A 57,671-nucleotide genomic window follows, 5' to 3' on the forward strand; every position below is an offset into this window, starting at 1 on the left:
CAGCATGTTATTTTTTTATTCAGCCGAATCAGGCATGGAAATCCATTTATTCTTTTTTGCGCACGAAAGTAGGCTTGTCTCCATGGAAGGCATTCACAGGAGTGTACAAGAACTTTTACATATTCGGACAAACATTGGTTGATCGGGTGATCGTGATGGCTGGCTACGGAAAATTTACATTCACCTTTGATGGAGAAGAGAATCTGATCCGTATGGTGGAAGAAGGTGCCGGCGGTTTATTGATAAGTGCACACCTGGGCAACTGGGAAATTGCCGGACATTTATTGTATCGTGTAAAAGCGAAAATAAATGTAGTAATGTTTGAAGGAGAACATGAAAAGGTGAAAGAATATATGGATCGTGTGAAAGGTGAAAAAAACTTAAACATCATCGCAATTAAAGAAGACCTATCTCATTTGTACGCAATCAACGATGCCTTTGAACGTAAGGAACTTGTGTGTATGCATGGGGATCGCTTCTTGCCGGGGGCCCGTACAATTGAAGTTCCCTTCTTAGGTGAACCGGCTTGTTTCCCAAGTGGTCCGTTGTTAATGGCTGCTAAATACAAGGTGCCTGTATCGTTCGTTTTTGCAATGAAAGAACATGCTTCTCATTATTATTTCAGTGCTACAAAAGGTGTTGTATACACATACGATCGCGATAAAAACAAACAAGCCGAACAATTGAAACAAACGGTCGGTATGTTTGTTCAGTTGATTGAAAAGAACATTAAGAAGTATCCATATCAATGGTTCAATTATTATAACTTCTGGCAAACAGGAAAGTAAAATATGCAAACAAAAGAAACAAGATCCTCGATGAGGTTTTATGAGGAAGATAAACTTGCTGCTGTAGATGCAAAATTTGAAGCACAGAAAATTGCCTTCGCACCTTTTGTATTTCAAGCCTCCATGGCTTTACGTGATTTAGGTATTCTGAAAATTATTGAAGATGCTGGTGTTACCGGTATTAGTCAGGATGATGTTGTTGCAAAGCTTACACTTTCAACGTATGGTGTACGTGTACTTGTGGAAGCCGGCTTGGGTATGGGGCTATTGATCTGTAAAGATGGGAAGTATGCACTTACCCGTGTGGGTCATTATATACTGAATGATTCGATGACCATTGCCAATATGGATTTTGTTCAGGATATCAATTATCAAGGCTTCTTTCATTTAAAAGAATCTATTGAAACCGGCAAGCCCAAAGGTTTAAAAGTATTCGGTGAGCACTACGAAACGTTTTATCAGGCGCTTTCTGAACTTCCAGAAAAAGAAAAACAAAGCTGGTTGGCATTTGATCATTTCTATTCGGATGATTCATTCAATAAAGTATTGCCAATGGTATTTAAATTCAATCCGAAAAAAATACTGGATGTCGGCGGCAATACAGGTAAGTGGTCGTTGAGCTGTGTGCATCATAATCAAGATGTACAGATGACGATTGCGGATCTGCCTCAGCAGATTGCGATGGCAAAAGAAAATATTAATCAGTATAAAGAAGGAAATAGAATATCCTACCATCCATTGGATATTTTGAAGGCTGAATCTACCTTGCCTGCAGGCTTTGATGTAGTTTGGATGAGCCAGTTCCTGGATTGTTTTTCTGAAAATGAAATCGTAAGCATTCTTAAAAAATCGCTATCTTCATTGAATGACAATGGAAAATTGATCATCATGGAAACATTCTGGGACAGACAAAAGTTTGAAGCTGCCGCATTTTGTTTGCAGCAGACATCTTTATATTTCACATGTATTGCAAATGGCAACAGTCAGATGTATCATTCTGAAGTATTCATTCGCTGCGTAGAGAAGGCAGGTTTCGTAATTGAAGAAGATATTAATAATGTTGGTATCAGTCATACCGTGTTGATCTGCAAAAAGAAATAAGTATGAACATATTGCTTCCGGATTCAGATATTGTTCGTTACATACCGCAGCGCCAACCCATTGTTCTGGTGGATGTACTTGTTGCTGTAGAGGATAACATAACGGAAACATCTTTTCTGATAAAGGATGGAGCATTGTTTATAGAAGATGGTGTATTGAAGGAACCTGGATTGATAGAGAACATTGCGCAAACTGCAGCTGCCGGCGTTGGTTATATCTGTGCTGTGAAGAATGAAGCAGTGCCTGTAGGTTTTATCGGAGCGATAACAAATCTGCGTATTGAATATCTGCCAAAAGTAGGAGAGACAATTCGTACACGTGTGGAAGTATTGGAAGAGATTTTTGATATGTCTCTTATCAAAGGAGAAAGTTTTGTGGGTGAGAAGCCGGTGTTATCGTGTGAAATGAAAATTGTTTTGAAGAAATAACAGATGAAAACATTGCGTCATGAAACAGAAGTAGTCGTTCGCTTCAGCGAAGTGGATTCGTTGCATATTGTGTGGCACGGACATTATGTTCGTTATTTCGAAGATGCACGTGAAGCTTTCGGATTGAAATACGGCATTCATTATTTAGATGTTCAGAAAGCTGGCTATTCCACACCCATCGTAAAAGTGCAGTGCGATTATAAAAGATCCTTGAAGTACGGCGATACAGCGCTTGTTGACGCAACCTTTGTAAATTCCGAAGCTGCAAAACTGATCTTTGCATTTACGATTCGTAATAAAGAAACAAAAGAAGTTATTGCTACAGGTGAAACGGTACAGGTATTTTTGGATGCAAACAAAGAACTGTGTTTAACGAATCCTCCATTTTTCAGTGCTTGGAAGAAAAGCAACAGCATTGAATAGTATGAAAAATCCTGTATACATGTTATCCGATTCGGTTGTGACTCCTTTGGGAAATACCATTGAAGAGAACATGGATAAACTGTATGCTAAAACTTCTGCTATTCGTCCATATAGTCACGCTCAGATGGGAACCTTGTTTCATTCTCAGTTTTCAGAGACAGATACATTTCCAACAAAAAAAGATTCCGGTGCATATACAAAAATTGAACGCTTATTTATTTATTCTATTGAACAGGCAGTAGCAAAGTTATCTTCAACGATAGATCAAAAAAATGTATTGTTCGTCTTTGCTTCTACAAAAGGAAATATCGAATATTTAGCAGATCCTGATTTTGATCCCGAACGTTTGCGTATAGGCATTATGGCTGATTACGTTGCACGGTATTTTAACAATCCCAACAAACCGGTTGTTGTATCGAATGCGTGTATCTCCGGCTTACAGGCAATACAGTATGCCTGTCAGATCCTGCAGCATAAAAAATATTCGCATGTAATTGTAAGCGGTGCCGATTGTGTATCTGAATTTGTATTGTCTGGTTTTTATTCGTTCCAGGCATTAAGTCCTTTCCCGTGTACACCTTTTGATAAGAGGCGTGCAGGTGTTTCTCTTGGTGAAGGCTGCGGTACAGTCATCTTATCTTCACAACCTGAATCCGATACAAACATAGAAATACGTGCAGCTGTATCTTCAAACGATGCCAATCATTTATCGGGCCCTTCGAGAACGGGAGAAGGCTTAGTATCTGCGATCAAAGCAGTGATAAAGGAAGCAGACATTCAGCCTTCAGAGATTGATGTTATATCTGCACATGGTACTGCAACAATCTACAACGATGAAATGGAAGCGTTGGCTTTTCAAACGATCGGTGTGAGTGCAGCGCCTGTATACAGTGTTAAAGGAAATATTGGACATACCCTCGGTGCGGCAGGCATTGTTGAGACGATCTATTTAGCAAACAGCATGCATCTGAATAAAATCATTCCTTCTGCAGGTTTTTCAGAAACGGGAACCAGTGTTGTACTGAATGTTGTTAGAGAAGCAGTTCCTCAGAAATTAACGATTGGCTTAAAAACGGCTTCAGGTTTTGGAGGCGGAAATGCAGCAATTATTTTAAAGAAGCAAAAATGACGTATAGCATAACTCGTTTTTGCCGCATCCGTAGAGATTCGGTTCAGGCCGATTCAGTTCGGATTAAAACAAACACAACCGAAGACCTTCAAAAGGTTGAATTTTCGGAGTTATATAAACATGTATCTATGGAGTACCCCAAGTATTTCAAAATGGATGCTGTTTCCAAATACGGAATTATAGCTGCAGAACACTTACTGAGAGGTATAGATCTCAAAGCGAAGTACACTGAAACAGAGATCGGTATTGTTTTGTCGAATGCATCTGGTTCTTTGGATACAGATGCTGAATTTCAGAAAACTATCCAGAATAAGGTGAATTTTTTCCCTAGTCCTGCTATATTTGTATATACACTCTCAAACATTGTAATGGGCGAGATCTGTATCAAACATAAAATCAAGGGAGAAAATATGTTTTTTCTCTCAGAAACCATTCAATCTGAACTATTAGAGGGCTTTGTGTCGGACTTATTCAATAAGAATTCGATACGTTGTGCTGTGGTTGGCTGGGTGGAATATTCGTTTGGAAAACCCGATGTGCTGCTTCTCTTAGTAGAAAATACAGAGCAAAAGAATATAAACCAAATCGAATTTACTTCGAATCAAATAGAATCATTATACGAGTTATGAACCAGTTAATAACTGAATTAAAAAAAGAAATTATTTATCAACTTAATCTTCAAGATATTACTCCGGAGTCAATTAAAGACGATGCGCCCTTGTTTGGCGAAGGTTTGGGATTGGATTCCATCGATGTATTGGAATTGATTGTATTACTTCAAAAGAAATACGGTATTAAAGTGAATGGTGCTGAAGAAGGTAAGACTGTATTTTTCTCTGTTAAATCTATGGCAGAGTACATAACTGCTAAGCAACAGCAGCAGCAACAACAATAACGTTTGTTATACATGTCTTCACGGGTCCTGATTACCGGCATTGGTTCTGTTTCATCCATTGGTTTAAGTATTCAGGAATTAACAGATTCCATTGTAACATCTTCGAGCGGAGTATCCCGTAAAACAAGACTGGACTCTATTTTGGCTCGCACCTTGCCAACTGCACAAATTCAGTTGAGCGATGAAGAATTAAAAAAAAGAATTCCCGGATTATCTTCCAAACAGGTTTATTCAAGAACGGCGCTGCTAGGTATGCTTGCTGCATCGGAAGCGATTGCGAATGCCGGATTGGCACCAAGTGATTGCAACGCTGCAGGTTTGGTGAATTCAACCAGCGCAGGTGGAATGGATAAAGGAGAAATTTTTTATGCGGATTATTTAACATCAGCAAACAAAGGAAATTTAAAATTTGCACAAACACACGATTGCGGTGATGCTGCCGAACAAATAGCTGCTTTGCTTCATATCGAACAATACATTACTACCATTAGTACCGCTTGTTCTTCTGCCGCAAATGCAATGATTCATGCAGCGCGCCTGATCAAGGCGGGTATCTGTGATATCGTGATAGCAGGAGGTTCAGATGCCATCTGTAAATTTACGATCAATGGTTTTAATTCGCTGATGATCTTATCTGATGAAGACTGTAAACCGTTTGATAAAAATAGAAAAGGGTTAAACTTAGGAGAAGCTGCAGGATATTTTGTGTTGGAATCAGAAGCATCGGTAAAGCGCAGAGGCGTGAAGCCATTGGCCGTATTATCCGGCTATGGAAATGCCTGTGATGCATATCATCAAACAGCGTCTTCACCGAATGGCGAAGGTGCCTATCTTGCAATGATGCAGGCCATTCGTACAAGTGGTTTTGAACCTGCTGAAATTGATTACATCAACGCACATGGAACCGGCACACAGAACAACGATCTGTCGGAGAGTGTAGCTTTGTTGCGTATCTTTACAGAAAGTAATTTGCCTCCTGTGAGTTCAACCAAAGCAATGACCGGACATACACTGGCCGCTGCGGGTGGGATAGAAGCGGTGTTATCTGTATTGGCCATACAGAACGGATGGATCTTTCCGAATAAAAATTTTAGTGAAGCAATTGAAGAAACAGGTATTATTCCTGTAACAGAACTTCAGACAAATAAAAGCATCAAACATATTTTATCGAATTCATTCGGGTTTGGCGGTAATAATTCATCTTTACTGATTTCAGCATGTTGATCCGGAACGTATATATCAATGGATTATCAGCCGTGTCGGTTCAACCAACATTTGATGAATCATTTCTGGATGGAAATAGTAAAGATCCGTCCTTTGTTTATATCAAAGGACTTGAACCCGATTACAAGCAATATCTGAATCCCACTGCCAGTAGACGTTTCAGTCGGTTGATAAAAATGTCCTTGGTCGCTGCACAGAAAAGTATTGCTATGGCCGATGGCGTAATGCCGGAAGCAATCATTACAGGAACAGGTTTAGGCTGTTTAGAAGATACAGAAAAGTTTTTGACTGCATTGATCGAAAGCAATGAATCCATGCTCTCGCCAACGGCCTTCATACAATCTACCCACAATACCATCAGCGGACAGATTGCTATGATGATCAACTGTTATAATTCGAATTATACCTATTCAAACAGATATTTTTCATTTGAATCTTCTTTGCTGGATGGCATACTGATGCTGGAAGATCGAAGTTGTAAGCATGTTCTGGTGAATGCGGCAGACGAAGTTATTCCTTCTGTACATAGCATTCTAAAGCGTATGCAGTTGTGGGATCGTAGGGAATGCATTCAGCAGCAGGCAAGCATGCCTGTTACAATCGGCGAAGGTGCAATGAGTATGATGATCTCGTCTGAAAAGAAGGATACATCGCTGGCACAGATCAAGGCATATAAATTACTCTATACACTTCCTGCAGAAAGTAGCATTGAAGGGCAGATAAAATCTTTTTTAGAAGAAGCAGCACTTTCTGTTTCGGATATTGACGTGATCCTGTTGGGTATGAATGGAGATGCATCAAATGATTGTTATTACACACCTGTCCAATCCTTGTTCACAGAATCAACACAGTTGGTATACAAACATCTATTCGGCGAATCCTTTACGGCTTCGTCCTTTGCTTACTGGCTTAGTGCGCAGATCATCCGTACAAAAAAAATCATACCGTCATGTGTTTTGTCTGATAAGAATCGTACACCCAAACACATGTTCGTTTACAATCAGTTTAGAGGAAAGTATCATTCATTCTGTTTATTGTCAGATGTTGAAGTATAACACAATCAAGTATTTCTTTTGGAGCATCTTGGTTAGTACAGTGCTTTATTCGTTATTTGTACAAAGCATATCGCTTTATTTTTTTATTCCGTTGGTGTGTGTGTGGTTGATCTACATTCTTTACGGATCTTTTAGGATGCGTGCCGAAATTTTTCTATCTTCTACATGTAGTGTTCCAAAAGCTGGTGCAACGAATATAATCCTTACGTTTGATGATGGTCCGGATCCGAAGTATACACCGCAGATACTGGATATCTTAAAACAAGCTCAGGTAACAGCCGTTTTTTTTTGTATAGGTAAAAACATAGTTGCTTATCCGGATTTAGTAAAACGCATTGCTGCAGAAGGGCATATTGTGGCCAATCACAGTTACAATCACTCAACTAATATTGGATCATATTCTACCTCAAAAGTAATGACGGAAATAGAGCAGACAGAAGAGGTTATTACCGGTTGTATCGGAAGTTCGTTAAAATTATACAGGCCACCGTTTGGTGTTACAAATCCAAACATTGGAAGAGCAGTCCGCGCATTAAATATGAAGGTAATAGGCTGGAATGTACGTTCATTTGATACGGTTAGTAAAAGTAAGGAAGCTGTGTTAAACCGTGTCACATCAGGGCTCAAAAATGGCGACATCGTGTTGTTTCATGATACCAAGGCACTGGCTGCCGATATTCTGGCCGATTTTTTGTTATTTGCAAGAGAGAAAGGATTTACGATTGATTGTAGTCCGATACGAGAATTATAAAAAAATGAAGAAATATATATTTATTGCAGCAGCGGTGTTTACAGTCGTATTGAGTTCCTGGTTAACTCAGACAGATCCGTATGTTGCAATGAAAGATGTTGCTGGATTTAAGACGAAGCTGAATCAAAAAAATCAAACCATCACTACACTTTCCTGTGATTTTGTGCAGGAGAAAAGTTTGAGTTTTATGGCGCAGAAAGTGATTTCTAAAGGCATTATGAAATACAAAAAGCCCGATATGATGAAGCTGGAATATACGACACCGTTTCAATACATCATGGCGCTGTATAAAGGCAAAGTAATTATAAAAGACAACGGAAAAGTAAGTAAATACGATTCCAAATCGAATAAAGTATTTAAATACGTAAATGATCTGATGATCCATGCGGTACAAGGGAATGTGGCCGACAGTAAGGAGTTTACGATTGTGTACAAAGAGAATTCCAAAACCTATTTAATGGAAATGACACCTGCGGAAGCAACCATGAAAGAGTATCTAAGCAAGGTGCTGGTTACGGTTTCTAAAACAGATTTGGGTGTGTTAAAAGTTGAAATGACGGAAAAGTCCGGCGATTATACATTGATCACATTTGTCAACCGCGTGTACAATACAGCACTGAAAGATGAAGAGTTTTTGGTTCATTAAAAGCATAAGCAGCTGTATACTTATAGCCCTTGTTGTTTCTTGTGCTCCTCATACATATAAGAAAGCATCGGTTACAACGGTCTATGAACAACCGATCCAATCGTATTTTTTTTCAAAAGATTCCGTTCATTATTTTAAGACCAGCATTGATACCTACGGTAAATCCTTAAGCGGAATACTGGCTGTTCGAAGATTGAATGTAGACACATTAAAGGTTTCCTTTTTTACGGAAGTAGGTGTTACCTTCTTCGATGCGATCGTTACCCACGATTCCTATCAATTGATCCGCTGTATTCCTCAATTAGATTCAAAGGGAGTGATGAATACCATTATAGAAGATATCCGCTGGGTTGTCTTATTCAATCTCAATCAATTGACGGATCCGGTACTTATAAAAACGAGTGATCCGGCTCCTATAGTTCGATCTAACTATCAGGATGTCTTTATCTTTACAGAATTGTCGAAAGATAATCTGCCTTTGCTCGTAACCTATGTGTATGGTTCAAAATTTAAGAGTAAATTTGATATACGATATGATTCCTTTGAAAATTCTATACCCAATAAAATTTTTGTAAGGCATTATAACATTGATCTAAAAATTGACCTGACCGCAATTTCATTTTCGCAATAAATGCTTGTACCAGATTTATACCGTATTCTAAGTCATAAAGCAGAAGCAGAGAGCATTCGAGCAGAAATAGAAATTGATGCAACCCACGAACTGTTTAAAGGCCATTTTCCTTCCGTACCTGTATTGCCGGGTGTGTGTATGGTGCAATGCGTCAAAGAACTGATTGAATATTCGATACAAAAAAAGACGCGTTTGGATAAAGCGGACACGATCAAGTTTTTATCGATGTTAAATCCTGCTGAATCCAATATGGTATCGGCGGAGATTGCATTAAAAGAACATACAGAGGCACGTGTGGTTTTTCAGGCAAGTCTGAAAAGCAACAATCAGGTGCTGTTAAAATATTCAGGGAGCTTATTTATTTTGAATTAGGAAATGGAGCATACAACCCTACATCATAAATTTATTCATTATAAATGTTGCGTTCTTATACCTACGTATAACAATGCAGCAGCTCTTAAAGAAGTTATAAATGGTGTATTGGAATTTACATCCAATATTGTAGTTGTGAACGATGGTTCTACAGACCATACCGCCAAGCTTTTAGAAGAGTATCCTGATCTTCAGGTTGAACATCATCCGAAGAATATGGGTAAAGGTATGGCATTGCGTAGTGGATTTAAAGCAGCTTTTAAAAGCGGCTATCAATATGCTATTTCCATTGATTCAGATGGACAACATTATCCGGATGATCTACATCTGTTCATAGAACAGATCGATGCGCATCCCAATGCCATCATCATCGGTGCGCGAAACATGGATCAGCCGGGCATTCCCAATAAAAGTAGCATGGGAAACCGCGCTTCAAGTTTTTGGTTTTGGGTGATCACTGGTATAAAGCTTTCGGATACACAATCCGGATACCGCTTGTATCCACTGGCTCCATTAAATACCATTCATTTTATAACACGTAAATACGAATTTGAAATTGAAGTGATGGTTCGTTCGTTCTGGAAAGGAGTGAACGTCTTATCCATTCCGATTAAAGTATATTATCCGCCGGATAACGAACGCATTACACATTTCAGACCATTTACAGATGTAACACGCATTACATTATTGAATATTGTGTTTGTTTTTCTTGCTGCATTCTGGTTTACACCGATTCGATTGATAAAAAACTTTTCGTTCAAAGAGTCAAAAAAAAAACTCTATGATCATACCGTAGGCAGTCCGGATTCTATAAGAAAGAAATCCTTGTCTATGGGCTTTGGTGTGTTTATGGGTATTACTCCATTCTGGGGATACCAGATCTGGCTGGCTCTGGGATTGGCGCACGTGTTAAAGCTGAATAAAGTAATTGTTGCGATTTTTTCGAACATCAGCATTCCGCCATTGATTCCATTTATCATCTACGGAAGTTATTATGCAGGAGCTAAGTTGTTGGGTAAATCAACGGATCTTGTATTCTCAACCGATCTTGGTATTCAGGATGTATGGGAGTATTTGCAGCCTTACCTATACGGAAGTTTCCTACTTGCTTTTGTTGCAGGGCTCAGCGTGGGTCTTATTGCATACGCATCGTTCCATCTTGCAGCGAAAGTTTCAGTTAAAAAATAATCAGATACAAGTATGAATAGGATCGTTGTTGCTTGTTATGAATTTTTTAAAATCAGAAGAGTACTTTTCTATTCGATTCTTATAATACTTTTTGCTGTACTCGGATTTTTTTCTTCACGGGTTGCACTGCAAAAAGACATAACGAAAATGATTCCGGATGATGAGGAAACAGCAGGGTACAAATCTGCCATTCAGAACGTCCGTATCTTAGATAAGATCATCGTAAGCTTTGAGGCCGACAGTGCTGGCATGGAAGATTCGTTGATCGCATGTGCAGAAAATTTTGTAGAAGCACTTAGAGCAGACACAACGGCGAGCAGTCTGGTTTCGGATATACGCTACCGCATCGACGAAGAGCGGATGTCCGGTATCTACGATCTGATCTATTCCAATCTGCCGATCTATTTAACAGCTCAGGATTACAAACGCATCGATAGCATCACAACCGATACTGCGGTTAAAAAAATCATCGAGCAGGACTATCACAAATTGATCTCTCCTGCAAGTGTTGTGTTAAAGCAATATGTTTTAAAAGACCCTTTATCTATTTCATCGTCTGCATTTTCGAAACTGCAAGGCATGCAGGCAGAAGATAATTATACATTGCACAACGGTTATATTTTCAGAAAAGATAAAAAAACGCTGGTTGTATTTTTAACGCCGCTATATCCGGGAAGCAACACGGAAGTGAACGGTGTTTTAATTGATGGGATTGATAAGGCACGTGATCAGACTAAGCTACGCTACAGTCAATTTGATGTAACTTATTTTGGATCATCGGCTGTGGCAGTTTCCAATGCACGTCAGATAGAATCGGATATTAAGGTCATCGCAACTGTTTCTTTGATTATCATATTAAGTTTTTTATTCTTCTTTTACAGAAGCTGGTCATTGCCTATTTTAATGATTACTCCGGTTGCATTCGGTGGTGTATTTTCATTAGGACTGATATACTTTATTCAGGGTTCTGTTTCAGCAATAGCCCTTGGTGCAGGATCTGTGATCATTGGTATTGCCTTGGATTACTCGTTCCATGTATTTGCACACTATCAGCATACACGCAATATCCGATCGGTGGTGAATGATGTTGCCGTACCCATGATGATCGGAAGCATATCTACGGTAGGTGCTTTCTTTAGTTTGTTGTATGTGCATTCGGATATCTTAAGCGACTTTGGATTGTTTGCAGGTTTGAGTTTGATCGGTGCTTCGCTTTTCTCTTTATTTTTCTTACCGCATTTAATTGAATCGTTTGCAAAACCATCCGAAAACGAAGAAGGAGTGAAGCATCGCAAGATGGAATTCCTTCTGATAAAATTTATTGCTTTAAAGCCTGAGGCAAACAAGTGGTTTATTGCATTGGTATTGGTGCTGACAGGTATATTCGTTTATTATTCCAACTGGGTAACATTCGACAGCGATCTGTCTCAGATCAATTACATGCCTCAAGAACTTAAAGCCGCTGAAAATAAACTGTATCAAACGGATACAGGCAGTGGTAAAACTGTTTTTTTTATTTTCAGAGGAAAAGATATTTCAGAAGCATTGTATAGAAATGAACATGCACTTAAAGTCATTGATTCATTAAAAGAAGACGTACACATCCATCGCTATGCGGGTATTTCAGGACTGTTACCATCTGATTCGATACAACTGCAGCGCATTGCATACTGGAATGCATACTGGACGCCTGAAAAAATTGCACAGGTAAAAGCATACATAACAAAATATTCCGTGGAGCTGGGCTTCAATGCAAATGCCTTTGAAGTGTTTTTTGAGATGCTGCATGTGAAGCACACAGTAATGAATGCAGAGCACCGCACATTTATGCAGGAAGTATTTTTGAAGGATTATGTACAGTCAGATTCCAGTGGTGTTGCTTTATTAGCAAGTATGCGTCTTCCAATGACTGTGTCCAATGATGTTTATAAGCCTTTTGACCGAATTGAAGGACTAACCATATTAGACAGACAGTTGTTCTACAATAAATTTATGTTGATTGTAAAAGAAGATTTCAATCAGATCCTCATGTCTTCGTCTTTACTGGTGTTTATGATTCTGTTAATTTCCTATGGAAGACTGGAATTAACTTTGATCTCGTTTCTGCCGATGCTGATCAGCTGGTTCTGGATCCTTGGATTGATGGGCATTTTCGATATTCATTTTAATATTGTGAATATTATTATATCCACTTTTGTGTTTGGATTGGGAGATGATTATTCCATTTTTATAACAGACGGACTGCAGAAAAAATATACCGAAGGAAAAGACAATCTGCCATCGTATAAAGTATCTATTTTCTTATCCGCATTCACAACCATTATTGCAATGGGGGCATTGATCTTTGCAAAACACCCGGCATTAAAATCTATTGCGCTGATCTCTATTATCGGTATTGCCTGTGTATTGCTGATCTCAAACACCATCATACCACTGCTCTTCAGATGGTTTATCACAGATAGAACAGATAAAGGAAAGGCTCCATTTACATTAGCTATCTTATTAAGATCTGCAGTCTATATTTTGTTGGCTTGTGTATTGTGCTTTATTGTTGCAGTACATAGACTTATGTTCCGTATGCTGGGGCTTGTCTTAGGCAATAAGTTGGATAGAAAACTTTATAAATGGTTTTTTAATAAAGCAGTAAATCTATTTGTCTTCTGTTGTTTCTTTATGAAAAAGAAGAAACAACATATAAACCTTTCAGCTACTAAGTCGGCAATCATTATCTCCAACGATCAGTCTGTATTGGGCATACTGCTTTTATTGTCTCTAAGTAACAGAATAGTTATTTTGAAAAATGATTATACAACAAAGACATATTTTTCCAGGGTCTTATTATTTCTCCAGGATTTAAAAGGTGCTAATGGATTGCCAGATATAAAATATGTACAAGCATTGATTGCGGAGGGATACATTCCCATACTTATCGGCAATAAGGATAGTCTTGAAGAAGAGCTGAGCGTAGCATTCAATGAAGGGATTGCAACCGCATCCGATATTGTTCCGATTGTTATTGTAGGAACTGAACATTGTTTGGCTAAAAATGATTTCGTTTTAAATCGTGGTGCAGTTGTATTGAAACAACTTCCTTCTGTAAATTCTACTACAGGCCTGAATGCTATATTCAGCGAAGGGTATAAAGAAGTATTGAATAGTTTTTCAATGTCTGTGCACTTCAATAAAATACTTTCATCGTACATCTATAAAAGCCCTGTATTGGAATGGTATTATCGCATTAAGGTAAAGCTTGAAAAATCGTATCAGCCATTTGATACCTTGCTTCCCCAAAAAGGTCTGATCTATGATCTGGGCTGTGGCTATGGCTTCCTGGATTATTTTTTGAATATAAAATCTCCTGAACGTACGATCATTGGCGTAGATTATGATGGAGATAAAATTACCGTTGCAGATAATTCATATTTGAAAAATAGTCAATTAACATTTATTGAAAGTGATGTAATGGCATTATCTATTCAGCATGCAGATGCAGTTGTTATATTGGATGTGCTTCATTATTTGTCTGCTGAAAATCAAAAGAAACTGATCCGTTCTGCCTTTGAAGGCTTGAATACAGGAGGAATCCTGATTATCCGTGATGGAGATAGTTCTCAGATTAAGAAACACAAAGGGACAAAACTCACGGAGTTTTTTTCTACAAAATTAGTAATGTTCAATAAGACAGAAGAAGAACTTTGTTTCTTTTCGTCGCAAGCAATTATTGAAACATTAAAAGATTTTAATGTTGAAGTGAAAATTCTAGACGAAACAAAGTATACCTCGAATGTTGTGTATTATGTAGTGAAGCAGTAATTACTTCTTCACTGCATCTTCACTTGCATCATCATCCGGCTTACCGAGTAAACGGCCCACCAGTAATACAATAAATAAGTTCGACCACACCGCTTCAATAATGCCCAGGTTCTGTATCAGTGGGGATGTTTCTAATATCGCATCGTGCCCACCAATGATGGTCATGCTGTAATAAATACAAATAGAATAACTATCTAATCCCTGCGATAAATTCAACCCCATGCTTCCGGGATTGACTATGTTTACTAAGTCGTATAAACTTCCGAAAGATAATCCGATCATTAAATAAATACAGGCTGCTCCCCATATTTTTTCAGCGGATAATTTTTTACCGGTAAAAATATCATTCACGCAATGATAGATCACCGTTGTTTCAACCGTAAATAAAGAAAGGTGGACAAAGAATAAGTAAGGTCTTTTGCTGTCGTTTGAATCGAATAACTCGAAGAATGGGTTAACCGTAAAAAAGGCAACTGTCATGCCGACAGTAATTAAGGCAAAGAGGCCCATGATCAGCGTATTGTTTAGAGAGAGATTTCGCAAGAGATCCCACAGAACAAAAACATATAAGCCTCCCAATGTTAAAATGAGCAGGTCTCTAAGCATATTCGAAAAACCAATAGAGGCTCCTGAAATAGCCAATGTTTCCCGTAACAGCATAGCTGATAAAATAATCAGTACCTGCAGGTAAACGATGTTCCTGTAATCTTTCTTTTTTTCGTCGTTTAGTTCTTGCGTATTCAGGTTTTGTCGTTGAATATAAGAGAGGTAACGCATCATGGATTCAGTAGTTTGAATTTTCAGTTTATAAAATATTTATCCGTTTTGTCATAGGGGTATAGGACCTATCAATTGTCTAATGTATAGACCCTAAATAGAATTCTTATGTACAAGGCAAGTATCAAGCAAATCTTAATGACAATTTTAGCGAAAGAATTGTTGGTTAAACACATTGAAATTCATGCTTTTGATCGTTTTGATGCTGATTTATTTCTGTCAGACGATGAATTTAACCGCTTGCTTTATTTTGTAGAAATGAATTTCAATATAGACCTTTCTACACAAGATATTACGTTACACGATAGAATGTCGGATTTGGTTGCCTGTATTTATCAGATAACGGTTCTTGACAGACAATATGCTTTACAATCAGCTTAAATGTAACCTGTTATTTAGTAAATAATTACATTTAATTGTATTGTAATATTTTGCTAATAAATAGCCTTATTTTAACTATTAATTTATAGTAACTTACCTATATGAAACATATAAGTAAGTTACTATTTCTTTTTTTAGCCGTTCAGGTAAATGCGCAAAATTTACTTTCCAATCCGGATTTCGAAACCGGCAATACCAATCCATATTTAGTGTGGGTTTCACCGGTTACCGGTTATGCTGCAACAATGAGCATTAGTTCTGTAAATCCACATGCGGGTACAAAAGCATTAATGATGGATGTTACCCAATCCGATCCAACAAATACCAATTACTACGATAAGATCTGGCGAGTACAAGCTACTCAAAGCGGCTTCACAACAACTACAGGAGAGATGCTGCTGTTTTCTTTCTGGGCGCGTGCAGATGCACCGCATACCGTCGAATTTGGTATTACGAAGAACAGTGGTTCTTATGCAGACTATTCAATTGAACAGGTTGATCTGACTACAGAATGGAAAAAATATGAAATGGTTTTTGTAAGTCCGGTTACAGGAACAGATATCCGGATCATCTTTAAATGCGGCAATGCATTGGGCCAATATTTCTTCGACGATGTATCCCTTGTAAGTCAGGGAATCTCTGATCAGACCTGGTATGCACAGGCTCAGACGCGAATTGATCAGGTGCGTAAAGGAGATTTTGTGCTAACAGTAAGAGACCAGAATGGAGATCTTCTTACAAACTGTGATGTGACTGTTCAGCTTAAGCAACACGATTTTAAATGGGGAACAGCCGTAGCCTTTCAAACCAATCCCATCACAGCGGATGAAGTATGGTATCGCAATACGGTAAAAACATATTTCAATAATGCCGTTTTTGAAAACGATTTTAAATGGCCATCTATGGAGTATGCCAATGGCGATGTGAGCTATTCGGGGATTGAACCGTATCTGGATTGGGGCAACCTTGAGAACATCGGTTTCAGAGGACACAATCTTGTGTGGGGTGGTAAACAGGCTTCACCACCGAATTCGTATTGGTTAACACCTTCGTGGTTATGGAATGTATCATCCGATTCAGCGTACAAATTAATTGAAAGAAGAGTTAAAAGAGATGTAACGTATTTCAAAGGAAGAATTCATGAATACGATGTAGTGAATGAAGCTGTGCATGAAAAAGCTTTAGCAAACTGGCTCGGCGACAGTGTGCATGTAATGGCATTTAAATGGGCAAAGCAAGCAGATCCTACTGCAGCTTTATACATCAACGATTATGGGAATATTGATGGTGGTGCCACCTCCATATACAAATCCTATATTCAATATTTGCAGAGCAAAGGTGCACCGGTTGAAGGCATCGGTATTCAGGGGCATTTCAATACACTGATTGATTGGCAGAGTGTGAAACTGCGCCTGGATTATTTAGCTGAATTAGGTTTGCCTTTAAAGATTACCGAATTTGATATCAATGTGAATTCGGTTACGATGACAGATGAAGAGCAGGCTGCGCAATATGCGAAGATGATGCGCATTGCATTTTCACATCCAAAGGTTGAAGGATTTTTATTCTGGGGTTTCTGGGATAGTCGTCATTGGCTCCCGGGTGCCGGTTTATTCAGAACAGATAAGACCGCTAAACCAGCAGCAGATTCTGTCTATAAACTTATTCATACAACCTGGAGTACAACGGCAAATTTAACAACCGATGCAAACGGACAAGTAACGTTCAGAGGATATTATGGAACCTATACCGTTACGGCAGACTGTGCGGCGTCGAAATATGGAGAGACAGAATTAACCAAAATAACGCCAACAAATTCGGTTCAGTTGGATAAGGTTTTGACTACCGGAACACTGGATCAGCAGGCTTCAGGCAGCTTAAAAGCATTTCCAAATCCGGCCTCAAACAGCATCAGTTTTGTTGTTCCTGACAACACACAGGAATCTGTTCAATGCATTTTCATCAATACCCTCGGACAGGAAGTGTCGCGAAATGTGTATCGCGTGAATGGCAATAAAATTGAATGCGATATACACACCTTTAAAGCAGGTATGTATCGGGTATTAATTCAGACACAGGATAAATCCTATGTAACGCAATTTGTAAAGACAGAATAATACGCTTGTTACTGAATACGTGTATAAAAGAACCAAATATTCATTTGGTTCTTTTTGTTTTAACTGCCCGTTAACCTTATCTTTAATGGATTAAATTACCTGAATGAAGAATTATAAAAAATACTATATCATACCTGCTCCTCCGGAAGACGTGTATCTTGCATTGACTGTTCCTACTACCATCTTACTTTGGACGGGCGAAGATGCGGTGATGTCTACCGTTCCCGGATCTGAATTTTCCTTATGGGGCGGAAGCATTGAAGGGAAGAACATCGAATTTGTAGAAGGAAAAAAGATCGTTCAGGAATGGTATTTTGGTGAACAGGAAGAACCATCGATTGTTACGATCATTCTGCATGCCGATAAGGAATCTACTTCGGCCGAACTTCGTCATACAAACATTCCCGATGAAGCCTACGAAGATATGGTTGAAGGCTGGAACGGCCCGTATTTTGGTGCGTTGCAAGAGTTTTATGAAGGCGAATAAATAATACAATACGTACTACAATATATTTAATATGTTAAAAAAAATCTCCCCCGCATTTCTGTTTATTGTGTGCATGTTCTTTTCTGTGCACACCTTTGCCCAAAAAACCATTGTAGAAAAATACGGTCACTTATCTGTTAAAGGAAGTTACATGGTAAGTGAATACGGAGACACCGTTCAGCTGAGAGGCATGTCTTTGTTCTGGAGTCAATGGATGGGGTCGTACTATAACGGAGATGTGGTGAAGTGGCTGCGAGACGATTGGAAATGTACAGTAGTACGTGCTGCCATGGGTGTAGAAATGGGCGGCTATCTTGAAAATCCGGATACAGAAAAATTTAAAGTAATGGAAGTCGTAAATGCTGCTATTGCAAAAGGCATTTATGTGATCATTGATTACCACAGTCATGAAGCACAAAAGAATCCGGCTGCGGCACAACGATTCTTCTCGGAGATGGCAAAGAAATACGGTAATGTTCCGAACATTATTTATGAAGTATACAATGAACCTTTGGCTGCTACTTCATGGAACAAAGAGATCAAGCCCTATGCAGAAGGCGTGATCGCTAAAATACGTATGTATGATTCTACGAATATCATTGTAGTTGGAACCAGACAATGGTCGCAATTGGTATCCGAAGCTGCTATGAATCCGATCAAAGATCCGAAGGTAATGTACACACTTCACTTTTATCCGGGAACACATAAAGAGGAATTGCGTGTGGAAGCAAAAAAAGCATTGGATATGGGCATTGCCTTATTTGTTACAGAATATGGAACATGCGATGCTTCAGGCAACAGTAATTTCAGTCCTGAAGAAACTGCATTGTGGTATGCATTCCTGGATGAACACAAGATTAGCTATTGCAACTGGTCCATTGCTGATAAGGCAGAGACAGCTTCGGCGATTGTTCCCGGAGCGAGTCCTTTCGGAGGCTGGGCAGATTATGACCTTACACCTTCCGGACAATTGGTTCGTGCAGATATGATCTTAAAGAATACTCCGATCTTTGATAGCTTAGTTAAGACGGCACCGGCTTCCGGAAAAAAGAAAAAGAAGTAACACAATAGATTAATACGGAAGAAAGGATATGAAATTTGTGCAATCAATAAAATATTTTTGCCTGCATAGAATTCATATCCTTTTACTTTTTTTTATCTGTGTACAACAGGTACAGGCACAATACGACGATACATCAGTTTATTACCTGAAAGCCAATCTAACGGGTGTCTATAATAAAACGAACACCACGGAATCATACCTTACCAACAACACCGTACGTTTTGCATTTTCCAAAAAGAAAACACTTATAAATGTTTATGGCGGCTGGGTATATGGAAAGCAAAAAACGGGATTGACCAACAACGATTATAATGTGGCAACGGATTATAATGTGTATAATGACAAACAAATCCTTTTTTTCTGGGGATATGGAGCCTACGATAACAGTTATTCATTGAAGATCGACTCTCGTTTGCAGGTTGGTAGTGGTATTGGATACGACGTCCTTAAAAGTGCGGTTTTTAGTCTTTCGCTGAGCGACGGTTTGGTTTATGAGTACAACAACTATGCACCGAGTCCGGATCCGCTTTACAATGATTTTGAAACCTTTCGTAATTCTTTTCGTGTCAAATACCTGCTTTATGTACATAAAGTGATTAAACTTCGGGGCAGCAATTATTGGCAGCAATCATTGGAAAGTGAATCGGATTATATTTTCAAGTTTACCAATTCCATGGAATTTAAAATTAGAAAATGGTTGAGTTTTACCATTGCAACTACTTACAATAAGGTCAACAGAACAAGCAGAGAAAACTTTTTATTAACTTATGGTTTGACCTTTGATAAAACGTTTTGATGCAACAGGAAAACATGGCAACTACATCAATGTATTCCGTATACAGATAAAATTATGCTTGATTGGAAAAAATTATACAGCCCGAAACGTTTGGGTACAGAGAATAGAGTAGAAGCAGATCCGGATTCCATACGCAATCCCTATCAACGTGATTATGATCGTTTGATCTTTTCATCTGCATTCAGAAGGCTACAAAACAAAACGCAGGTGTTTCCATTGCCTGGAAGTATTTTTGTGCACAACCGATTAACGCATAGTCTGGAAGTAGCGTGCGTAGGTAGAAGCATCGGCAGCATCATCGGTCAGCGTATTGCAAAAGAGTATCACAAAGATGATGAAGATTTTCAACGGTTCTACAATTACGAATTAGGATCTGTCATTGCTGCGGCTTGTCTGGCGCACGATATCGGGAATCCGCCTTTCGGTCACTCCGGAGAAAAAGCAATTTCAGCTTACTTCAGAAATCTTTCAACGGAAGAAACGGATCTGTTAAAATCTAAGGTTTCAGAAAACCAATATGCAGATCTGATAAACTTTGAAGGCAATGCAAACGGACTGCGTTTGCTGACACATTCTTTTAATGAAAACTCTGAAGGCGGCATGCGTCTTACGTATACAACCATTGCGTCCATGATCAAGTATCCATGCGAAGCAAAGGCAGGACATCAGAAAAAAAATCTGCATCGGAAAAAATATGGTTTCTTTGATTCCGAAAGAACAACCTTTCAGAAGATCGTTTCAGAATTTGGTCTGTTATCTATTGCCACAGACCAAATCGCATATGCACGACATCCCTTTGTTTACCTGGTTGAAGCAGCTGATGATATCTGTTATCAGATCATCGATTGGGAAGATGCCTATCGTTTAAAAATTATTTCACTTGAAAAAGCCATTGATACCTTATTGCAATTTTTCCCTGAAGAAGGAACACATACACGCTTAAAAGCAGCAAGCATAGTAGATAAGATCGTAGACCCGAATCAAAAGATTGCGTATCTACGTGCGACAGTAATCAATAATTTGCTGGAGCAATGCACGGCAGTATTCTGGCAGCATCGCGAAGAGATTTTAGCAGGTACCTATGAAAAAAGTTTAACCGATGATCTGGCTCCGGAGATCGCAGTTCCATTTAACAAACTGAAAGATATTTCTGTAAAAGAAATATACAACTACCGTTCGGTTGTTGAAATTGAATTGGCAGGCTATAAAATATTAGGCGGTTTGTTGGAAGAATTCATACCGGCGGTGTTGTATCCCGGCAAGCCCAATTCAGAAAAACTATTACAACTATTGCCCTCTCAATTCATTTATGAGGGCGATGATCTGTATCGAAAGTTACAATCGGTGATTGATTTTATTTCAGGCATGACAGATATTTATGCAGTTGATCTGTACCGCAAGATTAAAGGCATTGCACTACCGGAATTGAAGTAAATAAATTACATTTAATTAAATATTGCAATGGTAGCAAAACATTTTTCAATTGCATTTATATGTGGTTTAATCTGTATAGTTTGTACAAGTACTACCAGCATAATTAAACAATCCCAAAGTGCCAATGGAATTTTGACTTGGGAATATAAAAGAGAAGGGCTTGGGAAAGTTCCTATAGAAAGCGCATTTGTATTGTGTTTATATGAAAAAACGGATAGCGGTTATAAGAAAAAGGAACTATTAAAAACGGGCTATTATATTCCGCATTATTCTGATTTTCATTCCCAAATAATTCAGAATAGATACCTGGTTAATTCTAAAGGTGATATTATTGATTTAGTATTAAAAACAGTAATTTTTGATCATATTAATGGTGATATTTTTGAAGATATTTCCGGTGATTCTGTATTCTTTAATCATATCCCATATAATAATAGATTAGCTTTTAGAGTAAATGATTCTATCAGGCATGCAGCGATAAAATCAAGTTCCTATTTTTTTGATCTTCAAAAATGCAAAATTGAAGAACTTCCATCAAATAGAAATATAGATACCCTATGTTTTGCAGTTCACGGATTTATAAGAATTTCCAAAAAGAAATCACCTTGCAGGATGTATGAAGCAACATTTGTATCATCTAACGAGTATGACGGTTGGTATCTTGATGATGATAAATATAGTGGATGTGGATTGGCGAGAATGTTCCCGACAAAAGGATTTATTGTTGTAACTGAAGTGAAATCAGGTGTGCAAATAATAAAACATCCTGCAATTTTTAATTTTGGTTTAAGAACAGTAAATAATTTACCTATTCATTGGATTAACGATTCATTGTTACTTAGTCACGAAGAAAATGGAAATATAATTTTGATTAATGTTGAGGATGGGTCAGTCCAATCATTTGAAAAATTAAAACTTCCCATTCAACATCACTACCCGCCATATTTTAAAACTGACCTAATGGGGAATATTTTTTATTACTGTTCTGTTGAAGGCGAAAAGGTAGATCAATTTAAAATCAACATAGAAAAATTAACATTATCTCCTTCAAATACATTTTATTTGAGCAAAGAATTTCAAATGCTTAGAAGTAATAATGATCCACGGAGTTTGTATGATACAAAGTATTTATTTCATGGAAACGAAATTATTAAAGATAATGGTTTGACTCCAACTTATAGTTTATCTCATAATAAATTGTCTTTTCAACTTAGGGAGATTGTTCCAAGTCGCAACCAATATGATCATTGGAATTCGATCATGATCTTTGATGCACAGAATAAAAAAATTGAAAGAATAAACATTGAATACTTAAAGCAATTTGTTGGGTGGTATTAAAATATTTACTGTTCTTGTTACTTAATAGTTGTTATTTTCGCGTTCCAACAAACTTTTTTTCGGGATTCCGTTCTTTGAATGGAGTATCTTCCAGAAGTATAATCATTTTTGTATCTTCACAAGACGTCAAAGTCCTATTGAGTATATGAAGCGGATATATTTGCTTATTGTTTTTGTGTTTTTTTATCATGCAGTTACTGGGCAGATTATCTTAACAGGTAGTCCTGCGTTAAGTGTGCGTTCGCTTGATTCAACGGATGTGAAAATTAGTGCAATAGAAAGTATCTCAAAGTCAGACTCATTGCTGGTTGTATTATCTGCTTCAGATACAGGGTTGGGATCTTTAACGGATTCGAATTTTGTTAAAAAGAATGTCTGTATCATTTCATTTATTGGCTGCGACGAAGACCACTCTGTTATTTCAGATTTTATGAAATGTTTTTATTTAGAGTATGCGAGTAAGGATAACTATGAGTCCGCATTTTTAAAAGCAAAGACCTATATGTTCAATAAATATCCGAATAGCCCGGTAACACCTATACTAAGGTGTGGTTGATAAAGTCTTATTGCTTTCTATTTCCTTCCGTATTGATTCAATCAGCAACTTTCTTGATTTTTTNAACAAGCCGATAAAAATAGAATTAATAATCGGATAACCTTTTAATGTCATTGCTTCCACAACTTTGACAGTAGTTGTATAGCTGTCTTCAATGAAGGTATAATCAATATCAAGGAATACACCTTTACTCACTTCAGATGTATAACGAATGAGTTTTTCCAGTTCAACGATTTTAACTTCTACGTTATACTCCGGTTTCATTGGAATAAAGCCCCAAAGCTTGAGCGATTCGCGGACGTGATATCTGGTAGTTGAAGAAGCATTTTTTCTTTCGATCACTTCAATCATATAGGGGTGATGTTTGCCAAACAGATGAAAGTCGCTGAAATAAAGGCTTATTTCAGATGTTTTTCCTGGTAAAAGATATTCAAATGCAACACGGGTTATCATCCTGCAAAGTAACAGAAACTACTGTAAATTATCATATTGCTTTATTGGGAACGAATTAATTAAAATGTGTGTTTAAACACGTATATTGAATACTATAACTTGAAACTTAAAAAAGGACATCTATTTTATGGATAGAAGTGATTTTATAAAAAAAGGATTGATGGGTACAGGTATGTTTGTAGCCGCATCTGCAATGGGAAATGTTATAAAAAATGATATTGATGAACTCAAGGAATTGGAGATCTTAGGATTTAATCATATTCCGAATACACAATCTACACTTATGGAAAACGCAGTATTACATAAAGCCGACTCACGTGGCGATGCCAATCATGGTTGGTTACACAGCAGACATACATTCAGTTTTGCAAATTATTACAATCCCGAACGCATGCACTTTGGTGTGTTGCGTGTGTTGAATGACGATATCGTTTCCGGCGGAAGAGGTTTCGGTACACACCCGCACGACAATATGGAGATCATTAGTATTCCGCTTGAAGGAGACTTAGAACATAAAGACAGTATGGGAAATACAACTGTTATCCGTAATGGAGATGTGCAGGTAATGTCGGCCGGTACAGGGATTCAGCATAGCGAGTACAATAAAAATGCGGATAAGCAAGTGAAGTTTTTGCAGATCTGGGTGTTTCCAAATAAAAAGAATGTAACACCACGTTACGATCAGATCACGTTAAAGAGCAGCGATCGTCACAATACATTTCAGCAGATAATTTCACCCAATCCGGATGATGCAGGCGTATGGATTCATCAGAATGCCTGGTTTCATTTAGCACAGTTTGATGCAAATCACAGTCAGGTATATAAAATGAAAGATAAAACGAATGGCTTGTATGTTTTTAATCTGAGTGGGGATATACATATTAACGGACAGGAGTTGACTACCCGCGATGGGTACGGCATCTGGAACGTTGATGAAGTAACGATCAAAGCAGATTCAGCAGCAGAGTTTTTGTTGATGGAAGTACCAATGACGGTTTAAACACAAATTCCAAAACACAAAAAGCAAATTTAAAAAAGAATCTAATATTATTTAGACTTTGGAGTTAATGCTAGTTAAATAGAGTGTATTCTAAAGTAGTTTGGAATTTGTTTTTTGTGTTTTGGAATTTTGTAATACGTAGGTTAAAGGATTAGAATATATACTAAAGATTATACAATTTAAAATGATAAAGCACGCCATTACAAAACATCCCGTACTCGATCTTATTAAAGAACGGTGGAGTGCCCGTTCATTTTCTCCAAAAGAAATTACAACCGAACAGGTACATACCATACTTGAAGCAGCGAGCTGGGCGCCAAGTGCAAACAACGAACAGCCCTGGGAGTTTCAATATGCATTAAAAGGCAGTGCTGGTTTTGATAGCATCTGGAATTGTTTGGCTGCAGGTAATCAACCCTGGAATAAACATGCAGCGGGTTTTATTGTTAGCATTGCACGCAAAACACTTTCTGCAAATGGTAACCCCAATGCAAATGCGGAGCATGATGCTGGTATAGCTACGGGGTATCTTCTTTTACAGGCATCATCTATGGGTATTTACACGCATCCAATGGGAGGAGTTGATAAAGTCAAATTAAGTAATGAGTTGAAATTGACAGAAGATGAAAAAATACTTTGTGTTATTTCATTCGGCTATTTAGACGACGCCGAAAAATTGGAAGAACCATTTAAAGGCAGAGAACTTACCGCAAGAGTTCGTAAACCGTTAGCGGAATTTGTGAAGTTAGTTTCAAGTTACTAGGTTCTAGTTTCCAGGCTAGAGAATTTAAATAACAATGCTCCGTTCATAATGGGATTTTGTTGTTTAATTATAATATGGCAATTGTTTTCTGTCTAGTACCTGGCAACTAGAACCTAGTAACTATAAGTCGATCAGATGCTCTACATCTTTGATCTGTATCAGCAAGGCTTTATTTGAAAGGTAAACTTCAACCGAACACAGAGCAAGAGATAAGAGCATCGAGATCAGACTCAAGCCAAACACCGCATGTACCCATTCATCCAGTTTATAATAAATAAGAAACATAGAAAAGGCTGCAATAAACATGGTAGCAATACCAAGTAGCTGCATATTTCGGATTAAGAAAATTCGTTTTTTTAAGATGCCTATCTGAGCAATGATAACGGTTGATTTTTCTGTCTGATATTGAGAATGTAAAGAGCGTATTCTGTTACTGATCGCAATGTACCTGTTGGTATAAGCCAACAACAACAAAGAAATTGTAGGGAATAGCAGGGCAGGTGTATTTAATGCTAAATCATCCATAATGTTTTATTTCTCTATAAATCTAAAATAATTTTAATAAGAAAGTATGCGGTCTTTGTCTTTCAGACATCCTTTTATTTTTACTGACAACTGACCACTGTTTACTGTCTACTGACCACTGACTCTCCATTTAGATCTGTTGTTAAGATCTCGCTCATATAATCCAGGTAAGGCCGCATTTTTTTGAACGTATTTGAAACCAGTATATGAAAGTTCTTAGATAATACTTCTTCGTTCGTAAAATAGTGCTTTATTATGAATTGTTTGTGGCGTATTAAATCAATATTTTCATCATCTACATCAAATCCTCTTGGAGCTGTTTTAACTTTATCACCCAGCAAACTTCCGAATGTTTTTTTGAAAGAAGCTTCATTCAAAATCTTTTTTAAGGTTTTCGGATCTGCAGATAGATGATTTCTAATATGTAACAGATCTTCTGCATTCGGAGAGAAAAATCCACCTCCTACAAATGAGTTTCCGGGTTCTATATGAAAATAATAACCGCCTCTGCGTTGTTTAGTTGCCCGTCTGAAACCACCGCCGATATTGTTCTTATACGGACTTTTATCTTTAGAGAATCGAACATCGTTATAAATTCTGTATAAACTTTTTTTACCGGAAGGTGTTTCAATCGAATCGTGTTTATTCATTTCTACAAGCAAGATATCTGCAAATGAAACCAATTCTGCGTGTGCAGATTGATATACCAGCTTATTTTTTGTAAACCATTCTTTATTATTGTTTTTTGAAATCTTCTTCAAAAAATCAAAAGGTAAAACCAGGTTATAGTTTGGAGTCATTGGTATAGCGTTTACAATCTGTTCATATATGCTTCCACAAGTTCAGCATTTCATTGTAAAGATACTTGCTTAACTGTAAAAATAATTGGTACATTTATATGATAGGTTAACGATTCCTCTTTATTGAATTACTTTTAAGAGAGATAGACGATTATTTAAATAGAAGATATTTATGAAATTGTGTCCGTGCTGTTCGGGGAAAACATATGATATGTGTTGTCAGACTTTTATAAGCGGTATTTTACTACCTCAAACAGCCGAGCAATTAATGCGTTCGCGCTACACCGCATATACCCGATGCGAGGTAGCTTATATTCTGAATACAACACATCCGCTTACCCGTAAACAATACAATGCAGAATCCATTAAGGCATGGGCTGCATCAAGTGTATGGAAAAAACTGGAGATCTGTTCAACAAAAAAAGGTTGTGCATCGGATACCATCGGCTATGTTGAATTTAAAGCGTATTATTCCGACGCAGAAGGTGATGATCATATTCATCATGAATATTCTTCCTTCGAAAAGATCGGTGCAGGTTGGTTGTTTGTTGAAGGTGAAGTATATTGAAAATATACTTCGTTAAACAATGAATTCTTAAAACATAAAATCCATTACTTACTAAACATATGAAAAACGTAATAGTTCTTTTGATCGCTTTTTGTTTCGCTTCATTTACGTCAAACACTTCTACAGATACCTTTGAAGTGTTGTATGACTCAAAGCCCGTTGTTTTAAAAGAAGGAATTAAATTAGAAGCAGGTAAAACATTGCAGGTTATTAATAAAACCAGTGGTAAAGTATATAAAGTTGAAATTGCTGTGAGCTTAGGAAAACGTCCATGTTATCTAAAAACATATACGAACGAAGAAGCCATGAAACCAATTCTGGTTACGCCGTTTGTAGGCGGTGCCTGTGCAGACGCAAAAATACTGATGTTGACAGTAAATCTTTCTACTTACATAAATATAGCGCTTATTAAATAATGTACGTTATTGTACTTGTGCTGTAGATACTTTTCGAAGCATGAATTTTTCAAGCATTGTTTCAAGTGGTTTTAAAAGAAATGCTATAACTCCTTTGAATGAAATGGCTATAAGGAAACCAATTTGAAGGGCATCAACAAATGGATCAATAAGTGCTTCTGAAACTAAAAAGATACAGATCGCAACGGTCAATACGATAGTTGTTGCCTTACGACTGATCTTCGCTTTTTTTGTTTCTTCTAATGCCTTTTTCAAAAGTGTTATATCCTGTATGGTTCCTACAACTTTTTTTCTATCGGAAAATATATTGTCTTCGCTGCGTTTTTGTATATGAACATATTTATAAATGCCTTCAAACGTTTTTATGCGTAATGTTATCGCGAAGTGTGAATCTTCATAAAGATTTCGCATGAAGCCACTAAGGAGTACCAGATTTTCTTTATATACCTGATGACGCATAAATGCATGCATGGGGAATATACTGTATTCTAATGTGTAATCCAGAATTTTTTGCGCTTGTCCGGAGAGATACAGTTCTCTGGTTTCATCATTATACTCCCAGTTACCAAGTGCAGCAATTTCCTGTGCTTCTGAAAGTCTTAGCTGACTTTCTTTTAATGCATTGATTGCAGCTTCTTTCTCTTTTCGCATTTTGTAAAGTTGCCTGGAGTTTTCAAAACTGAGCCTAAGTATTTCAGGAGTAATATCTGATTTGGAAATATAATCATTAGCCCCTTCTTTCAACAATTCTACTATCGTATGCTCATCTTTTTGTCCGGTCAGCATGATAATCGGAGTGTCAATGCCTTCTGAACGAATTTTATGTAAGACCTCCAGTCCGTTCATTTTGGGAAGATTGTAATCTAAAAAGATGCAGTCAATATTTTCTTTTGCTGCTTCTTTACAGCCAATTATTCCATCTGAAGCATAAATTATTTCTGCATTGATTCCTGAATCGATCAATGTGTTTTCCACAAGTGCGTAATCATCTGCACTGTCATCAATGATGAGAATTCTACTTTCCATAAGCTGTACACGTTAAAAAGATAAATAAAATATTAAAAAATGCGCTGGTAATCTTTCCCTGCTATGCGATAAACTAAATTATAGAGCAGGATACTTCTGAATAGACTTTTAAACTCTATCTAAGATTCTATACGTATTGGTTTTAAAAAAGATTTTTTCCAATTTATAGTTGTCCTCAAATTGTAAGTTGTAACATATAGCCTGGATTGCATAGCTGTCAGCAATGCACCTTTCTTTGAATTCAATATACATATTTGATGTATTTAACAAAAAGATATTTTTAAGAATAAGTAATAGATTCAAATAATTAGATTTAAAATTGGTATCTTGTAGTAAGTACAATTTAAGTTTCATGACATTTATTTCTGAATCCTCAGAGCCAAATTCAAACGTTTTAAATTTTTTGTCCGGCGGCGGAGAAATGGGAGAGCGGATACGTGCGTTTAACTGGAATACAACTTCATTGGGTTGTATAAACACATGGCCGCAAAGTCTATTAACAACAGTCAGTATTGTTCTGAATTCAAAATTTCCCATGTTTATCTGGTGGGGAGATGAGTTGATTCAGTTTTATAACGATGCATACCGTCCAAGCCTTGGCAATGAAGGGAAGCACCCTGTCGCACTAGGGCAAAAAGGTGTGGATTGCTGGCAGGAAATATGGCCGGTTATAAAACCATTGATCGACCGTGTTTTGCAAGGTGAATCAACCTGGAGTGAAGATCAGTTGATTCCGATCTATCGCAACGGTCAAATGCAGGATGTATACTGGACGTTCGGTTACAGTCCGGTATATATTGAAGGGGGTATTATTGGTGGCGTATTGGTTGTGTGTACTGAGACAACCAATATGGTTCAGAATCTGAAAAAAATTGAAGAGAGTGAAAATAAATTGCGCTTTGCCATTGATGCAGCTGAATTGGGCACTTGGGATTATGATCCGGTGAAGAATACGTTTGATGGCAATGAGCGCTTGAAAGATTGGTTTGGTTTATTGCCTGTGTCAGAGATTGATCTGTCCTTGGCTTTGGCAGTTATTTCAGAGGAAGAACGGCCAGATGTGATAAAGGCAATCACAAGAGCATTGGATTATTCATCCGGAGGAGTTTACAATGTTACGTATACGATCATTAATCCTGTCTCAAAAGAGGAGCGCATTGTCAATGCAAAAGGACGAGCCTGGTTTAATGATCAAAAAGAAGCATACCGTTTTAACGGTACGTTGCAGGATGTCACCACAGAAGTTATTGCACGTGAATTAAATGAAGAAATTCAGGATCAGATTCGTTTTGCCGGAGATCGGTTACAGCTCGCTCTGGACGCAGGGGAGATCGGTTATTATGAGTTGCTGATTGAATCCGATGAAATGGATTGCAATAATCAGTATAAAAAAATCTTTGGATTTTCGGAAGAACATCAGCCTACCTATAAAGAATTTACTTCTAAGATTGTTGCTAAAGACATCGCTGTCCGTAATAAGGCAATTAAAAAGGCTATGGAAGGTGGAGGTATATATAATGCAGAGTATAGAGTGGAGCACTCAAATGGAGAAATACGTTGGGTGAAATCTTTTGGTAAAGCAATGTTTGATGATGCGCATAAGCCGTTTAAGCTTATCGGTATGATACTTGACATAACGGAGCATAAACAATTTGCCGAAGAATTAAGTAAGCAGGTTCGGCAACGTACTACAGAACTTAAACAAACCAATGCAGACTTATTGCAATTTGCCCATGTAGCCAGTCATGATCTCAAAGAGCCTGTTCGGAAGGTTAAAATTTTTACAAATAGAATTAAAGAAGAATTCAAACCGCTGATCCCGGAAAAAGGACATCTGTATCTGGATAAAATTCTGCATTCTACAGATCGTATGATCTCTATGATTGAAGGAGTTCTGACCTATTCAACCCTAAGTGATTTGAGTCAGGCAATGGGAAAAATAGATTTAAATGAGATCATTATAAATATTAAAAAAGACCTTGAAATTCTGATCGATGAAAAAGAGGCAACGATTACAACAGATAAATTACCTGTGATACAAGGCGTACCGGTATTGATCTATCAGCTTTTTTACAATCTGATCAATAATGCATTGAAATTTTCTAAAACAGATGAAGCCTCGCAAATTGCGATAACGTATGCCAGAGAAAATGTTTCAGGTATTGAGTATGAAAAACTTACCATAACAGATAATGGTATTGGTTTTTCAGAAGAAGATGTAGAGAAGATGTTTGATGCATTTATACGCTTGAATTCCAAAGACAAATATGAAGGTACTGGTCTTGGTCTGGCATTATGTAAAAAGATTGTGGATAGGCATAATGGAATTATATTTGCGAATGGAGTAAAAGATATTGGGGCGGTGTTTACAATTTTATTACCTTTAAATACGATTAAATCCTAAAATACAATGGCGATAGAGTTTTTACTAGTTGATGATGATGCAGATGATTCAGATTTGATATTTGAAGCATTGAGTGAAATAGACCCGAATGTAAAATACACCTATGCAATGGAAGGACCTGAAGCGTTCTCTATGCTTGAGAATGGTTATGCACCGAGTGTTATTTTTTTAGATATCAATATGCCGGGTATGAATGGCTGGAATTGTTTAACTAAGCTGAAAGCAGAAGAGCAGTTTAAGAAAATTCCGGTTGTGATGTATTCTACGTCTTCCTATCCGCATGAAATTGAAAAAGCGTTTAAGCTTGGCGCCTTAGCTTTTTTTACGAAACCCAATCACTATACGCTGTTAAAGAAAAATATTAAGATCATTCTGGATGCCTTGCATGGAGGGGATATACAATCTCTGGATAAAACAGTATTGGAGTCTATAACTCCATCAGAAAAGAAACATTAATATATCAGCTACGTTTTAGATTGTGGTATTGGGTAGTACAATGGTAACACTTGTATTCTCATTTTCAACAGAAGTAACGGTTACAGTACCTTTAAGCCGTTCCACAAATTCCTTTACTATATATAAGCCCAAACCCGCGCCATCACTTTTTTCGGATGCCCGATAGAACATATTGAAAATTTTAGGCATGCATTTTTTACAGATTCCTAAACCATTATCTTTGAAATTTATTACGGCATGTTCAGGAGTACAGATGATTTGAATCGACACTTCTGATTGTTCTTTTTGCGGATCACGGTACTTGATCACATTGGATAAAATACTGTTGATGATAACTTCCAGTCTATATGAGTCTGAATAAAAAGGAACTTGCGCAGAATTCATGATAGATACTTTTACTGCATCCGCTCCGGATAAATACGACAGATTATTCATTGATTTATCAATCAATTCAGCAATATCAATTGCGTTGGTGTCAATCTCCAGACGTGCATTCCGACATTGATCAACCATTTGACGGATCGTAGTATCTAAACGTTGAACACAAGCTTCCATCATTTTATGTAACTCTTTTACATTCGTATTATTTTCTGGTGATTCCAGTTCTGCAAGATTTAACAATCCGCTTACGGTTGAAAGCGGGCCTCTAAGGCTGTGTGAAATGCTATAAATAAAAGAATCCAGCTCTTTGTTAATTTTTAAGATCTGTTCATTTTGTTCTTTTAATTCATGCATTGTCTGAATTTTCGTCTTTTCAAGTTCGCGCTGTCTCAATGCTGTAAGAATTGCACTCGGTAATCGGGAAAGATTGGATTTTAAAATATAATCATCGATACCTAGTTTTAAACAGGTAACGGCAAACTCTTCGGATACAGCTCCTGTTACAAGAATGAACGGAACAAACAGATTTTCTTTTAGACAGATTTTATGCGCTTCAATAGAATTGAATTGAGGCAAAGAGTGATCTGAAAGGATCACATCGGGTTGATATTCTTTAATACCTTTTATGAATTCAGCTTTGGAATCAACTTGAAGGGTTGAGTGATCAATACCTCCTTTTTCAAGAATATTTTCAATGAATGTGACATCATCTTCAACATCTTCAAGCATGAGAATCTTAATTTTTTCCTTTAGTTTCATAGCTGTGTAACTAATAATAATTTAAAAGTATGTGTTGCGTATTAGGTTTAAAAAGAAATACGTAACTTATATAAAAGCGAATTAGCTGGTTATTTCAAATAATTGTTCTTGTAGTTGAGCAATCCTATCTCATAAGTTAGGCATATAAAGACAGATTCCTATTAACAAAAGTTAAAAAAGTAGTTGCGATGAAGAATAGATCATTAACAGATTTTAATCTGAACATTTTATCATATGAAACGCATTAAGTATTGCACAAACGCAAATTATTGTATTGAACTATCCGTAATTTTTTTATTTTTATATATATGAATTTTACATTAGATAAAAAGATACTGCTTGGATTAGGCGCCTGTACACTGGTTTTAATCATTGTTGGCTTCATTTCGTATCGCAATAGCGAAAAATTTAAAGAAACGAACGAATGGGTGGATCATACCCACAAAGTTTTGTACGGTCTTGAACAGATTCTGGTTACACAAACGGATGCTGAAACTTCTATGCGTGGATATGTTATTACCGGAAAGGATAATTTTTTGAATCCGTATAATAAGGCAACAGCACAAGTACAACAAAATATAGATTATGTTAAAGATTTAACCATTGATAATCCAACGCAGCAAAAAAGAATTGCGGAGATCAATGACTTAATTCATGCGCATTTAAATCATCTGGACAGCTGTATTAAACTTCGAAATAGTGATTTTGCCTTAGCACAGCTATTGGTTTCCAGCGAAAATGGAAAGCGTATCATGGATAAAATACGTGCCAATATAGATGAGGCCAAGGATATGGAGTTCAGATTACTGACTGAACGGAAAATAACCAGCGAAAAAGATGCAAAGGATTTCAATTCTGTTTTTATCGCACTCATTGTTGCCATTGTTATCGTTTTAATTGCTGTTTATATTATTATTGTTACAAATCTGAATGCATTACGCACAGCAGAAAAAGAGACGGCAGAAAAAAACTGGAGTTTATCCGGCAGCAGTACTCTAGCTCAGGAAATGCAAGGGAATCAAGCCATACAGGAACTTGGACGGTCTGTGATAGATCATTTAGTTCCGTATTTAAATGCATCTTTAGGAGCTGTCTATATTGCCAATGATTCCGGATCTGCATTGCATCTTTCCAGTGGATATGCACTAACAAAAGCAAAGAAAGATGTAAAAACCATTCGTTTTGGAGAAGGACTTATCGGGCAGGTTGCGCAGGACAAGAAAACAATTGTATTGACAGATATTCCGTCAGACAATTTTATTCTTGATTCCGGTATGGGAGAAATCAATCCGGCCAATATTTTAATAGCTCCTATATTATATGAAAACAACACCGTTGGTATCATAGAACTTGGGAGCATGAAGCCTTTCACGGATATTCAGAAGTCCTATATAACGCTTGTGATGGATAGTATAGCTATAGCCATTACATCTGCCCAATCAAGGGGTAAGATAACCGAATTACTTGAAGAGACGCAACGCCAAGCAGAAGAACTGGAAGCACAGCAGGAAGAATTAAAACAATTCAATGAAGAGCTTCAGGTGAAAACAGAGTTGCTTGAAAAATCTGAAGCAGATCTGCGTGCCCAGCAGGAAGAACTGCATCAAAGCAATGAAGAATTAGAAGAAAAAGCGAATTTGCTTGAAGCGCAAAAGGAAACGCTGGAGAACGCTAAAATACAGATAGAGACAAAAGCACGTGAGCTGGAACTGACAAGTAAATATAAATCAGAGTTTCTTGCAAACATGTCGCATGAATTGCGTACACCACTCAATAGCATATTGATTCTGTCACAATTATTGATTGATAATAAGAATGCTACCCTCAACGAAAAAGAAGTAGAATTTGCACAAAACATTTGTAATTCGGGTTCCGATCTGCTAGAGTTGATCAATGAAATTCTAGACCTTTCAAAGGTTGAAGCTGGTAAACTGGATCTTGATATTGAAGATGTTTCGCTTAATAAGATAAGTAACAGCATGCACGCCATGTTTGATGAAGTTGCAAAAAAGAAAGCGATCAACTTTAAGATTGAATGCGAAGACTCGTTGCTTAAAACCAGCATTCATACAGATCGTCAGCGATTGGAGCAGATCATACGAAACCTGCTTTCAAATGCATTTAAATTTACTTCAAATAAAGGTTTTGTTATATTTAAAATGGGTGCTGTTCCGGAAACGGTTGTATTCAGAAATAAAGATTTGAATGCACACAACTGCCTTGCACTTTCCGTTACAGATTCCGGAATCGGTATTCCTAAAAATAAACAGCAGATTATTTTTGAAGCGTTTCAGCAAGTAGATGGTTCAACCAAACGTAAATACGGGGGTACAGGATTGGGCTTATCAATCAGTCGCGAGCTTTCAACTGCCCTTGGCGGAGAAATACATGTACAAAGCGAAGAAGGTAAAGGAAGTACGTTTACGTTGTTCCTTCCATATCACTATATAGAAACGGATAAAAATCAGGCAGATCAGGTTGTAGAAAAAAACACTCCGGATTTCCGCAAACAGGAAAATACTTCTTCTGTACAATCTACATCCATTGAAGATACTACGCCGGAAGAATTCGAGGATTTCTCAGACGATCGGTACAATTTATCTGCGAATGATAAAATCATTCTGTTGATGGAAGACGATATCGTATTTGCAAAACTGATGCTTGATTTTTTAAGAGAACGAAATTACAAAGGGATTATCGCAACAAGAGGAAATACCGGATTAAGCTATGCCCGTCAATACAAGCCGGATGCCATCATGCTGGATATGAAACTTCCTGTAATGGATGGTGCTGAGGTCTTAAAACAATTAAAAAATGATCCGGCGTTAAGACATATTCCGGTGCAGATTATTTCTGGCTACGATCGTAAGAGAGAAGGTTTGGAATTGGGTGCTTTTGATTACATTCTGAAACCGGTTACCAAAGATGTGTTGTTGAATGCCTTTGATCGGATCGAAGACTTCGGACGTAAAAAATTAAAAAAATTACTTGTAGTTGAAGATAACGAAGTGCAGAATAACGCGATCCGTGAATTGATCGGAAACGGGGATGTTAAAAGTTATTCTGCGTTTACAGGTAAAGAAGCGTATGATATGCTGGTAACAGATGCCTACGATTGCATCATTGTTGATCTGGGTTTGCCGGATATGTCTGGGTTTGATCTGATCGAAAAAATTAAAGAGACACAGGATATTAAAGGAATTCCAATCATTGTCTATACGGGCAGAGACCTTACGCTGGATGAAAAAAATATATTGAATAAATTAGCGAGTGCGGTTGTATTGAAAACAGCCAATTCGCAGGAACGCTTACTCGATGAAACAACCTTGTTTCTGCATCGGGTAGAGTCAAAATTGCCGAAAGAAAAACAACGCATCATTCGTAAACTTCATAAAACAGAAGAAATTCTGAAATCGAAAAAGGTTTTGGTTGTTGACGACGATATACGGAATGTATATTCACTGACCAATGCACTTGAAGAAGAAGAGATGCAATGTTTTATCGCAGAAAACGGCAAAGTAGCTCTTCAGGTGCTAGCCGAAAACCCTTCGATTGAGATTGTCCTCATGGATGTGATGATGCCTGAAATGGACGGATATGAAGCTACAAAAGCAATACGTAGTATGCCTCAATTTGATAAAATTCCGATTATTGCCATCACAGCAAAAGCAATGAAAGGCGATCGTGAAAAGTGTCTGGCTGCTGGTATGTCAGATTATATTTCAAAACCCGTAAACATTGAGCAATTACTTTCGTTAATGCGGGTATGGTTGTATAATTAACAGCAAACTTTTATTAAGTATCTTTTTATTTTCAGCTATGGAGCAACAGTCTGTATCGCATGCATTTTCATATTCTCAGGAAGAACTGAAAGCATTTTTAGATGCCATCAAGTTTATGTATGGATATGACTTTACAGATTATGCAGAGGCATCTATCAAAAGACGCATCCTGAATTTTATGAATATGTATAAGATTCCGACGTTACAGGATCTTAGTAAAATTTTATTAAAAGACGAAGCTGTTTTTGAAACATTCATTCAGGAACTTTCTGTTACCGTAACGGAAATGTTTCGGGATCCTACTTTTTATAAAAGTTTACGGGAAAACGTAATGGAGAGACTCGCTACTTATCCGGTGATCAAGATCTGGATTGCAGGTTGTGCAACAGGTGAGGAAGTATATTCCATTGCAATTGTATTGAAAGAAGCTGGTCTTTTAGAAAGATCCATTATATATGCTACGGATATCAATCAACGCTCCATACAGATTGCAAAAGATGGTTTATATCCTGTTGACAACATGAAAGCATATACAGTCAATTATAATAAATCGGGTGGTATGCACTCCTTGTCTGAATATTATATATCGAAATACAATTCTGTTTTGTTTGATAAATCTCTTAGAGACAATGTTGTTTTTTCGCCTCATAATTTAACGGCTGATAAATCATTCAATGAATTTCAATTAATTGTTTGCCGTAATGTATTGATCTATTTTAATCAGCAGCTGCAGAATAAAGTAATCAATTTGTTTCATGAGAGCCTTTGTTCTTTTGGTTTTCTTGCACTCGGAAATAAAGAATCTCTTTTATTTACGGATAGGAAAAGTAATTTCGAAGACGTTGATAAAAAGGAACGCATATTTATGAAGATTGGATGATGAATAGAATAGATACCAACAGAATAGTTGAAGCTGTTGTTATTGGTGCATCAGCTGGAGGTTTACATGCGCTTATTCATGTATTAAGTGCGTTACCCGCTGATTATTTCCTACCCATTATTGTTGTTCAGCATCGTGGAAAGGAGCATACAAAACTGCTGGAAGAAATATTGCAGACAAAATGTTTGATGCGCGTAAAGCAGGCAGATGAAAAGGAAAAGATTCATGGAGCGTGTATTTATATTGCTCCACCGGATTATCATTTATTAATTGAACAGGATGAAACATTTTCACTGACTTCAGATATATATGTGAAACACAGTCGGCCCTCTATCGATCTGTTATTTGCAACAGCTGCCGAAGTATATAAGGAAAAGTTAGTGGGCATAATATTAACAGGCGCAAGTAGTGACGGTGCAGAAGGAATGCTGGAAATAAGAAGAGCTGGCGGTTATACGATTGCACAGGAACCTACAACAGCAGAATATCCGTATATGCCTCAGGCATCCGTTTCAATCGGATCAATATGCAGTAATTTGACATTGGATGAAATTTCATCTTACTTAAAACAGTTATATGAAAGAAGGTAAAGCAAATATTTTGATCATTGATGATATTTCAAACAATATTTTTGCGCTTGAAAATTTGTTGATGAAAGAAAACCGAACATTTTTTAAAGCTACCTCTGGAGACGAAGGTTTGAAAATTGCTTTAAGTAAACCTATGGATCTGATTATTCTGGATGTACAAATGCCAGAAATGGATGGGTTTGAAGTTGCGAATATGCTTAAGTCTAATAAACGTACAAAAGACGTTCCGATTTTGTTTGCATCTGCAGAGTACAAAGAACAAAAGAATATTATTAAAGGGTTAGAAGAAGGTGCGGTTGATTATTTGTTTAAACCGCTTGATCCGGAAGTGACAAAAGCAAAGGTTAGTATGCTTTTGAAATTGGAATTGCAGCGCAAAGAATTAGTCGAAAGCAATAACGCGTTGGAAAAGTCTGCCATTCTGATCAATAACTCTCCGGATATTATTTGTACGATCGATGCAGATACATTCACCTTTGATGCTTATAATGTTGCAATGACCCAGGTGCTTGGGTATTCAGCAGAGGAGATCAATGCACGCACCTTATTATTTTTTCTGAATGATATGGATAAAGAGCGACTAGAAGGATTTAAAAAACGTGATGAGGATATACTTTCTTTTGAAACACAACTTTTATGTAAAGATGGATCGCATAAATGGCTGCAATGGAACATTGTTGTAAAAGGAGGGAAGTGGTTTTCAAATGCACGCGATATTACGGAACGTAAAATTAAGGACGATGAAATCATACGTCTGAATCAGGATCTGAAAGAAAATAATCATCAATTGCAGATTGTAAATAATGAGCTTGAATCGTTCTCGTATTCGGTCTCTCATGATTTGCGCGCGCCTTTGCGGTCCATTAATAATTACACACAAATGCTTGAGGATGCATTTACTCAGGTAGATGAAAAGTCTGCTCGTTTGCTGGGTAACATCAAACGCAATGCTTTTAAAATGGATACCTTGATTGACGATCTTTTGGCGTTTTCCCGCTTAGGTAAAAAGCCTATACAGAAGCAAGTGATTCACATGAAGGATCTGGTGAATAATATTTATAATGAGATTCAGGTACATTCTCCAAAAGCTGAATTCAAAGTAGCAAATTTACCTGAAATTGAAGCTGACTATAATTTACTGAAACAGGTTATTATCAATCTGCTTTCAAATGCCATTAAATATTCAAGTAAAATAGAACATCCTGTTATTGAAGTAGGTTTTACAAAAGAAGCAGATAATACCGTGTACTTTGTAAAAGATAATGGTGCTGGATTTGACATGGAATACAGCGATAAACTTTTTGGCGTATTTCAACGCCTTCATAGTACAAAAGAATTTGAAGGTACTGGCGTTGGATTGGCTATTGTTAAACGCATTATTGAAAAACATGGCGGTAAAGTGTGGGCCAATTCGAAAGTAGGAGAAGGAGCAACGTTTTATTTTTCGTTCCCTGTTCATTCAGTATAAATCAGCAAGAATAAAAATAAAAGCCTGAACAATAGAGTTACACTATTGTTCAGGCTTTTATTTTTATTAATTCTGGCGCCGGCATTAGCGAAGCAGTGACTGGTGCCGGGTATTTTGTAGCCTTTGACTACATTTATTCATTTGATATTTTATATTACTGATTAAACGCTGCAGCAAACTCCTTCGCAAAATCTTCAAGTTTTGTCTTAGAGAGTTGAACAGAAGATCTATGTGCATTATAATCTTCAAACATTTTTCCTTCACGTACGGCTTTACCCATCTCTACGAAATTTTTTGCAATTTCTTCTGGTAAGCCTGCTCCAACCATACCGCCAAAACTATCTTCGTCTTTAAAGTCAATCCATGGAAGCTCCGGTTTACCGATTGCTGCACCAAGTACTTTTGCTACATCGTTTGTAGTACGTTCATCGCTTACAACATAACGCACGGTATGACCTTTAAAGGTTAAAGCAGTTAATTCTTCTACAGCTACAGCAGCAATATCAGATGGATGCACAAATACGATGGATGTGTTCGTACCATAATTAGCACCGATGATGTTCGCATGTTTGATCATACCGATGTTATTCAACAGGTTGGTATAAAAATTACCCGGACGAAGATGTTTGATGTTGACATCAGACAATGTATTTAATGCTTGCTCTTCTCTGTGGATACCGCTTACAGGGCCGCATCCTTCTGCCATGTGTGCACCGATGCTGCTTAAGTTTACAATGTTTTTTACCCCCGAAGCAGCAATCGCATCTGCATAAACTTTACCTGTATCACCAATGTATTTTTTCCAATCGGCTGCAGCAAACGTAGGCGGAACCATTGTATACACCGCATCTGCACCTGTAAAGGTTTTTGTTAAAAAGTCTACATCCTGAACCGAACCGATCGCCGCTTTTGCGCCCAAGGCTTCGATTTCAGCTTTACGGCTTTCCTGGCTGCTCACTACTGTTACCGTGTGACCAGCTGCAATCAATGTCTTAGCTAGTGGCTTGCTTATATTTCCTAATGAACCTGTGATAACGTATTTCATATCTGTATTTTGTTTTGAGTTAATGATTAAACAAATGTATATTTGTACTTACTTTATTACAAGTACTAACCCTAAAGTAGGTATCTTATGACGGCAGTAAAAGAATCTTCAACCAATCACTTAAATAAGCTGGATGCTATTACAGCTTGTCCGGTATCCTTTACGCTAACCAAGATAGGAGGCCGCTGGAAGCCAATCATTATTTTTAATTTAATGACCGGAGGCAAACGTTATGGTGAATTGAAAAGAGCCATACCAACGATTACCGAGAAAATGTTGATCCAGAATTTAAAAGAACTTGAAGCGGATAATCTGGTTGAGCGTATAGCTAAGCCTGTTATTCCGCCGCATGTAGAATATAAATTATCGGAAGCCGGTAAAGCCTTATCACCCGTTATGAAATCAATGGTTGATTGGGCCAGAAAATACAATGTATAATTCATTTATGAGTTAGTTATTTTGCGTTGAACTAAAAAGCCAACACATATTATTTTTAGTTTATATTTTTATTCGTTGCAACAGAATCAAATGTTATACATGTGATTTGTATAAGCATTTTCTGAAAACATGTAAGCCATTCATAGCCGTGTTTGTGCAACTTTGATGTATAAAATCATTTTACATCAACATAAATTTTAGAGCTATGAAATTAGGACTTTCAGAAGAAGACATTAAAAAAAGTGTAAACATGTTGTCTGTTGCATTGGCAGATCAAATGACGTTGTATGTAAAGACAAGAAAGTTTCATTGGAATGTTTCCGGACAAAGTTTTATGGAACTTCACAAATTGTTTGAAGCACAGTATACACAACTTGAAGCCATTATAGACGAAACGGCAGAACGTATTAATAAGCTGGGTTCAAACACGATCGGAACAATGGAAGAGTTTTCTAAAGTGACACGCTTAAAAGAAGCACCTGGAAAATATCCATCTCAAAAAGATATGCTGAAGGAATTACTTGCTGATCATGAATCTGTTATCGTTGAATTGAGAAAAGATATTGATGCAGATAGTGATGCAGGCACCACCGATTATTTTACAAAACTGCTTCAGGATCATGAGACGATTGCCTGGACTCTTAGAAGGTATTTAAATTAGAAATATATACTCTATAAAAATGCTTCATGCCTTTATATATATAAAGGCATGAAGCATTTTTTATGATGTGATATATATGTACTTAATTATTTTAAATGATATAAATTATTTTTTGTAGAACCTTTTTTCCACCTCATTTTTACGCATTTAGTGCATGGAAATGATATAATAATTGCCTGTTACCGTGTAACACAATATTGTATGATATTGGTGAATTTTACATCATATCAAACAGCAACGGTCATGACAAACAGAAAAAAAACACGTTATTTTGAATCTCTTGTATCTATCGTATCTATTGGGTTTGCTGCATATCTTCTAATAGGTTTTTCGATTGTATTAATGAATTGAAAGGATTTAAATGAATGGATATTCATAGAATTGAATTGTGAAACCATTGTGAAGGAAAAGAGTATAAGTACATAGAATAGGAAATACTATGAAGATTTATAAAAGAGGATATATATACATGCATCGTTTGGTTCGCCAATCAGGCGTTATTCTTGAATCTCCGGATATAACTACATTTGCGGTTATTTTTACAGCAATTATAGCTGTTGTTTTTCTTATATGATTATAATCAGAATTAATAGTTGTTATTAGTTCTTTGTGTGAGTGAGTACCTTGCATTGTTGTTTTTAATAGTTATCTTGACATATGCAGAAGTTGCTTGTACTTGGCGTTATTTTTTTCATTGGTTTTACGCTGCATGCACAGAAAAAAAAGGAGAATGTTTTTCTGCATCCCGACAAATTTTATGAGAAGTATTTTCCTCATTTGAAAATTAAATACAATCCTTCCGATTCAACTTATATTAAAGTATATCCGAAAAATTATGCAACGGTTGCGACACATGTATTTTCGCCAACAGTGCATATAAATATAGAGCCCAAAGGCGCTTTACAGGCCAGTTCTCAATTTCGTACAAATATTAAAACCATTACAGGTTTTTCATTTAGTTATAGGCACATAACGGCAGGTTTTGCGATGAGTTTGTTACCGCCTGTCGGAGATCCACCAGGTTATGTATCTACAAAATACCGCACGGCTACAATTAAATATAAAAGTCCCATCTATATTCTTACCTTCAAATTTATGAAGGTACAAGGTATGACAGATATTAACTCCTTTAATAGTCTGGATCCTCTTCAATCGACGGTACCTCGTCCGGACATTACAATTAAAGAATACATGTTTGAAGGAATTTATAATTTCAACTGGAAAAAATATTCATATCTCTCTACCGTTGATCACACAGAAGGACAAATTAAAAGTCATCTTGGTTTTATGGTCAAAGCCGGAATATACAGTCAGCGTTTTTACGGAGATACAAATTTGCTTAGTGTTCCTCAACGTCCGTATTTTGAAGGCTACGATAACATTACCAAAGTTGTGGGTTATAACATAAAACTTTCTCCGGGAATAGGAGGAAACCTGGTAATTAAAAAACATTTCTACGCAACTATTTCAATTTTCTCTCCACTCAATCTGTATATTAACAGATTGTATTCTGAAAACGATGAACGTGTTCATAAAGAAACAAGCCTGCAATGGGTATTGGATGGCTCTGCAAGTATAGGCTATCAATCAAATCGTTTTTTTGCTGCCGTGCGGTTTGACTTAGATGGACGAACTGCTGCATTGAATACAGTAAGGTATACCAGTGCGTATAATTATATTGGTTTTGATATTGGCTATCGATTTGTTGCACCGCGTGTAGTGAAAAAGGTTTATGACCAGACCATGCCCCCTGGCTTGTAGGTGTTTTCCTGAACTATGATTTATATGATTGAAATCATCGCATTAAATAGTGTAACAATTCATGAAAATAATGTAAAAGTATTGTCCATTGTAATGTACATATTGTATATAAAAATAGGCATATGAATATTAAGAGAATCTTTGGAGCGGTATTGACAATTTTAGGAATTGGTTTTTTAATATATACTGCTGTGTTATTTTCAAAAACAGGAAGCCCAATAAAGCCAATGATCACTTATGGTGTACTTGGTTTTGTATTCTTCCTTTCAGGCATGGGACTTATACGTACTATTAAGGATGCTGCTTAAATGTAGATTAAAATTATAAATAAAAAAGGCTGCAGCGATGTAGCCTTTTTTTATGCATTTATTTAACTATTCGATGTATGGAAAACCTGTAATCAATAGATTGTATTATGTAAGTAGTGAGGTGTTTGAATGCCCTACATTCGTAATATAAAACTTAAACAATTTCTAATCAGCTAATCAAATACTATTATGGAAAATCAAAACAATTCAACACCAACCAACACCTACAAGACAACAAATAACAAATTGGTGACAGGAATGTTCAGAGATCGTGAAAGTACAGAAAATGCATACAATGCGTTGCATGAAAAAGGTTACAATCAGGATGAAGTCCATTTACTCATGTCTGACGATACACGTAAAAAACATTTTGCAGACGACGATACAGAGATTGGTACAAAAGCTGCTGAAGGTCTTGGTAAAGGTGCTGCTATTGGCGGGACTGTCGGTGCAGTTGCAGGTGCGATTGCAGCAATAGGAACATCACTTCTAATTCCCGGTCTTGGACTTGTAATTGCTGGTCCGCTTGCAGCAGGTCTTGCTGGTGCGGGTGCAGGCAGCATTACGGGAGGGATTGTTGGAACGTTAGTAGGTGCAGGTATTCCTGAGGAACGTGCTCGTATTTATGAAGATGGCATAAAAAAAGGAAATATTGTAGTAGGAGTACATCCACGCAATGATGAAGATGCCGAGTACTTCAAGAACAACTGGAAAGAACATAAAGGCGAAGAAATTCATCATTAAATTAAAAAGATTAAAAGCAGTGTAAAAGTATACTGCTTTTAATCTCATACAATTATTAAAATAATATATAACGTTATATCTACGATGATGAAAAATCTTACAGTCATAACAACCGCGTTTATAACCTCTTTCTTATTTAGCTCTTGCAGCGTAATAGGAGACATCTTTAGTGCAGGTATGAGTTTCGGTATTTTCATTACCGTATTTATTGTAGCAATAATTATTTATGCATTTATACGCTTGACAAGAAAATAATAGATAAAGATCTTTAACAACTAACAACTATACGACTATGGAAAAGAAAACAAGTAATGGAAATGGTTCAGTTAAAAAAACTGCAGCTACACCGAAAACAACAAAATCGAATCAATCTCCAAGTAATGATTCTATTCAGGAATCTCAATTACAGAAATTATTTGAAGATGAATTGAAAGATATTTACTGGGCTGAAAAAGCATTAACAAAAGCAATTCCGAAAATGATTAAAAATGCTACATCGGGTGATTTGATTAAAGCATTGGAATCTCATCTGGATGAAACGCAAAATCATGTAACACGTTTGGAACAAGTATTTGAACTTATCGGTAAAAATGCTGTAGCAAAAAAATGTGAAGCAACTGCCGGCTTGATTCTGGAGGCAGGAGAGATTATGGAAGAATGTGATAAAGGTGCGATGCGTGATGCAGGTATTATTTCTGCTGCTCAAAAAGTAGAACACTATGAAATTGCTACCTACGGAACATTACGTCAGTTTGCAGACACCTTAGGTTTGGATAAAGTTGTAAAACTTCTTGCCGCAACCTTAAGCGAAGAAAAAGCAGCAGACGAAAAATTAACCGAAGTTGCTGAAAATACGATTAACATTGAAGCTGCACACCAGGAAGCGTAACTAATTATGAATTATGAATGAAAAAAAGCAATTCATAGTTAGTTGATTAATGGAAAACTTATAACATTCCTGAAAGATTATATAATTAATTGAATAAAGAGTCGAATATCTTTGTATCGTAAAAAAAGCAGATGGCTTTTAAATATTCACTTGAAATAAGATTTTAGTATACAGGGAACAGAATACAAAAACGCACTATTACTATCCAGCATAATGTTGATAATTTTGTGAGTGGGAGCTTGAGACACTTCCCAGGCTATTTGCAGCTTAGTATTCTTTACTACAACATGTAATTCTGTTCTTGTATACGACCAAATAATATGCAATAGCATAAAACGCATTGATATATACTGTATGTCTTAATCCAATGCTCGCATGCAAGAGGAAATGGATATACAGTATAGATTGATTTGACAAAGAGTTCAGGTTCCGTTTACGGACTGGCTGCCGAATTTTAGGGGAGTTCGGCAGCAGACTCTGAGTCTAAAAACATTATCTGCAGGGAATTGAGTTATTTTCATTTATGTAGTTGTACCTGACCGCACAGTTATATAAATAAAAAAGTCTCAATTCGTGCAGATATATTAAAATAATGATGGGATCTTTTCCAGCTAGGAGATAAGCCGCCTAAACAATCATGTTCGGCGGCTTATTGTTTTAAAAGCGCTTTTTAATTATTCTAATTCGTTGTACATATAACGGAAGAATTTAAGAAGGTCTTTGGATTGTATATCATGAATATAATTTCTTCTTTTCCCGTTATTTATATACCATGCTCTTTTATCAGCAAGCATGATCTTTTTTAAATCTTCCCATTTAACATGTCCCATATGAATGTCAATACCTTTTATGTTGTAATAACATAGATCAAAACTGATGCATTCAAGCACAGGTTTTTGTGCATGATTTATATTTTTTAAATCTATTTTTTTGTACAATGAAATTTGTGTGATGTGTTGTTCCCAGTTAAATCTATATGAGGTATCTTTTTCAAAATATTTTTTTACATCAAAAGAGTAACTATACTTATTATAAATACCTATGGTGTCGGATTCTAAATAATCTTTCACATAATAAAGTAAATCAATTGGATCTGATCCAAAACACGTATCCTTAAGTGCTTTTACCCGAAAATCCTTATTTAAGGGATAAAAGGAATCTTTTTCAAAACATGCATCATAAATCAGTTCTCGTTCATACAAATCATATATTTCATCTATATCTATGGTGTTTGCAATAGAAAGTTTGGGGCTATAGTAAGGATCATGCTCATAATGATACAAGGTTATTTTTCCACGATCAACATATTCCAATAACAGAGTAATGAAAGGGACTTGCGCCATTGTTAATCTGTTGTTGTTTTTACATACAACATTTATACTTTCGATAAAATGTGTTGTGTATTTTTTATTTTGATGACGAGCGTTGCTATTAGATATTGGTTTGTAACCAATATCATTATTTAATGAAATAGTTTTTATTGAATCGGGCAAAAAGATTGTTTGGTGTTGTTCCCATACTTTCGTAAGAGGTAATGAAAAACTTTTTATTTTATATTCTTTAGACAATACATTATGCAAAGAATCATATGAGATACTTTTAAAAAAGGTATAGTTTTCTACATACAATTTATTGGGTGCTAATTGTTCTTTATACGACCGTATTGAGTCAATAGTATTTTTTCGGTATGAAATCTTACAAGGCTTGCTGATTATATCATTTACTGCATCCAACCCCCATCGTGAATACTGTTCGTTGAGCACTTTGTAAACAGGATCGTAATACGTAACAGTCGTTGGATAATTCGTTGATAAAAAATGTATGAAATCATTCCATTTAATAGTGAAATTATAATCTCCGCCGCCGATTCTTGTTCTAGTGTTTAGTGGTTTACTGAAATGTATATAATAGGGTAACTCCTTGTTTGAATTGGGATCAATAAGATATGTTATTGAAATTTTTGAATCTTTTACATAAAATGATAAACGTGATTTTTCGTATAGAAATACGTTCGCAAGGCTTGAGTCTGATTTGTCAAAATCCACATCATAAGAAGCTTTTTGATATACTTCGTTGTTAAAGTAAAAATGCTGATTGTAATATCTTGGATGCGAATAGCTCTCAGACTTCCAGGGTATTAAACTCATACTGGATGGAACTCCATATAAAATTTTTAAGTGGTCACTTTTGCTTACTATTTTTTCTTTGCTGGTAGAAAAATCGATTGTATATATTGTATTGCTTGTGTCTTTTAAAAAGCTCAATATTATATTAGAAGAAATAATAGAAGTGTTATCGCTAATACTATAATATTTTATAACAGCTTGATAAGGCTGTGTTTGTGCTGTGGATGAAAGGCCGGAAATAACAAGAACAAAAACAGCAATAACAAATACTTTAATATTCATAGATCATTAATAAAATAATATCAATAAAGATACATTGAATTTGGAGGTAGACAAAATACAAATAGAATTACCCCCGAACATTACCAGGATGAAGAAAAATTCCACCATTTCTGTATCTTTGAAATGATGTTATATCATATAATTTCAAATACTTTTCCATGCAAACAACACAACGTATTGTTGCTGTTGGTCTGTGGTATATTTTTTTCTGCCTGTAACCAATCAGAACCGGTGCACATACTTTTTGCCGGAGATATGATGCTTGATCGCGGAACACGTAAGACGATAGAAAAGAATGAAATTGCTTATCTGTTTACAGATGTACAAGAGGTATTCAAGCAGCAGGATATGGTGCTTGTAAATCTTGAGCATCCGGTTTGTTCTGATAAACTTGAAGCAAGAGATAAAAAGTATTTCTTTCGTGCAAATCCGGATTGGCTTCCTGCAATCCGTACAGGTGGTATTACGCATGTTGCCCTGGCGAATAATCACACGGGTGATTATGGCAAAGAAGGTATACAAGAAACCATGCAGGAGCTAAGTCGCAATCATATTGCTTACGTAGGAGCAGACAGTACACTTCTGAAGCCTTGTGAACCGGTATTTATTCACAAGAATGGATCGAAGCTCGCAGTCTTTTCAAACACGTTGTTGTATCAGCAGGAATCCTCCGGGTGTTGCAATGAAAACAGTACAGCATTACAAGGCCGGATTAAAGCATTCAAAAAGACACATCCGGATTATTCTATTATTATTTGTCTGCATTGGGGTATTGAAATGGATACGCTGCCATCGGCAGATCAAAAGGTGCAGGCACATATGTTTATTGATGCAGGTGCAGATCTCATCATCGGACATCATCCGCATGTCGTTCAGCCAATAGAGATGTACAAAGGAAAATATATTTGTTATAGCCTGGGGAATTTTATTTTTGATACGAATACATATCCGGGCAATACAGGCATTTTTACATGTTTTGATATTCGGGATAATACAATTACTTTAGTACGTGTGATCCCCTTTATTCTGTCTGATTCTAAACCTTGTATTATGACTGAAACAGATGCCGAACAATTTCTGCATCGCAAAGGAATTGTTTTTTAGTTGCTGTTATATTTCATATGAAAATCGGATTTCTATGCTTCGTGTTTTTATTTTTTTTGAATGGCTGTTCCAAACCAGACACATTTGAAAAAGAAGTACGCATAAAAGATGATTTTTTTGATGGTTTTGTGAGCCTCAAAAAAATGGAAAGTATTCAAAAATATCAATTGTCTATATCGGATACAGCAAGGCAACCCATTGATTGTATCTACACACCCTATGATGTTTTTCAAATGGAGACAGGCGACGTAAACCGGGACGGAAAGACAGATATCTGTTTGGGCATTATAAAACCTACACCTTTTGATTCAATCTTAAAAAAACGTTTGTTTATCTTTCAGATTGATCGTGCTTACATTCGTCCACTGTGGCTGAGTTCAAGACTTGTAAATCCGCTGGAAGAATTTTCAGTAAAAAAAGATAGTTTACAGGAAATAATTATCCGTACCATAGAACGCACCAGTCCGGAAACATTTTGCACACGTTCCTATAAATGGGGCTCTTTTGGAATGATGTATCTTTCTACCGAACAAGATTCAATAAATTATGAAAATGCAAAACAACAATTGTATCGTTAACAGGCTTACTGGCATTGCAGCAACATCCGGTTTGATTTTACTGGCTGCTCTCTGTTTTTCGTGTTCTGACAAAAAAGAAGAAGAAAAAAAGACTACGGCGCAGCAAGCGTATAAACTCAATCAGCCCTTGATGAAGTTTGCACCCTACGATGAAGGCTATCCGATCACAACAAAAGAAATTGATCCGCAAGCATCGTATAAACACCATGATTACGTGGAGTATTTTAAAGACTATTACAAGGATAAGGTACAGCCGCCGGCATTTAATTTTAATGTCGATCTTACCGGTAAAACGTTTCATGAACTACGTATGCTTCGTGCAGAAATTTTAGCGCGCCACGGATTTTTGTTTATGGATTATGTGATGCGTTCTCATTTCAATGCTACAAATTGGTATCAACCTGTTTTCTGGGATGAAAACTTTCAGATAAAACTGACAAAACAAGAAGAAGAATTTATTGATAGAGTATTGCGTGTAGAAACGGTACTGCATAAAAACAATTATGTTCAAACGGCAGGATATGAAAGAGCCAATATGAGTAATGTAGTAAACTGGCACCAGTTTACAGATTTACCCCTAACAGTAAAACAGCATCTTGCCGCCGATGGATTTGTGATTAATAAAGCGAAACACGAACAGCTCTTCCATGTATACGATCAGAATTACTATGATTATACACCGAGTTTTATAACAACAGATTTGTATTTGCAAGTATTGCATATGCACATCAGTAAGGAAATGCAGAGTCTTGAAACAAAAAAAATGTATCCGTTGCTGGACAGACTTCTTACAGAATTGTATGAAGCTTCAAAGAAAGATGGTGCCTCTGCAACTGCTGCTCTTCGCAAAGCCGGAGCCTGGAATCAGACCTATTTTGCTGTTGCATTGTCTTTATTAAAAGGCAAGAAATATACCGTGCCGGCAGGTATGGAAAGTGCTTTTGATTTTGAATATACACATATCAACGACGCTGAAAAAATAGATCGTTCAGACTTTCTGGGTGATTCACTGATGGATTATACGCAGTTTATTCCACGAGGTAATTATACACGCAGTGATACATTGAAACAGTATTTTAAATGTGTGAAATGGCTGAACAGTGCAGTCATTTTTCTGGATACCGATGAACGTTTGTCCAGCGCGGTTGAGATCGGATATCACCTAGCAGCATCGCAAACAGCAAAAGATGAGTACTTAAAATTTTCAAAAGTGATTGGTTTCTTAGCCGGTGACGAAAACAATCTTTCGTTTTATCATTTGTTGAAAGTTCTTGAAAAATACAAACAAGCCAAGCAGGAAGAATTGTTGTCGGCATCGAATCTGAATAAAATACGCACATCCTTGTATGCGATGGATCCTTCTAAATTCGGAACAGCCGGAGCCAATGAACGCACCATAGAATTTCTGGCAAGAAAGAAAATTGTATTCACGGCAGGACGCTATACGTTTGATGGAGAAATTTTACAGCGTCTTGTTCATGTGTTGAGACCTAAACCGCTGCGTCCGATTCCGAAGGCATTGGACGTATTTGCTGCCATGGGAAATAAAACGGCAGAAGAAATTTTATTGAACACCTATAAGGAAGGTCAGAACTGGAGCGGATATACCGATACACTGAATGCGTTGAAAGATAAATTCAAAAAGTTTGATAACTGGAACAACAGTGTCTACAACAAGCAGATGGAAGCGGTGTTGGCGTTGCAAGAAACAGATTCGAGAGCTCCGTATTTTATGAAATTACCTGCATGGCAAAAGAAAAATCTGAATACGATGCTGGCTTCATGGACAGAGTTGAAACACGATATGGTTTTATATATACAGCAGCCAAGTGGCGCAGAAATGGGCGATGGAGGAGAAATACCACCTCCTCAAAAAATCAGTTATGTAGAGCCAAGCATTGCTTTCTGGAATACCTGTCTGGAGTTTTTAAAACTGAATGCAGAGTTGTTGGAAGAAAATAATATGATGACTGCGACCTTACAGAAGCGAAACGACGAGTTACTGGATCTGGGTACTTTTCTATTGCGTATAAGTGAAGCTGAACTCAAAGGACAGAAAATATCGGTAGAAGATTTTGAACGACTGTCCTTTGTTGGCGGAGATGTAGAGCGGCTTACACTGGATATTATTGAATCTACAGAGGCGTTCACGGCTTCGGTAAGCTCTCCCGATAGATACATGGCTGTGATCACAGATGTATATACCTATAACGATCAGTGTCTTCAGGAAGGAGTGGGTATGGCCGATGAAATTTATGTTGTTGTGGAGATTAATGGATTACTTTATTTAACACGTGGTGCAGTATTCAGTCAGTATGAATTCACAGGACCTTCTTCAAACCGGTTGACAGATGAAGAATGGCAGGAAGATCTGTTTAAAAATAATAAAGAGCAGAAGCAGGCTATATGGATGAACGATATCCGGATAACAGTACCGGAAATTAAAACAGCACCAAATTTTAATTTATACTAGATTTAAAAGGTAAAAAGATACGAATAAAAAAGCGGATGGTTCTGAAAGAATCATCCGCTTTTTGTTGGTACTAAAATCTTTACCTATGCAAGCAAACCACAGTGGTTGTGTCTTTTCGACCAACCACTGTGTATATTAATCAAACGATAATTTTACCCGCTTACGTCCGTACTCTTTCCATGCGGTGTATTGATCTTCTGCTTTATGGGTATAATCAATTTTGTGATCGTAATTGAAGAATACAAAATACAACGGAGCTTGAATTTTTTTGATTGGATATTCTTTTCCGGTATCTGTGTCTGAAATATTCTCTACGGTTATGGTTCCAATGGTCGTTCCGTTTTCAACTTTAACAGTGGGATCAAAGCGATGAAAATTGAATTGATCGGACTCATAAAACCAATAACACAAGGCATCGTCTGCAACGGCAATATCTTTATCTTTATTGAATTCATCTTCAGCCATTGTTTTACCAACAATATTTTCCCAGTCGGGTAAATGTTTACTAAGAGGCGTGTCGTAGTATGTTCTATGATACGAGATGTTTAACGATACGCCATCTAATGAATCTTTCAATCTGATTTCAATTTTAAATGGCTTCTTTTTTAAATGAATATTCTGTGAATCAAACAGCACTTCTCTACGAATCGTATCCTGAATAATAAATACCTGATAGCTGTCAAGGGCTTTCGGAGACTTCGTAAAAGACGTACTGACCATGAGGGCTGTAACAAGAACTAATAAAATGGATGTGCGCATGTTATATTAAAAGTTGAATTAGTTATCTAAAAGTTGAATCTAATATAGGAAACATTTATTATGGTTTTAGCTCTCATTATTAAATTTCTACTTTCGTTCGGTGTAAAAGACGTGTATACTAAACCACTAAAACGCAGTGTAATCATATAACAATCTCCTGTGATTATATAATACTTGATGTATGCTTAAGAATACCTTTGTTCTGTCAGATAAATAATGAATTTATCTTTCAATCACATTTTAGTCTTTAACTAATTATTAATCATGAAGAAAATTTTATTATCGGGAATCTTATTACTTGGTGTGCTGGCAGCAAATGCACAACGCACTTCTATTGGTGTTACAGCAGGTTATGGAACAGCATGGCTATCTGATACAGATGAAGACGTTACGTTCAATCCGGCATGGAATTTAGGTGCTACATTGGTTTACAGTACAGATACGCATTGGGGGTTTGGTGCAGATGTAAAGTATTCCAGAGAAGGCCTGCGATTTACCAATCCGGGCTCTGGTCCTTATAACGGTCAAACCATAACTACAAAAGTTGGAAGTGATTACATTCGTGTTCCGATCCGTGCTATTTATTTCTTTAATAAAAATGATCATGCTTTCCGTCCGAATGTTTCATTAGGGCCAAGTTTTGGTTTTTTAACGGGCGGACAAATCCGTACATTGGATGGAGATAAAAATTTAATTTATAAAAGTCCGGTAAACGATTCTTTTAAAGCGTTTGATTTCGGGCTGCAGGGTACAATAGGCGCGAGCTACATGGTATCAGACGGTTTATGGTTAAGTGCTGATGTTGTTTATTATCACGGATTTATTCAGCAAAATAAAAACGGTTCAAATAATATGATGAACAGTAACCTGGGTATTAATCTTGGATTGAGATTCGGGATAGGTAATTAGTGGTCAGTAAACAGTGGTCAGTAATTTTCTGATTTATGTTTTCAAAAGTATACAAAAAAGCTCATCCGGATTTCGGATGAGCTTTTTTGTATGAGACTACTTTCCTTGTATCAGCTACCTGATAATCGTTAAATACACAGGCTTTGCGCCTTCCGTAATTAAAATGTAAAATCCTGCATCCAGCAGCGCCCCGTTTCTGTCTGTGCCATCCCAAACAATCGGTGCCTGTAAGGTATTTACAACTACTCGTTGGAGATTGTATACAGTTACTTTTCCTTTGTTTTCAATATAATATGTATCCGCTATGCCATCACCATTCGGAGTCAGAACAGGATCACAGTTGTCAATTCTATTTAATATGAAATCATCTGTGGCACTACATAATTTAGAATCTAATACTCTAAGAAAATAATTTCCGGCTTCAACATTTTCAACAAGTGGATAGGTAATGTTTTTTCGTGTTGAACTTGTAACAAGTTCATAGGTAAATGGGGCAGTACCACCTGAGATTTGATTCTGAGAAAAATCAATCGTATACCCTTTGCTGCAATCTTTACTCACAATATCTACATTGGGTATATTAAGTTCAATACAAGGTAGTACCGCAATGTTAAATGTATTGGTGTTTAAGGTTAATGTTGTGATAGAGGTATTGTATACTTTTAATTGATAGGTGCCGGCATCTGTACTCTTCAACGGACTAAACGTATACGAAGGCGATGCAGAACTATCGATGATAATACCATTTTTCATCCACACGTATATGTTTGTTGGTAGCGGTGAAGCTACAGGATAGCTTAGTGTATAATTGTTCTCTGCTCGTGCTGTAACATCAGCAAAGGGAATAGCGCGCTGAGGGCTATAGATAAATGTAGCTGGAGGATTATTTTGAAGTACGGGTTGTATATCTTCGAATGTAAGCAAGGCGCCATATACATTAAGTGGACTGAGTCCTGTTTTATTTTGCATATTGGGCATGTCAGAAAACGGATTGTCAAATATAACACACAGTGTAAGTGTTGATATATTATCTAAGGCTTTAAAACTTTTTATATTGTTTGTCCATGCATACAGTGTTGTAAGGCTTGTTAATTTCTCAAGTCCAATAATGGTATCAATTCCTGTTCTGTGTACATGCAATTCGGTAAGGTGTATGCATGGAGTTACATCAATAAAAGAAGCACTTATCGGATTTTGTCCGGTAACTAATTTACTAAGTTGTGGGAAATTAATAAGCGAAGGGAACTGAGTAAGATTATTGTTATTGCAATACAATGATAATAATCCTGTAGAGCCGGATAGGTCGGGAAGAGCTGTAAGTTTATTGTTTACCACTTGAAAATCTTTCAAATGTAGGGTAGCCATACTGGGTAATGAAGTTAAATTATTATTTGATGCATAAAAATTAACAAGTCCGGTTATGCCTAATAAGCTGGGTACGTTGGTAAGTTGATTGTTGCCTAGATCCAGCGTATTAATACTTTTGAAATATTCTACGCCTGTTGCATCAACAATACCGGCAAAGCGTAAATCCAATGGGCCTGTAACTAAAGCGGCTTTTGCTGCATCCAGTTGATTACCTACCATCACGTACTGATAGGATGAATTTAATTTGTCGATCAGCTTCTGGTCAGGCAATGTTATTAGTTGGCTAAAAGCAACGCGAATAGCAAGGAAAAAAATCGATGTTAATAATATTCTCATCACGTTTAATTTATCTGACAATTGTTAATTCTACTTTTTCTTTTCGTCCATCGGAATAAGTGATAAAGGCAACATATATGCCAACGGCGACAGGCTGACCTTGTCTGTTATTTCCAATCCACTCTTCGTTCCCTGAACCAAATGGAAGACTATAGATTTCTTTACCTTGTTTATCGTAAATTAGGATCGTACCAGATGTACCTGATTCATATATAGGTTTCCATTTTTCATTATAGTCCGGATTGAAACTATAAGATTCATTCATGGCGCACCATTTTTCTTCTACGATAACTTTTTTCTTATATGTACATTCTTTGTCATAAGTAACCAGTAGGTCGTAAACTCCAGCAGATAAGTGTGAAAATAATCCTTTTGATCCGGTTTTACTTTGAATGTCTATCTGGTATGTGTACGTATATGCACCATCTGAAATGATTGATATACTTCCTGTTTCTTTTTCCTTACAAGAAGGTTCTGTATTTATTTTAAACGATTTATCACAATTGATATTGTTTTCATTTAATACAGGTGTGTCCACATTTTTAGCGGTTGTTCCGGATTGATTGGATTGTGTTTTAGTTTCCGGAGTGTTGTCCTTGTCTATGTTGAAAATACTTTTCTTTGAAGAGTCCGTTTTAATTGCTTCTTCTTTGTTTGTATTACTAATGTGTGCGGTCTCTGTTGATTCTACTTTTGTATTTGATAATTGAGCAGAACTTAATTCAGTTGAAGGTTTTTCTTTTGATCCGTTATTCTTATTTTCTTCAATTAGAACATTTTCCTGGGTTTTACTATTTTGTTTCGATTCTGATTTACTTTCTTCGATCGTTGAATTTTCTGTTGAAACAAAGTATGTTGTTGCACCCGAAAGTATTGCTAATGAAACAACCGAAATGATTCCTGCTTTTTTCCAATCGATGGGTGGTTTGTATTTGATGTTTTTAATATCCTGACCTATCGTATTTTTCAATTCTGCTAAGGAGGCATAATATATGGCTTCATTGCTAGCGCGTACTTCCGCTACCTGATCAGCCAACGCTTTATCCTGAGCGATTCTTTCCTCAAAAGCAAAACGCTCATGCTCAGACATACCTCCATTAAGGTAGTTTTCAATAGCGTCAAATAGTTCGTTTTGCGGATTCAATTTTTTAATAAGTTTAGCGTTTCTTTATTTTCAGAAACAAGTTTGGTAAAATATTTTTTACAACGGTAATGTTGATTTTTAGCTACTTTCTCATCTTTCATATCCATTAAAGCTGAAATTTCTTTCATGCTTTTTTTGTCAAAGATGACATATGATAATATCCTTTTGCAGTTATCTTCGAGTTTGTCAAACAAAATTTTAAATGCAGCTAACTGTTCGCCTTTGATAATGTCTCTTAATTGATCACTGTCATCACCAATATCAAAGCCTATAAACGAAGCCTTAATCATTTTTTGTTTTTTTCGTGCTATATCAATCCAGGAATTCTTTGCAACGCGGAATAAAAACCCATCCAGGTCATAGTCTTCATTGAATTTTCCATTTTTTATATATTGAAATAACACAATCACAGCATCCTGAAAGACATCATCCGCATCATCCAAAGACCCTGAGTTTTTTAAAATATAACTCCGTATCTTTCGGAGCGGGTCTTTGTATAAATACTTCAGCGCCTCATTATTTTTTCCCGTACGAATACATTCAATAATGATTTTCGAATTGTCGCTCATTTCTTAATCTACGCAGTCTTAAAAAAAAGTCATCACTTATTTATATAATATCTTATATTTAACGAATTTAATTTTTAATATTAACATTTCAATAATTATTATAAATGTACACAATCTTGAAATTCAGCTTGCGAATAAAGCCTGTAATCGGGATTGTATTTTTATTTTTTGGAAGCCTAATAACCTCTCATGCTCAGCTTAATACAACTGAATTTGAAGATTTCACACAAACCAGCCTCAATCCCTATTTAATAAATCCGGCAGCAGCAGATTCGTCTTATCTGTTTAAGATACGCATTAATGCAATTGATGAATTGGGTTTGATCAAATATGTGAATCGGTTTTATATGGATATCGATAAGCGGATTGGCACTGGCCGTAAAAACTCCTATCATTTTATTGGCATGCAGGCTTTAAATTCAAAAATAGGACAGTATATCTCTAAAAGTAGATTACAATTCAGATATTCCTGGTTTACTCAATTAAGTAGAAGAGCTTCCGTTTCTGCAGGTA

General features: G+C 36.7%; 56 protein-coding genes (2 of these 56 running past the window's edge). 45 read left to right on the forward strand and 11 right to left on the reverse strand.

Features of this window, described 5'->3' with window-relative positions; all coding sequences use genetic code 11:
- The 15 genes in view from A3EE_RS0119495 to A3EE_RS0119565 are tightly spaced (at most 12 nt apart) and all read left to right on the forward strand, a layout consistent with a single transcriptional unit that may run on beyond the window.
- On the forward strand, positions 1-788 hold the 3' portion of the coding sequence (locus A3EE_RS0119495; protein WP_018345131.1) for a lysophospholipid acyltransferase family protein. Its footprint begins 109 nt before the window's first position; 788 of the gene's 897 nt are visible here — the last part of the coding sequence; its start codon lies beyond the left edge, outside the window; it ends in the stop codon at positions 786-788.
- A 3-nt stretch (positions 789-791) separates the two neighbouring features.
- Positions 792-1,889 (forward strand): methyltransferase, encoded by a 1,098-nt coding sequence (locus A3EE_RS0119500; RefSeq protein WP_018345132.1) that lies wholly within the window; start codon positions 792-794, stop codon positions 1,887-1,889.
- Positions 1,890-1,891: 2 nt separating this feature from the next.
- Entirely contained in the window at positions 1,892-2,317 is a 426-nt protein-coding gene (locus A3EE_RS0119505) for a hotdog family protein (protein WP_018345133.1), read from the forward strand.
- A 3-nt stretch (positions 2,318-2,320) separates the two neighbouring features.
- A complete protein-coding gene (locus A3EE_RS0119510; RefSeq protein WP_018345134.1) occupies positions 2,321-2,740 on the forward strand; it encodes an acyl-CoA thioesterase in 420 nt (139 codons plus the stop codon).
- Between the two features lies 1 nt (position 2,741).
- Positions 2,742-3,869, forward strand: a complete 1,128-nt coding sequence (locus A3EE_RS0119515) for a beta-ketoacyl synthase N-terminal-like domain-containing protein (protein ID WP_018345135.1) — start codon at positions 2,742-2,744, stop codon at positions 3,867-3,869.
- On the forward strand, positions 3,866-4,498 hold the full coding sequence (locus A3EE_RS0119520; RefSeq protein WP_018345136.1) for a beta-ketoacyl-[acyl-carrier-protein] synthase family protein: 633 nt from the start codon (positions 3,866-3,868) through the stop codon (positions 4,496-4,498). Before A3EE_RS0119515 ends, A3EE_RS0119520 begins: the two co-directional genes overlap by 4 nt.
- Positions 4,495-4,764: a phosphopantetheine-binding protein gene (locus tag A3EE_RS0119525; protein WP_018345137.1), complete on the forward strand. Its 270-nt coding sequence runs from the start codon at positions 4,495-4,497 to the stop codon at positions 4,762-4,764. Before A3EE_RS0119520 ends, A3EE_RS0119525 begins: the two co-directional genes overlap by 4 nt.
- Positions 4,765-4,776: 12 nt before the next feature.
- Positions 4,777-5,988, forward strand: a complete 1,212-nt coding sequence (locus tag A3EE_RS0119530) for a beta-ketoacyl-[acyl-carrier-protein] synthase family protein (RefSeq protein WP_018345138.1) — start codon at positions 4,777-4,779, stop codon at positions 5,986-5,988.
- Positions 5,982-7,043: a beta-ketoacyl synthase chain length factor gene (locus A3EE_RS0119535; protein ID WP_018345139.1), complete on the forward strand. Its 1,062-nt coding sequence runs from the start codon at positions 5,982-5,984 to the stop codon at positions 7,041-7,043. The genes A3EE_RS0119530 and A3EE_RS0119535 overlap by 7 nt, the downstream gene beginning before the upstream one ends.
- Complete coding sequence (locus A3EE_RS0119540; protein ID WP_018345140.1) at positions 7,030-7,794, forward strand: polysaccharide deacetylase family protein; 765 nt, start codon at positions 7,030-7,032, stop codon at positions 7,792-7,794. Before A3EE_RS0119535 ends, A3EE_RS0119540 begins: the two co-directional genes overlap by 14 nt.
- Positions 7,795-7,798: 4 nt before the next feature.
- Positions 7,799-8,440: a flexirubin biosynthesis/transport protein LolA2 gene (gene lolA2, locus A3EE_RS0119545; RefSeq protein ID WP_018345141.1), complete on the forward strand. Its 642-nt coding sequence runs from the start codon at positions 7,799-7,801 to the stop codon at positions 8,438-8,440.
- Positions 8,418-9,071: a flexirubin biosynthesis protein LolB2 gene (gene lolB2, locus A3EE_RS0119550; RefSeq protein WP_018345142.1), complete on the forward strand. Its 654-nt coding sequence runs from the start codon at positions 8,418-8,420 to the stop codon at positions 9,069-9,071. The genes lolA2 and lolB2 overlap by 23 nt, the downstream gene beginning before the upstream one ends.
- Positions 9,072-9,443, forward strand: a complete 372-nt coding sequence (locus A3EE_RS0119555) for an ApeI family dehydratase (RefSeq protein ID WP_018345143.1) — start codon at positions 9,072-9,074, stop codon at positions 9,441-9,443.
- A gap of 3 nt (positions 9,444-9,446) precedes the next feature.
- Entirely contained in the window at positions 9,447-10,631 is a 1,185-nt protein-coding gene (locus tag A3EE_RS0119560) for a DUF2062 domain-containing protein (RefSeq protein WP_018345144.1), read from the forward strand.
- 12 nt (positions 10,632-10,643) lie between these two features.
- Positions 10,644-14,444 carry an MMPL family transporter gene (locus A3EE_RS0119565; RefSeq protein WP_018345145.1) on the forward strand — a complete coding sequence of 1,267 codons (3,801 nt, stop codon included), beginning with the start codon at positions 10,644-10,646 and terminating at the stop codon, positions 14,442-14,444.
- Here A3EE_RS0119565 and A3EE_RS0119570 read toward each other — a convergent pair whose 3' ends face one another.
- On the reverse strand, positions 14,445-15,224 hold the full coding sequence (locus A3EE_RS0119570) for a hypothetical protein (RefSeq protein ID WP_018345146.1): 780 nt from the start codon (positions 15,222-15,224) through the stop codon (positions 14,445-14,447). It abuts the gene before it with no gap.
- Positions 15,225-15,329: 105 nt separating this feature from the next.
- On the opposite strand from A3EE_RS0119570, the gene A3EE_RS0119575 reads away from it, so the two are divergent.
- From A3EE_RS0119575 to A3EE_RS0119625, 10 genes are all read left to right on the forward strand, one after another.
- Positions 15,330-15,602 carry a hypothetical protein gene (locus A3EE_RS0119575; protein ID WP_018345147.1) on the forward strand — a complete coding sequence of 91 codons (273 nt, stop codon included), beginning with the start codon at positions 15,330-15,332 and terminating at the stop codon, positions 15,600-15,602.
- A 101-nt stretch (positions 15,603-15,703) separates the two neighbouring features.
- Entirely contained in the window at positions 15,704-17,719 is a 2,016-nt protein-coding gene (locus tag A3EE_RS0119580; protein WP_018345148.1) for an endo-1,4-beta-xylanase, read from the forward strand.
- Between the two features lie 103 nt (positions 17,720-17,822).
- Complete coding sequence (locus A3EE_RS0119585) at positions 17,823-18,206, forward strand: SRPBCC domain-containing protein (protein ID WP_018345149.1); 384 nt, start codon at positions 17,823-17,825, stop codon at positions 18,204-18,206.
- Between the two features lie 31 nt (positions 18,207-18,237).
- Complete coding sequence (gene cel5B, locus A3EE_RS0119590; protein WP_026209882.1) at positions 18,238-19,269, forward strand: processive endoglucanase Cel5B; 1,032 nt, start codon at positions 18,238-18,240, stop codon at positions 19,267-19,269.
- Positions 19,270-19,297: 28 nt separating this feature from the next.
- Positions 19,298-20,065: a DUF481 domain-containing protein gene (locus tag A3EE_RS0119595; RefSeq protein WP_018345151.1), complete on the forward strand. Its 768-nt coding sequence runs from the start codon at positions 19,298-19,300 to the stop codon at positions 20,063-20,065.
- Between the two features lie 54 nt (positions 20,066-20,119).
- Entirely contained in the window at positions 20,120-21,499 is a 1,380-nt protein-coding gene (locus A3EE_RS0119600) for a deoxyguanosinetriphosphate triphosphohydrolase (protein WP_018345152.1), read from the forward strand.
- A gap of 27 nt (positions 21,500-21,526) precedes the next feature.
- Complete coding sequence (locus tag A3EE_RS0119605) at positions 21,527-22,837, forward strand: hypothetical protein (RefSeq protein ID WP_018345153.1); 1,311 nt, start codon at positions 21,527-21,529, stop codon at positions 22,835-22,837.
- 145 nt (positions 22,838-22,982) lie between these two features.
- Positions 22,983-23,393, forward strand: a complete 411-nt coding sequence (locus A3EE_RS0119610; protein WP_018345154.1) for a hypothetical protein — start codon at positions 22,983-22,985, stop codon at positions 23,391-23,393.
- Between the two features lie 580 nt (positions 23,394-23,973).
- Positions 23,974-24,846 (forward strand): pirin family protein, encoded by an 873-nt coding sequence (locus A3EE_RS0119620; RefSeq protein ID WP_018345156.1) that lies wholly within the window; start codon positions 23,974-23,976, stop codon positions 24,844-24,846.
- Positions 24,847-25,030: 184 nt separating this feature from the next.
- On the forward strand, positions 25,031-25,609 hold the full coding sequence (locus A3EE_RS0119625) for a nitroreductase family protein (RefSeq protein ID WP_018345157.1): 579 nt from the start codon (positions 25,031-25,033) through the stop codon (positions 25,607-25,609).
- Between the two features lie 120 nt (positions 25,610-25,729).
- Here A3EE_RS0119625 and A3EE_RS0119630 read toward each other — a convergent pair whose 3' ends face one another.
- Positions 25,730-26,134 (reverse strand): DUF2721 domain-containing protein, encoded by a 405-nt coding sequence (locus tag A3EE_RS0119630; protein WP_018345158.1) that lies wholly within the window; start codon positions 26,132-26,134, stop codon positions 25,730-25,732.
- A 101-nt stretch (positions 26,135-26,235) separates the two neighbouring features.
- A complete protein-coding gene (locus A3EE_RS0119635; RefSeq protein WP_245553877.1) occupies positions 26,236-26,895 on the reverse strand; it encodes a DUF2461 domain-containing protein in 660 nt (219 codons plus the stop codon).
- A 211-nt stretch (positions 26,896-27,106) separates the two neighbouring features.
- On the opposite strand from A3EE_RS0119635, the gene A3EE_RS0119640 reads away from it, so the two are divergent.
- Together A3EE_RS0119640 and A3EE_RS0119645 are read left to right on the forward strand one after the other, a co-directional pair.
- A complete protein-coding gene (locus tag A3EE_RS0119640; protein WP_026209884.1) occupies positions 27,107-27,502 on the forward strand; it encodes a YchJ family protein in 396 nt (131 codons plus the stop codon).
- Positions 27,503-27,561: 59 nt separating this feature from the next.
- Positions 27,562-27,918 (forward strand): hypothetical protein, encoded by a 357-nt coding sequence (locus tag A3EE_RS0119645; protein ID WP_018345161.1) that lies wholly within the window; start codon positions 27,562-27,564, stop codon positions 27,916-27,918.
- 6 nt (positions 27,919-27,924) lie between these two features.
- Here A3EE_RS0119645 and A3EE_RS0119650 read toward each other — a convergent pair whose 3' ends face one another.
- A complete protein-coding gene (locus tag A3EE_RS0119650) occupies positions 27,925-28,944 on the reverse strand; it encodes a response regulator (RefSeq protein WP_018345162.1) in 1,020 nt (339 codons plus the stop codon).
- A gap of 352 nt (positions 28,945-29,296) precedes the next feature.
- Between A3EE_RS0119650 and A3EE_RS0119660 the strand changes: the two genes are divergently transcribed.
- Both A3EE_RS0119660 and A3EE_RS0119665 read left to right on the forward strand, forming a co-directional pair.
- Positions 29,297-31,348 (forward strand): PAS domain-containing sensor histidine kinase, encoded by a 2,052-nt coding sequence (locus A3EE_RS0119660; protein WP_018345164.1) that lies wholly within the window; start codon positions 29,297-29,299, stop codon positions 31,346-31,348.
- Positions 31,349-31,354: 6 nt separating this feature from the next.
- Positions 31,355-31,804 (forward strand): response regulator, encoded by a 450-nt coding sequence (locus A3EE_RS0119665; protein ID WP_018345165.1) that lies wholly within the window; start codon positions 31,355-31,357, stop codon positions 31,802-31,804.
- A gap of 15 nt (positions 31,805-31,819) precedes the next feature.
- Here A3EE_RS0119665 and A3EE_RS0119670 read toward each other — a convergent pair whose 3' ends face one another.
- Positions 31,820-32,944, reverse strand: coding sequence for a hybrid sensor histidine kinase/response regulator (locus A3EE_RS0119670; protein ID WP_018345166.1), 1,125 nt, complete (start codon positions 32,942-32,944; stop codon positions 31,820-31,822).
- 308 nt (positions 32,945-33,252) lie between these two features.
- Here A3EE_RS0119670 and A3EE_RS0119675 point away from each other — a divergent pair, with 308 nt between their 5' ends.
- Genes A3EE_RS0119675 through A3EE_RS0119690 form a run of 4 tightly spaced genes read left to right on the forward strand, consistent with a single transcriptional unit; the run spans position 33,253 to position 39,664 of the window.
- Positions 33,253-36,726, forward strand: a complete 3,474-nt coding sequence (locus tag A3EE_RS0119675) for a response regulator (RefSeq protein WP_018345167.1) — start codon at positions 33,253-33,255, stop codon at positions 36,724-36,726.
- Positions 36,727-36,763: 37 nt separating this feature from the next.
- The gene (locus A3EE_RS0119680) at positions 36,764-37,606 is read left to right on the forward strand and encodes a CheR family methyltransferase (protein WP_018345168.1); all 843 of its coding nucleotides are present in this window, start codon (positions 36,764-36,766) and stop codon (positions 37,604-37,606) included.
- Positions 37,603-38,196 carry a chemotaxis protein CheB gene (locus tag A3EE_RS0119685; RefSeq protein WP_157447124.1) on the forward strand — a complete coding sequence of 198 codons (594 nt, stop codon included), beginning with the start codon at positions 37,603-37,605 and terminating at the stop codon, positions 38,194-38,196. Before A3EE_RS0119680 ends, A3EE_RS0119685 begins: the two co-directional genes overlap by 4 nt.
- The gene (locus A3EE_RS0119690; RefSeq protein ID WP_018345170.1) at positions 38,183-39,664 is read left to right on the forward strand and encodes a sensor histidine kinase; all 1,482 of its coding nucleotides are present in this window, start codon (positions 38,183-38,185) and stop codon (positions 39,662-39,664) included. Before A3EE_RS0119685 ends, A3EE_RS0119690 begins: the two co-directional genes overlap by 14 nt.
- A gap of 154 nt (positions 39,665-39,818) precedes the next feature.
- Here A3EE_RS0119690 and A3EE_RS0119695 read toward each other — a convergent pair whose 3' ends face one another.
- Positions 39,819-40,709, reverse strand: a complete 891-nt coding sequence (locus A3EE_RS0119695; protein ID WP_018345171.1) for an NAD(P)H-binding protein — start codon at positions 40,707-40,709, stop codon at positions 39,819-39,821.
- A gap of 87 nt (positions 40,710-40,796) precedes the next feature.
- On the opposite strand from A3EE_RS0119695, the gene A3EE_RS0119700 reads away from it, so the two are divergent.
- The 7 genes from A3EE_RS0119700 (at position 40,797) to A3EE_RS0119740 (ending at position 45,510) form a co-directional block, all read left to right on the forward strand.
- Complete coding sequence (locus tag A3EE_RS0119700; RefSeq protein WP_018345172.1) at positions 40,797-41,147, forward strand: winged helix-turn-helix transcriptional regulator; 351 nt, start codon at positions 40,797-40,799, stop codon at positions 41,145-41,147.
- A gap of 205 nt (positions 41,148-41,352) precedes the next feature.
- The gene (locus A3EE_RS0119705) at positions 41,353-41,808 is read left to right on the forward strand and encodes a Dps family protein (RefSeq protein ID WP_018345173.1); all 456 of its coding nucleotides are present in this window, start codon (positions 41,353-41,355) and stop codon (positions 41,806-41,808) included.
- Positions 41,809-42,247: 439 nt separating this feature from the next.
- Positions 42,248-42,382, forward strand: a complete 135-nt coding sequence (locus A3EE_RS22220; RefSeq protein ID WP_281166503.1) for a hypothetical protein — start codon at positions 42,248-42,250, stop codon at positions 42,380-42,382.
- Between the two features lie 83 nt (positions 42,383-42,465).
- Complete coding sequence (locus tag A3EE_RS0119715) at positions 42,466-43,569, forward strand: DUF4421 domain-containing protein (RefSeq protein WP_018345175.1); 1,104 nt, start codon at positions 42,466-42,468, stop codon at positions 43,567-43,569.
- Between the two features lie 122 nt (positions 43,570-43,691).
- Positions 43,692-43,877, forward strand: a complete 186-nt coding sequence (locus A3EE_RS0119725; protein ID WP_018345177.1) for a hypothetical protein — start codon at positions 43,692-43,694, stop codon at positions 43,875-43,877.
- 189 nt (positions 43,878-44,066) lie between these two features.
- Positions 44,067-44,621, forward strand: a complete 555-nt coding sequence (locus tag A3EE_RS0119730) for a general stress protein (protein WP_018345178.1) — start codon at positions 44,067-44,069, stop codon at positions 44,619-44,621.
- Positions 44,622-44,913: 292 nt separating this feature from the next.
- Entirely contained in the window at positions 44,914-45,510 is a 597-nt protein-coding gene (locus A3EE_RS0119740; protein WP_018345180.1) for a YciE/YciF ferroxidase family protein, read from the forward strand.
- A gap of 674 nt (positions 45,511-46,184) precedes the next feature.
- Here the strand turns inward: A3EE_RS0119740 and A3EE_RS0119745 are convergent.
- Complete coding sequence (locus A3EE_RS0119745) at positions 46,185-47,918, reverse strand: hypothetical protein (RefSeq protein WP_018345181.1); 1,734 nt, start codon at positions 47,916-47,918, stop codon at positions 46,185-46,187.
- A 231-nt stretch (positions 47,919-48,149) separates the two neighbouring features.
- Between A3EE_RS0119745 and A3EE_RS20995 the strand changes: the two genes are divergently transcribed.
- From A3EE_RS20995 to A3EE_RS0119760, 3 genes are read left to right on the forward strand one after another with little or no spacing between them, the layout of a single operon-like run.
- Positions 48,150-49,022: a CapA family protein gene (locus A3EE_RS20995; protein WP_157447125.1), complete on the forward strand. Its 873-nt coding sequence runs from the start codon at positions 48,150-48,152 to the stop codon at positions 49,020-49,022.
- A gap of 17 nt (positions 49,023-49,039) precedes the next feature.
- Complete coding sequence (locus tag A3EE_RS21000; protein ID WP_018345183.1) at positions 49,040-49,600, forward strand: hypothetical protein; 561 nt, start codon at positions 49,040-49,042, stop codon at positions 49,598-49,600.
- Positions 49,569-52,073 carry a DUF3160 domain-containing protein gene (locus A3EE_RS0119760; RefSeq protein WP_018345184.1) on the forward strand — a complete coding sequence of 835 codons (2,505 nt, stop codon included), beginning with the start codon at positions 49,569-49,571 and terminating at the stop codon, positions 52,071-52,073. The genes A3EE_RS21000 and A3EE_RS0119760 overlap by 32 nt, the downstream gene beginning before the upstream one ends.
- A gap of 135 nt (positions 52,074-52,208) precedes the next feature.
- Here A3EE_RS0119760 and A3EE_RS0119765 read toward each other — a convergent pair whose 3' ends face one another.
- Positions 52,209-52,832, reverse strand: a complete 624-nt coding sequence (locus A3EE_RS0119765) for a hypothetical protein (RefSeq protein ID WP_157447126.1) — start codon at positions 52,830-52,832, stop codon at positions 52,209-52,211.
- A gap of 264 nt (positions 52,833-53,096) precedes the next feature.
- Here A3EE_RS0119765 and A3EE_RS0119770 point away from each other — a divergent pair, with 264 nt between their 5' ends.
- A complete protein-coding gene (locus A3EE_RS0119770; RefSeq protein ID WP_018345186.1) occupies positions 53,097-53,741 on the forward strand; it encodes a porin family protein in 645 nt (214 codons plus the stop codon).
- 114 nt (positions 53,742-53,855) lie between these two features.
- Here A3EE_RS0119770 and A3EE_RS0119775 read toward each other — a convergent pair whose 3' ends face one another.
- From A3EE_RS0119775 to A3EE_RS0119785, 3 genes are read right to left on the reverse strand one after another with little or no spacing between them, the layout of a single operon-like run.
- Positions 53,856-55,445, reverse strand: a complete 1,590-nt coding sequence (locus tag A3EE_RS0119775; RefSeq protein ID WP_083921299.1) for a glycoprotein — start codon at positions 55,443-55,445, stop codon at positions 53,856-53,858.
- A 10-nt stretch (positions 55,446-55,455) separates the two neighbouring features.
- Positions 55,456-56,589 (reverse strand): flagellar hook assembly protein FlgD, encoded by a 1,134-nt coding sequence (locus A3EE_RS0119780; protein ID WP_018345188.1) that lies wholly within the window; start codon positions 56,587-56,589, stop codon positions 55,456-55,458.
- Positions 56,586-57,158, reverse strand: a complete 573-nt coding sequence (locus A3EE_RS0119785; RefSeq protein ID WP_018345189.1) for an RNA polymerase sigma factor — start codon at positions 57,156-57,158, stop codon at positions 56,586-56,588. The genes A3EE_RS0119780 and A3EE_RS0119785 overlap by 4 nt, the downstream gene beginning before the upstream one ends.
- A gap of 104 nt (positions 57,159-57,262) precedes the next feature.
- Between A3EE_RS0119785 and A3EE_RS0119790 the strand changes: the two genes are divergently transcribed.
- Positions 57,263-57,671, forward strand: partial view of a type IX secretion system membrane protein PorP/SprF gene (locus tag A3EE_RS0119790; protein WP_018345190.1) — the beginning only. It continues 494 nt past the right edge of the window; 409 of the gene's 903 nt are visible here — the first part of the coding sequence; it begins with the start codon at positions 57,263-57,265; its stop codon lies off the right edge, out of view.

Origin of the sequence: Cytophaga aurantiaca DSM 3654 (assembly GCF_000379725.1) — a bacterium.
Taxonomy (GTDB): Bacteria; Bacteroidota; Bacteroidia; order Cytophagales; family Cytophagaceae; genus Cytophaga; species Cytophaga aurantiaca.

Coding starts and splice junctions, on each gene's coding strand:
- A3EE_RS0119500 (WP_018345132.1), top strand. CDS start 792: ATGCAAACAAAAGAAACAAGATCCTCGATGAGGTTTTATGAGGAAGAT.
- A3EE_RS0119505 (WP_018345133.1), top strand. CDS start 1,892: ATGAACATATTGCTTCCGGATTCAGATATTGTTCGTTACATACCGCAG.
- A3EE_RS0119510 (WP_018345134.1), top strand. CDS start 2,321: ATGAAAACATTGCGTCATGAAACAGAAGTAGTCGTTCGCTTCAGCGAA.
- A3EE_RS0119515 (WP_018345135.1), top strand. CDS start 2,742: ATGAAAAATCCTGTATACATGTTATCCGATTCGGTTGTGACTCCTTTG.
- A3EE_RS0119520 (WP_018345136.1), top strand. CDS start 3,866: ATGACGTATAGCATAACTCGTTTTTGCCGCATCCGTAGAGATTCGGTT.
- A3EE_RS0119525 (WP_018345137.1), top strand. CDS start 4,495: ATGAACCAGTTAATAACTGAATTAAAAAAAGAAATTATTTATCAACTT.
- A3EE_RS0119530 (WP_018345138.1), top strand. CDS start 4,777: ATGTCTTCACGGGTCCTGATTACCGGCATTGGTTCTGTTTCATCCATT.
- A3EE_RS0119535 (WP_018345139.1), top strand. CDS start 5,982: ATGTTGATCCGGAACGTATATATCAATGGATTATCAGCCGTGTCGGTT.
- A3EE_RS0119540 (WP_018345140.1), top strand. CDS start 7,030: ATGTTGAAGTATAACACAATCAAGTATTTCTTTTGGAGCATCTTGGTT.
- lolA2 (WP_018345141.1), top strand. CDS start 7,799: ATGAAGAAATATATATTTATTGCAGCAGCGGTGTTTACAGTCGTATTG.
- lolB2 (WP_018345142.1), top strand. CDS start 8,418: ATGAAGAGTTTTTGGTTCATTAAAAGCATAAGCAGCTGTATACTTATA.
- A3EE_RS0119555 (WP_018345143.1), top strand. CDS start 9,072: ATGCTTGTACCAGATTTATACCGTATTCTAAGTCATAAAGCAGAAGCA.
- A3EE_RS0119560 (WP_018345144.1), top strand. CDS start 9,447: ATGGAGCATACAACCCTACATCATAAATTTATTCATTATAAATGTTGC.
- A3EE_RS0119565 (WP_018345145.1), top strand. CDS start 10,644: ATGAATAGGATCGTTGTTGCTTGTTATGAATTTTTTAAAATCAGAAGA.
- A3EE_RS0119570 (WP_018345146.1), bottom strand. CDS start 15,224: ATGATGCGTTACCTCTCTTATATTCAACGACAAAACCTGAATACGCAA.
- A3EE_RS0119575 (WP_018345147.1), top strand. CDS start 15,330: ATGTACAAGGCAAGTATCAAGCAAATCTTAATGACAATTTTAGCGAAA.
- A3EE_RS0119580 (WP_018345148.1), top strand. CDS start 15,704: ATGAAACATATAAGTAAGTTACTATTTCTTTTTTTAGCCGTTCAGGTA.
- A3EE_RS0119585 (WP_018345149.1), top strand. CDS start 17,823: ATGAAGAATTATAAAAAATACTATATCATACCTGCTCCTCCGGAAGAC.
- cel5B (WP_026209882.1), top strand. CDS start 18,238: ATGTTAAAAAAAATCTCCCCCGCATTTCTGTTTATTGTGTGCATGTTC.
- A3EE_RS0119595 (WP_018345151.1), top strand. CDS start 19,298: ATGAAATTTGTGCAATCAATAAAATATTTTTGCCTGCATAGAATTCAT.
- A3EE_RS0119600 (WP_018345152.1), top strand. CDS start 20,120: ATGCTTGATTGGAAAAAATTATACAGCCCGAAACGTTTGGGTACAGAG.
- A3EE_RS0119605 (WP_018345153.1), top strand. CDS start 21,527: ATGGTAGCAAAACATTTTTCAATTGCATTTATATGTGGTTTAATCTGT.
- A3EE_RS0119610 (WP_018345154.1), top strand. CDS start 22,983: ATGAAGCGGATATATTTGCTTATTGTTTTTGTGTTTTTTTATCATGCA.
- A3EE_RS0119620 (WP_018345156.1), top strand. CDS start 23,974: ATGGATAGAAGTGATTTTATAAAAAAAGGATTGATGGGTACAGGTATG.
- A3EE_RS0119625 (WP_018345157.1), top strand. CDS start 25,031: ATGATAAAGCACGCCATTACAAAACATCCCGTACTCGATCTTATTAAA.
- A3EE_RS0119630 (WP_018345158.1), bottom strand. CDS start 26,134: ATGGATGATTTAGCATTAAATACACCTGCCCTGCTATTCCCTACAATT.
- A3EE_RS0119640 (WP_026209884.1), top strand. CDS start 27,107: ATGAAATTGTGTCCGTGCTGTTCGGGGAAAACATATGATATGTGTTGT.
- A3EE_RS0119645 (WP_018345161.1), top strand. CDS start 27,562: ATGAAAAACGTAATAGTTCTTTTGATCGCTTTTTGTTTCGCTTCATTT.
- A3EE_RS0119650 (WP_018345162.1), bottom strand. CDS start 28,944: ATGGAAAGTAGAATTCTCATCATTGATGACAGTGCAGATGATTACGCA.
- A3EE_RS0119660 (WP_018345164.1), top strand. CDS start 29,297: ATGACATTTATTTCTGAATCCTCAGAGCCAAATTCAAACGTTTTAAAT.
- A3EE_RS0119665 (WP_018345165.1), top strand. CDS start 31,355: ATGGCGATAGAGTTTTTACTAGTTGATGATGATGCAGATGATTCAGAT.
- A3EE_RS0119670 (WP_018345166.1), bottom strand. CDS start 32,944: ATGAAACTAAAGGAAAAAATTAAGATTCTCATGCTTGAAGATGTTGAA.
- A3EE_RS0119675 (WP_018345167.1), top strand. CDS start 33,253: ATGAATTTTACATTAGATAAAAAGATACTGCTTGGATTAGGCGCCTGT.
- A3EE_RS0119680 (WP_018345168.1), top strand. CDS start 36,764: ATGGAGCAACAGTCTGTATCGCATGCATTTTCATATTCTCAGGAAGAA.
- A3EE_RS0119685 (WP_157447124.1), top strand. CDS start 37,603: ATGATGAATAGAATAGATACCAACAGAATAGTTGAAGCTGTTGTTATT.
- A3EE_RS0119690 (WP_018345170.1), top strand. CDS start 38,183: ATGAAAGAAGGTAAAGCAAATATTTTGATCATTGATGATATTTCAAAC.
- A3EE_RS0119695 (WP_018345171.1), bottom strand. CDS start 40,709: ATGAAATACGTTATCACAGGTTCATTAGGAAATATAAGCAAGCCACTA.
- A3EE_RS0119700 (WP_018345172.1), top strand. CDS start 40,797: ATGACGGCAGTAAAAGAATCTTCAACCAATCACTTAAATAAGCTGGAT.
- A3EE_RS0119705 (WP_018345173.1), top strand. CDS start 41,353: ATGAAATTAGGACTTTCAGAAGAAGACATTAAAAAAAGTGTAAACATG.
- A3EE_RS22220 (WP_281166503.1), top strand. CDS start 42,248: ATGAAGATTTATAAAAGAGGATATATATACATGCATCGTTTGGTTCGC.
- A3EE_RS0119715 (WP_018345175.1), top strand. CDS start 42,466: ATGCAGAAGTTGCTTGTACTTGGCGTTATTTTTTTCATTGGTTTTACG.
- A3EE_RS0119725 (WP_018345177.1), top strand. CDS start 43,692: ATGAATATTAAGAGAATCTTTGGAGCGGTATTGACAATTTTAGGAATT.
- A3EE_RS0119730 (WP_018345178.1), top strand. CDS start 44,067: ATGGAAAATCAAAACAATTCAACACCAACCAACACCTACAAGACAACA.
- A3EE_RS0119740 (WP_018345180.1), top strand. CDS start 44,914: ATGGAAAAGAAAACAAGTAATGGAAATGGTTCAGTTAAAAAAACTGCA.
- A3EE_RS0119745 (WP_018345181.1), bottom strand. CDS start 47,918: ATGAATATTAAAGTATTTGTTATTGCTGTTTTTGTTCTTGTTATTTCC.
- A3EE_RS21000 (WP_018345183.1), top strand. CDS start 49,040: ATGAAAATCGGATTTCTATGCTTCGTGTTTTTATTTTTTTTGAATGGC.
- A3EE_RS0119760 (WP_018345184.1), top strand. CDS start 49,569: ATGAAAATGCAAAACAACAATTGTATCGTTAACAGGCTTACTGGCATT.
- A3EE_RS0119765 (WP_157447126.1), bottom strand. CDS start 52,832: ATGCGCACATCCATTTTATTAGTTCTTGTTACAGCCCTCATGGTCAGT.
- A3EE_RS0119770 (WP_018345186.1), top strand. CDS start 53,097: ATGAAGAAAATTTTATTATCGGGAATCTTATTACTTGGTGTGCTGGCA.
- A3EE_RS0119775 (WP_083921299.1), bottom strand. CDS start 55,445: ATGAGAATATTATTAACATCGATTTTTTTCCTTGCTATTCGCGTTGCT.
- A3EE_RS0119785 (WP_018345189.1), bottom strand. CDS start 57,158: ATGAGCGACAATTCGAAAATCATTATTGAATGTATTCGTACGGGAAAA.